The sequence below is a fragment of the Rufibacter sp. JT20002 genome (assembly GCF_056491185.1).
In genome coordinates, this window is record NZ_JBSZJY010000001.1 from 980,415 (window position 1) to 1,038,085 (window position 57,671).

The 57,671-nt window shown below is 52.0% G+C and carries 39 protein-coding genes (2 of these 39 cut by a window edge); 16 read left to right on the top strand and 23 right to left on the bottom strand.

Annotated features, from left to right (window positions below):
- Both ACW9SV_RS03865 and ACW9SV_RS03870 read left to right on the top strand, forming a co-directional pair.
- Positions 1-251, top strand: partial view of a glycoside hydrolase family 97 protein gene (locus ACW9SV_RS03865; RefSeq protein WP_479555418.1) — the final stretch only. Its footprint begins 1,930 nt before the window's first position; the window shows 251 of its 2,181 coding nt (coding positions 1,931-2,181); its start codon lies off the left edge, out of view; its stop codon occupies positions 249-251.
- A gap of 296 nt (positions 252-547) precedes the next feature.
- A complete protein-coding gene (locus ACW9SV_RS03870) occupies positions 548-2,686 on the top strand; it encodes a glycoside hydrolase family 97 protein (RefSeq protein ID WP_479555419.1) in 2,139 nt (712 codons plus the stop codon).
- Between the two features lie 480 nt (positions 2,687-3,166).
- Here ACW9SV_RS03870 and ACW9SV_RS03875 read toward each other — a convergent pair whose 3' ends face one another.
- The 6 genes from ACW9SV_RS03875 to ACW9SV_RS03900 form a co-directional block, all read right to left on the bottom strand.
- Positions 3,167-3,694 (bottom strand): DinB family protein, encoded by a 528-nt coding sequence (locus ACW9SV_RS03875; RefSeq protein WP_479555420.1) that lies wholly within the window; start codon positions 3,692-3,694, stop codon positions 3,167-3,169.
- Between the two features lie 156 nt (positions 3,695-3,850).
- Positions 3,851-4,540 carry a helix-turn-helix transcriptional regulator gene (locus ACW9SV_RS03880; RefSeq protein WP_479555421.1) on the bottom strand — a complete coding sequence of 230 codons (690 nt, stop codon included), beginning with the start codon at positions 4,538-4,540 and terminating at the stop codon, positions 3,851-3,853.
- Between the two features lie 77 nt (positions 4,541-4,617).
- Entirely contained in the window at positions 4,618-5,055 is a 438-nt protein-coding gene (locus ACW9SV_RS03885) for a DUF1801 domain-containing protein (protein ID WP_479555422.1), read from the bottom strand.
- Between the two features lie 159 nt (positions 5,056-5,214).
- The gene (locus ACW9SV_RS03890) at positions 5,215-6,645 is read right to left on the bottom strand and encodes a sugar MFS transporter (RefSeq protein ID WP_479555423.1); all 1,431 of its coding nucleotides are present in this window, start codon (positions 6,643-6,645) and stop codon (positions 5,215-5,217) included.
- A 711-nt stretch (positions 6,646-7,356) separates the two neighbouring features.
- Positions 7,357-9,153: a glycoside hydrolase family 9 protein gene (locus tag ACW9SV_RS03895; protein ID WP_479555424.1), complete on the bottom strand. Its 1,797-nt coding sequence runs from the start codon at positions 9,151-9,153 to the stop codon at positions 7,357-7,359.
- Positions 9,154-9,396: 243 nt separating this feature from the next.
- Positions 9,397-13,566, bottom strand: a complete 4,170-nt coding sequence (locus ACW9SV_RS03900) for a hybrid sensor histidine kinase/response regulator transcription factor (protein ID WP_479555425.1) — start codon at positions 13,564-13,566, stop codon at positions 9,397-9,399.
- A gap of 492 nt (positions 13,567-14,058) precedes the next feature.
- On the opposite strand from ACW9SV_RS03900, the gene ACW9SV_RS03905 reads away from it, so the two are divergent.
- The gene (locus ACW9SV_RS03905; RefSeq protein WP_479555426.1) at positions 14,059-16,443 is read left to right on the top strand and encodes a glycoside hydrolase family 3 N-terminal domain-containing protein; all 2,385 of its coding nucleotides are present in this window, start codon (positions 14,059-14,061) and stop codon (positions 16,441-16,443) included.
- A 149-nt stretch (positions 16,444-16,592) separates the two neighbouring features.
- Positions 16,593-17,621: a glycoside hydrolase family 5 protein gene (locus tag ACW9SV_RS03910; protein WP_479555427.1), complete on the top strand. Its 1,029-nt coding sequence runs from the start codon at positions 16,593-16,595 to the stop codon at positions 17,619-17,621.
- A 136-nt stretch (positions 17,622-17,757) separates the two neighbouring features.
- Here ACW9SV_RS03910 and ACW9SV_RS03915 read toward each other — a convergent pair whose 3' ends face one another.
- Complete coding sequence (locus ACW9SV_RS03915; RefSeq protein ID WP_479555428.1) at positions 17,758-18,066, bottom strand: hypothetical protein; 309 nt, start codon at positions 18,064-18,066, stop codon at positions 17,758-17,760.
- Positions 18,067-18,086: 20 nt separating this feature from the next.
- Positions 18,087-18,959: a helix-turn-helix domain-containing protein gene (locus tag ACW9SV_RS03920; protein ID WP_479555429.1), complete on the bottom strand. Its 873-nt coding sequence runs from the start codon at positions 18,957-18,959 to the stop codon at positions 18,087-18,089.
- A gap of 573 nt (positions 18,960-19,532) precedes the next feature.
- Between ACW9SV_RS03920 and ACW9SV_RS03925 the strand changes: the two genes are divergently transcribed.
- From ACW9SV_RS03925 to ACW9SV_RS03955, 7 genes are all read left to right on the top strand, one after another.
- Positions 19,533-20,696, top strand: a complete 1,164-nt coding sequence (locus ACW9SV_RS03925; RefSeq protein WP_479555430.1) for a glycoside hydrolase family 26 protein — start codon at positions 19,533-19,535, stop codon at positions 20,694-20,696.
- Between the two features lie 49 nt (positions 20,697-20,745).
- On the top strand, positions 20,746-22,620 hold the full coding sequence (locus ACW9SV_RS03930; protein ID WP_479555431.1) for a sodium:solute symporter family protein: 1,875 nt from the start codon (positions 20,746-20,748) through the stop codon (positions 22,618-22,620).
- Between the two features lie 53 nt (positions 22,621-22,673).
- On the top strand, positions 22,674-23,894 hold the full coding sequence (locus tag ACW9SV_RS03935) for a glycoside hydrolase family 130 protein (protein ID WP_479555432.1): 1,221 nt from the start codon (positions 22,674-22,676) through the stop codon (positions 23,892-23,894).
- A complete protein-coding gene (locus ACW9SV_RS03940; RefSeq protein ID WP_479555433.1) occupies positions 23,894-25,126 on the top strand; it encodes an AGE family epimerase/isomerase in 1,233 nt (410 codons plus the stop codon). The genes ACW9SV_RS03935 and ACW9SV_RS03940 overlap by 1 nt, the downstream gene beginning before the upstream one ends.
- Before the next feature lie 310 nt (positions 25,127-25,436).
- Positions 25,437-26,690, top strand: a complete 1,254-nt coding sequence (locus ACW9SV_RS03945) for a glycoside hydrolase family 27 protein (RefSeq protein ID WP_479555434.1) — start codon at positions 25,437-25,439, stop codon at positions 26,688-26,690.
- A 187-nt stretch (positions 26,691-26,877) separates the two neighbouring features.
- A complete protein-coding gene (locus ACW9SV_RS03950) occupies positions 26,878-28,278 on the top strand; it encodes a sialate O-acetylesterase (RefSeq protein WP_479555435.1) in 1,401 nt (466 codons plus the stop codon).
- A gap of 73 nt (positions 28,279-28,351) precedes the next feature.
- Entirely contained in the window at positions 28,352-29,665 is a 1,314-nt protein-coding gene (locus ACW9SV_RS03955) for a glycoside hydrolase 5 family protein (RefSeq protein ID WP_479555436.1), read from the top strand.
- Between the two features lie 89 nt (positions 29,666-29,754).
- On the opposite strand, the gene ACW9SV_RS03960 is transcribed toward ACW9SV_RS03955, so the two are convergent.
- The 13 genes from ACW9SV_RS03960 to ACW9SV_RS04020 form a co-directional block, all read right to left on the bottom strand.
- Positions 29,755-30,243 (bottom strand): hypothetical protein, encoded by a 489-nt coding sequence (locus ACW9SV_RS03960; RefSeq protein WP_479555437.1) that lies wholly within the window; start codon positions 30,241-30,243, stop codon positions 29,755-29,757.
- Positions 30,244-30,494: 251 nt separating this feature from the next.
- On the bottom strand, positions 30,495-31,145 hold the full coding sequence (locus ACW9SV_RS03965; RefSeq protein WP_479555438.1) for an MCP four helix bundle domain-containing protein: 651 nt from the start codon (positions 31,143-31,145) through the stop codon (positions 30,495-30,497).
- 284 nt (positions 31,146-31,429) lie between these two features.
- Positions 31,430-32,173: an SDR family oxidoreductase gene (locus ACW9SV_RS03970; protein ID WP_479555439.1), complete on the bottom strand. Its 744-nt coding sequence runs from the start codon at positions 32,171-32,173 to the stop codon at positions 31,430-31,432.
- Positions 32,174-32,344: 171 nt separating this feature from the next.
- Complete coding sequence (locus ACW9SV_RS03975; protein WP_479555440.1) at positions 32,345-35,767, bottom strand: amidohydrolase family protein; 3,423 nt, start codon at positions 35,765-35,767, stop codon at positions 32,345-32,347.
- A gap of 863 nt (positions 35,768-36,630) precedes the next feature.
- Entirely contained in the window at positions 36,631-37,602 is a 972-nt protein-coding gene (locus ACW9SV_RS03980) for a sugar phosphate isomerase/epimerase family protein (RefSeq protein ID WP_479555441.1), read from the bottom strand.
- 51 nt (positions 37,603-37,653) lie between these two features.
- Positions 37,654-38,541, bottom strand: a complete 888-nt coding sequence (locus tag ACW9SV_RS03985) for a hydroxypyruvate isomerase family protein (protein WP_479555442.1) — start codon at positions 38,539-38,541, stop codon at positions 37,654-37,656.
- 30 nt (positions 38,542-38,571) lie between these two features.
- Positions 38,572-39,249: a 3-keto-disaccharide hydrolase gene (locus ACW9SV_RS03990; protein ID WP_479555443.1), complete on the bottom strand. Its 678-nt coding sequence runs from the start codon at positions 39,247-39,249 to the stop codon at positions 38,572-38,574.
- A 73-nt stretch (positions 39,250-39,322) separates the two neighbouring features.
- The gene (locus tag ACW9SV_RS03995) at positions 39,323-39,787 is read right to left on the bottom strand and encodes a c-type cytochrome (protein WP_479555444.1); all 465 of its coding nucleotides are present in this window, start codon (positions 39,785-39,787) and stop codon (positions 39,323-39,325) included.
- A 271-nt stretch (positions 39,788-40,058) separates the two neighbouring features.
- Positions 40,059-40,622, bottom strand: a complete 564-nt coding sequence (locus tag ACW9SV_RS04000; RefSeq protein WP_479555445.1) for a gluconate 2-dehydrogenase subunit 3 family protein — start codon at positions 40,620-40,622, stop codon at positions 40,059-40,061.
- Between the two features lie 105 nt (positions 40,623-40,727).
- Complete coding sequence (locus tag ACW9SV_RS04005; RefSeq protein WP_479555446.1) at positions 40,728-42,194, bottom strand: Gfo/Idh/MocA family protein; 1,467 nt, start codon at positions 42,192-42,194, stop codon at positions 40,728-40,730.
- 38 nt (positions 42,195-42,232) lie between these two features.
- The gene (locus ACW9SV_RS04010; RefSeq protein ID WP_479555447.1) at positions 42,233-43,912 is read right to left on the bottom strand and encodes a GMC oxidoreductase; all 1,680 of its coding nucleotides are present in this window, start codon (positions 43,910-43,912) and stop codon (positions 42,233-42,235) included.
- 379 nt (positions 43,913-44,291) lie between these two features.
- Positions 44,292-45,080: a TerC family protein gene (locus ACW9SV_RS04015; RefSeq protein ID WP_479555448.1), complete on the bottom strand. Its 789-nt coding sequence runs from the start codon at positions 45,078-45,080 to the stop codon at positions 44,292-44,294.
- A 122-nt stretch (positions 45,081-45,202) separates the two neighbouring features.
- Positions 45,203-45,694 carry a YajQ family cyclic di-GMP-binding protein gene (locus ACW9SV_RS04020; protein WP_479555449.1) on the bottom strand — a complete coding sequence of 164 codons (492 nt, stop codon included), beginning with the start codon at positions 45,692-45,694 and terminating at the stop codon, positions 45,203-45,205.
- A gap of 110 nt (positions 45,695-45,804) precedes the next feature.
- On the opposite strand from ACW9SV_RS04020, the gene ACW9SV_RS04025 reads away from it, so the two are divergent.
- Entirely contained in the window at positions 45,805-46,242 is a 438-nt protein-coding gene (locus ACW9SV_RS04025) for a GNAT family N-acetyltransferase (RefSeq protein WP_479555450.1), read from the top strand.
- A gap of 90 nt (positions 46,243-46,332) precedes the next feature.
- Positions 46,333-46,881, top strand: coding sequence for a lipocalin family protein (locus ACW9SV_RS04030; protein ID WP_479555451.1), 549 nt, complete (start codon positions 46,333-46,335; stop codon positions 46,879-46,881).
- Positions 46,882-46,999: 118 nt separating this feature from the next.
- Here the strand turns inward: ACW9SV_RS04030 and ACW9SV_RS04035 are convergent, their stop codons facing one another.
- Positions 47,000-47,869 (bottom strand): ion transporter, encoded by an 870-nt coding sequence (locus tag ACW9SV_RS04035; protein WP_479555452.1) that lies wholly within the window; start codon positions 47,867-47,869, stop codon positions 47,000-47,002.
- A 234-nt stretch (positions 47,870-48,103) separates the two neighbouring features.
- Here ACW9SV_RS04035 and ACW9SV_RS04040 point away from each other — a divergent pair, with 234 nt between their 5' ends.
- Positions 48,104-53,134, top strand: a complete 5,031-nt coding sequence (locus ACW9SV_RS04040) for a translocation/assembly module TamB domain-containing protein (RefSeq protein WP_479555453.1) — start codon at positions 48,104-48,106, stop codon at positions 53,132-53,134.
- Entirely contained in the window at positions 53,135-55,486 is a 2,352-nt protein-coding gene (gene tamL / locus ACW9SV_RS04045; protein ID WP_479555454.1) for a translocation and assembly module lipoprotein TamL, read from the top strand.
- A gap of 105 nt (positions 55,487-55,591) precedes the next feature.
- Here tamL and ACW9SV_RS04050 read toward each other — a convergent pair whose 3' ends face one another.
- Positions 55,592-56,650 carry a bifunctional transcriptional activator/DNA repair enzyme AdaA gene (locus ACW9SV_RS04050; RefSeq protein ID WP_479555455.1) on the bottom strand — a complete coding sequence of 353 codons (1,059 nt, stop codon included), beginning with the start codon at positions 56,648-56,650 and terminating at the stop codon, positions 55,592-55,594.
- A gap of 316 nt (positions 56,651-56,966) precedes the next feature.
- On the opposite strand from ACW9SV_RS04050, the gene ACW9SV_RS04055 reads away from it, so the two are divergent.
- Positions 56,967-57,671, top strand: partial view of an NmrA family NAD(P)-binding protein gene (locus ACW9SV_RS04055; protein WP_479555456.1) — the 5' portion only. The gene runs 240 nt beyond the window's last position; the window shows 705 of its 945 coding nt (coding positions 1-705); it begins with the start codon at positions 56,967-56,969; its stop codon lies beyond the right edge, outside the window.

The window sequence follows — 57,671 nt, forward strand, 5'->3', positions numbered from 1 at the left end:
CCGGACAATGGTTCCTGGGCAGCGTGGGCGGCGACAACGCCCGTACTTCCAACATCAAGCTGGACTTCCTGGACAAGGGCAAAAAGTACGTGGCCACCATTTACGCCGATGCCAAGGATGCCCACTACAAAACCAATCCGCAGGCCTACAATATTCGGAAGGTGAACGTGACCAGTAAGTCCAAGCTGTCGCAGTTTGTGGCACCGGGCGGTGGGTACGCCATCAGCTTTGTGGAGGCTACCGGAAAGTAGTTTTAAGCTCTCATTCCATAAAATACAGCAGAAACGGGTTGGCGGGTTTTCCGGTCAGCCCGTTTCTGGTTTATACACCTTGAGGCCGATATTCCTTTCTAAACCTTTGCTGCGTTTATGAGTCCTTTTCAGAAAAGGAGCCGTAAATCAAAAAGGAGCCTTTAACTTGCACAACACTTTCCTCTGGTTTCAGCCTCACCCGCTGACGTTCGGAGAGAGAAAACTGTTTCAAGACTGTTTTCCTAAAATCGGCTGAGAAACAACCCGTACTCCATACCTATATCCTTATTTATTCTATGCAGAAAATTTTCCTCTTGCTCCTGGCCTGCGTCTTTACGGCGCAATTGCAGGCCCAGACGCTCACTTCGCCAGACAAAAACCTCACCTTCAAGTTTGAACTGAAGGAGAAAGGCGTCCCCTCTTACCAACTGACGTACAAGAAAAAACCGGTGATCAAGCCCAGCACCTTGGGTATTGAGACCAAAGACGTGGCTTCTTTCCTGGATGGCTTCACGGTGACAAAAACTGAGCTGCAGTCGGTGAACGACACATGGGAACCAGTGCTGGGCGAGCAGAAAACCATCCGGAACAACTACAACGAACTATTGGTAACGTTGACCCAGAAGGCGCAAAAAGACCGCGTCCTTCGTCTGCGGTTCCGGTTGTTCAACGATGGACTGGGCTTCCGCTACGAGTTCCCGAAACAGAAAGAGCTGAACTACTTCGTGATCAAGGAAGAGCAGACGCAATTCAACCTGGCCGGCGACCACAAGATCTTCTGGATTCCGGGCGATTATGACACGAATGAGTATCCGTACACCACGTCTAAAGTATCGGAGATTCCGGGTCTGCAGAAGAAAGCCACGGTGCAGATCACGGCGCAGACGCCTATCAAAGAACCATCGGTGCAGACGCCTTCCATGATGAAATCTTCTGATGGCCTGTATATCAACATTCATGAGGCAGCACTCATCAATTACCCGGCCATGGACCTGGAAGTGGATGCCAAGACCCTCCGGATGAAATCGCACCTGGTGCCCGATGCCGTGGGCAACAAAGGGTATATGCAAACCGATGCCCAGACGCCTTGGCGCACCATCATCGTGAGCGACAAAGCCACGGACATCCTGGCCTCCAAACTGATTCTGAACCTGAACGAACCTACCAAATACAAAGACGTGTCCTGGATCAAGCCCGTGAAATACATCGGTGTTTGGTGGGAATACTTTGTAGCCGGCAAAAGCACCTGGGCCTACGGCACCGAGAACAACGTGAAACTGGACCAGGATTTCAGCAAACTCACACCCAACAACCGCCACGGCGCCACCACCCAGAACGTAAAAAGACACATTGACTTCGCGGCCGAGCACGGGTTTGATGCGGTACTGGTAGAAGGCTGGAACATTGGTTGGGAAGACTGGATCGGGAACTGGAAGGAAAACGTCTTTGATTTCACCACCCCGTACCCAGACTTCGATGTGAAGGAACTACAGCGCTATGCCGCCTCTAAAAAGGTGAAGCTTATGATGCACCACGAGACCTCGGCCTCGGCTACCAATTATGAGCGCCGCCTGCACCCTGCTTTCCAGTTTATGGTGGACAATGGCTACAACGCCGTGAAAACCGGCTACGTGGGCCAGATCATTCCACGCGGCGAGCACCATGACGGCCAGTGGATGGTGAACCACTACATTCACGTAGCCAACACCGCCGCCGATTACAAGATCATGGTCAACAGCCACGAAGCCGTTCGCCCCACCGGCCTCAACCGCACCTTCCCGAACTGGATCGCGCAGGAGTCGGCCCGCGGCACCGAGTTTGAAGCCATGGGTGGCCTGGCGCCGGAACACACCACTATTCTACCCTTCACCCGTCTCATGGGTGGTCCTATGGACTACACCCCCGGCATTTTCCAAACGGATTTATCTATCTACGGCACCAACAACAAACAGCGCGTGAACACTACGTTGGTGAAACAGCTGGCTTACTACGTGACCATGTACAGCCCACTGCAGATGGCCGCCGATTTGCCTGAAAACTACCTCCGCTTCCCGGATGCGTTCCAGTTCATCAAAGACGTGGCCGTGGATTGGGACGACACCTACGTACTGGAAGCTGAGCCCGGCGATTTCGTGACCACTGCCCGTAAAGCCAAAGGCAAAGACGAGTGGTATGTAGGCGGCGTCACTGATGAGAACCCGCGCACCGCAACCGTGAACTTCTCTTTCCTACCCAAAGGCAAGCAGTACATCGCCACCATTTACGCCGACGGTGCCGACGCCAGCTATGACAAAAAACCGCAGAGCTATACCATCAGAAAAGTAGTGGTGACTCCTAACAGTGTCATCAAGCAGCGCCTAGCCTCTAGCGGCGGCGTGGCCATCAGCATCAAAGAAGGCAGCAAGAAGGAAGTAAAAGACTTGCCTAAGCTGTAAGGAGTTTCCCACCTGTTTTAACAAAAAGCCCTGTCAAATACATTGACGGGGCTTTTTGTTTTACGCTAGTAATGTGATCAGGATCTCTAATACATCTAACTGACTTGCTGCCTGTATCACTGTTTCAGCGAATAGATTCTTCCCTTGAGGATTGCCCAAACGAGAGTTTGAGGCAGCGAGCGCAGCTCTGAAGAGGGGTTCTTACACGCATATCGTCCCCCTTTAAAGGGGGTAGGGGGATGATTCACTCCTGCTGATAACGGCATTTCCGAAATGTAGGGACAATTCATTGTGGTTGCCCTTGCCCGAGTACTGCATACTTCTATTACAAAAGCAGAACGGTTCTTGAAACGGCCTTGTCATCCCTCTACCCCCTTCAAAGGGGGACGGAACGCGTGATAAGAGGCACGAGGGATAAATGAGGAAAGAATCTCTAACTAAGTGAATAGAATTAATTTCAAGTTCACATTGCAGATACTCTTACATTCCCGTCTCATCGGCGCTGGGGCCGTAGCTGCCGGGGATAGGTACGTTGAGCAAGCGCAGGAACACACCCAGCTGTGCCCGGTGGTGGATGATCTGGCTCATGGTCATGCGCAATACATCGTATTTAGTGGAGGTGAGATAGATGGTGTCTCCTTCTCTGAGGGTCCATTCCTCGTTCAGGTACTCATCGGTGTTTTCCATGAAGTGTTTTCTGGCATCATCAAGCATTTCCTCAAAATAGGCCAGCAATTCGGAGGTGGTTTTCACCACTCTGGGTTGGTAGGGGTTTTGGGCGAAATCCAGTTCGCTGGTCGTCAGGGTCATGCCTACCCAAGATGGCAAATCCGCGATGTGTGTAGCCAAAGTCCGGATGTCCATGCTTTTGGGGTGGGGTCTCCAGTCGTACTTATCGTCTGGAATGCGCTCCAGCATTTTATGGGTGGTGACAGCTTCCTGCTCTAGTTCTTTGGCGAGCAGATCTAGGATAGTAGTGGTGGCGACGGTGGTTTGCATCTCTGACATACGGTTAGTGGTTTAGTGATGACACAAAGAAATAGCCACCCACTGACAACCCTATGGCAGTCTACTTTTAGGAAATGAAAATTATTTTTTGAGTTCTGCTTTAAGCCTGTATTCTGAAAACAAGCCTAAAAAATATCTTTCAAACAAGCCCCCAAATCAATACGGCACAGGCAGTTGCTTCATGTACTCGCTCACGGCCATGTGCTCGGTTTTGCAGAAAGGCAGTCTGGTGTTCTTGATGGTAAGGATGCGGGATACCCTGAAGTCGCGGTAATCTTGACGGTGGTGGCACCACCCGATGAGGTGCCAGCTGTAGGCGTAGAAGATCAACCCGATGGGTTCCAGTTGCCGTTTGCTAACTTCCTCTTTTTTGTTTTTGTACCCGATCTCCAGGATGGTTTTCTCTGAGATGGCCTGTTGAATAATTCCTAGGTACTCGTAGTCATTGTTGATACACGGCGGCAGCTGCAGCTTGATGTGGTTGTTCAGGAAGTCTAGCTTTTCTTTCTGGGTGGTGCGCAGTACGGCTTTCACTTTGCTCAGCGCCGAGGCATAGTGCGTGTGGATGGATTTATCGGTGAACCCGAAGACCATGGCCTCCATCAACAGCAGCGCGTTAGCTTCCTCGGAGGTGAAGGAGACGGGTGGCAGAAAGTATCCTTGCACCACAAAATAGCCTTTGTGCGGCTCAAAGCCCACGGGCACGCCTTGTTCGCCTAACGCCTTCACATCACGGTACACGGTGCGCACGCTAATGGAAAACGCCTCGGCGATCTTCTCGGCGGTCACGTACTTCTTAGACTGCAGCAACGTCAGTATCCCGAAAAGCCTGTCTACCCGATTCATAGGCGAGTTTGTTTAAAAGAATAAAGGTTGCTTCTGACCAATCATAAAGGATGTAGGCCCAAAGCTAAAAACATATTTCAGGCTTTAGGGCGCATGCGGGCCCTTTCCCTCTTTTGGGCAAACAGCTGGTCATCCACCTCGCCCGCCTCATAGAGAAGCACTTTGATCAGGTCAAAATTCAGCTCTTTCAGGTGAAAGAAAGTTTTGGTGAACACCTGCTTCCGCTTCCCTTTCTCCAGGTAGTCTGTCTCGTCTTGCAACAGATTTCCGTTACAAAAGCCCAGCTGCACCCCTTTAGGAGCCACGTTTCCCCAGGGGATGGAAGCGGGCCAGATAAAGCAAATTCTGGTGTGTCCCACGTAAAAAGGCACATTATAGGAGAGCTTCTCGGTACACTGGGGCAAACACTCCAGTACCGTCTGGCGCAATTGCGTCACCAAGGTCCGTTCCTGCTGCGGCAGAAACGCCAGTAGCTCTTCTATGATGTCAAATTTCTGGATCTGTTCTGATTCCATGTACCCTCCTTCCTTGTGAAACGGCCCATTTCTGTCAGGATGAAGATAGCCAAAGCAAATGAATTCCTGCCTAGGTAAACCGGTAAAAAAAGCGCCTTCCCAAGGCTTAGCTCAGGAAGGCGTTTCAAGAGTGTTTTCTGGAAATCGGGTTAAATAAGGTTATCTTCTCAGGGGGGCCGTAGCTCTTACCTGGTACCCTGCAAAGCCGTAGTACATGATGTACAGGTAACACAGCAGGGGCACAATGAAAGACAATTGCACGTTGCCCGTGGCATCGGCGAGGAAGCCCTGCAGAGGCGGCACAATGGCCCCACCCACAATGGCCATCACCAGCAGCGAAGAACCTTGGCTGGTATCGGCACCCAGTCCTTTGATGGCCAGGTCAAAGATGGTTGGGAACATGATGGAGTTGAACAACCCGATGGCGATCACAGCCCACATGGCCAAACTACCCTGCGCAAAAGTCCCGATCAGGAGCAGCACGATCACCGCCGTGGCGTACAACCCTACCGTGCGGTTCGGGATAAAGCGACCCAGCAACAACACCACAAAATTCACCGCGATCAACCCCAGGATTATCAGGGCTTGGTCAAGATCGTAGAGCGCGTACACCGCCCCAAAGGTTACCAACGCAATACCGGCCATGATGCCGTATTTAAGCGAGTTGCTGCGCAGTTGGGCCAACGCTACCGCCCCGAAGAACCGCCCAATCATGGCTCCACCCCAGTAGAAAGACAGGAAGTGCTTGGCCTCAGACTCATCCAGCCCTGCAATCTGCGGCAGCTTAAGGTAGTTAATGAGCATACTGCCCACGGCCACCTCGCCGCCTACGTACATGAAGATGCAGATAATCCCCAGCACCAGGTGCCTATGCTTCAAGGCGCCTGAGCTGGCAACCGCCGCGTCTCCGCCCGTCAGGCGTGGCAGGCGGGCAATCTTGATGATCACCGCAATAACGATCAGAGCAATGGCCAGCCCCACATAAGGCATCTTCACCGAGTCTGCGTTAGCAGCGTCATTGGATACCTGGTCAAAGATGAGGTAACCGCCCAGGATTGGGGCAATGGTAGTCCCCAGGGAGTTCAAAGCCTGCGTCAGGTTCATGCGGCTGGAGGAAGACTCTGCCGGACCCAGGATAGACACGTACGGGTTAGCCGTGATCTGCAGCACCGTAATGCCCGAGGCCAGCACGAACAGCGCTCCCAGGAACAGCCCGTAGGAGTGTGAATCTGCTGCCGGCAGGAACAAGAGACAACCTACCGCCGTCACCGCCAGCCCTACAATGATACCGTTCTTGTACCCGATCTTCAGAATGGGGTCACCCTTGGTTATGGACACGATAAAATACAAAAGAGAAACAATGAAATACGCCCCAAAGAAGGCCGTCTGAATGAGCATCGCCTGCCAGTTCTGCAGCGTGAACACCTGCTGCAGCTTGGGAATGAGGATGTCGTTCATACACGTGATAAAGCCCCACATGAAGAAGAGCATGGTCACCGTCATCAGGGCGCCCGTGTAACTCTTGCCTTGGATGCCCGCGTCTGTGGCTGCGGGAGCCGAGGCTGAGCCGCTCGTTGTGATTCCTGCCATAGGTATTTGTGTTTTGTTTGGTGAAGGATACTGTTAAAAATTTCTGCTTACCAGAAAGTCGTTTGCTTACGTGAGAAGCAATTCTCTTTCAACGAAGACATTTTATTGGTTTCTACTTAAGCCAGCCCCTTCTGAAGCGTTTGCATTTGAAGGTCATTTTCTGTAAAACAGGGGCAAAACAACCCTCTCCTACTAAGCTTTTTTTGATGGCTAGGCAGCTTCCCGAAACCATTAAAAATCTATCGTTTATAGATTCTCCAAGTATACTGTTTTATCTTCAGATTTCGTGAAAAACTACCTTAAAATAACGGTAAAAGCTTTTAGCAATTTTATGCTTATCTGTTACTTAGCAAAAAGATTTGGACAGAACTCTCAGAAACCAAAGACATTTTAACACCAGAAATCTGGATAAGTTAAGAGAGGAGCTCCTACTCTTAGAAAAAGGCACAACAAGACACCAACTGAGAAAGGAGCTCTAGCAAGCGACTCTTTCGTTTTGTTTTATGAACATTCGCTTCAAGGGCTTATTTCTGCTACCAATTTGAACAGGATTGCCTAAAATGATGCACTTAACTCTTCTTTGCCCCTGAGTTGAATAACCAATAACCTGCAGGCAGGGGAGCAAACTTATAAGTAACGTTCTCCCTGCTTGCAGGCAATTGGAAACAGTAAGTCTTTAAAGCAAGAGCTTATTCTCGTAAAGCTAGAATCTTATTTGGCACCTTTTGCGGCAAAGCCTGCTTGCTGCTGCAAGGCTTCCAAAGCTCCGGTGAGGTACACCAACGGGGCGTTCCAGTTGATGGCTATTTCGTTGGAGGCGTAAGAGCAATCTGAATCAACGTACATTTCATCTGGCGTATTAGCGGTGTAGCCTTCGCACTTATCCTGCTTGTTGGCCTGTCCGTTAGTTCCGCCGGAGAGCAAGCCTGGTACTGGCTCTTTTACCCCGTCGGCCATGGAAGGGCGGTGATGCGGGTTCATGGTTGATTTCTCCCCAAACCCGGTCACAAAAGAGTACCCTACGGCATTACGGCCCAGCAAATAGTCTAAATTGGAAAGGGCGGCCTGCAGGTACTTTTTATCGCCGGTAAGTTTATAGGCCTGCACCAGCGCAATGCCTTGGTTCGCCGCTACTGAGGAGCTGCCCCAGATGTAATCTTCTTTGGCGCGGCCCATTACGGTTCGGTACGCCCCGTTTGCAGCACCAGCCACCATATCATCTGCCATCTGAAGCAGTCTCTTCCTAATTTCCGGCAGATCTTTCTGCACGGCTGCCCCTTTGCTGTCTTTGTTCCGCAGCAAAGCATAATACCCTAACAAGCGTACCTGTCCCCAGCTTGGCAACGGCATTTTAGTGTCTGGCAGCATGGGCACGGCCTTGTAATAGTTTTCTTTCTGGGTAGTGGTGTACAACTCAGCGGCAGCCCACAGGAACTCATCCTTAAAGTCCCGATCACCATACGTTCCGGTAGAAATATCGGGGTCAAAGCTCTTGTTAATCGCTTCCTGCTCATAGGCTACGTTCGGGTTTTTCTGAGCCCAATCCCAAGCCTTGGTAGCAGCCGTCAGGCAAGAATCTGATAGGCCCGGCAGTTCTTTGGAGAAGTTTTTAAACACCCGGCTGGCCTGGGCCATGACCGCGGCAAAGTTTAAGGCCGCCCCGGTGCTTTTCTGCACCACATACCGAGGGCCTGTGGCTTTCTCTGGCATGATAATTCCGTCAAAGGCAGGATTGGTCAATTTGTGGTACACGCCGCCGTCATTGGGGTCCTGCATGGCAAACATCCATCTCAGGTTCCACAACGATTCATCCAGCAGATCTGGCACCCGGTTGCCGCTCTCGGGGATGTTCAGTTTCTGGTTTTGGTAGAACTGCGGGAAATCTTCGTAGGCCGACAGCAATGTGCCCATGGTGATACCGCTGTTCACAATGTACTTGTTGTAATCTCCGGCATCGTACCACCCGAGGGGGGCGGAAAGGATGGTTCCGGCCGGGCGCTGCGCCGAAGCCGCCGAAGGATGCACTAGCACTTTTTGGTCTGGGTGCCCCGCCGGCCGATGCCATTTGCCGGCATATTTCTCGGGCAGGTCAATGGCGGTACGCTGGTAATAAAATCCTTTGATGGCTGCGGCGGCTACGTCTTGGTGTACCTGCGGCTTTATCTCAAACGGATACGATTTGCCTACCCCGGGCACTTCCAGAACATACGTCCCGTTGGCACTGAAGCCACTGAAATCAGCCACCCGGGTTGGCTTGTTAGACAGTTCCGTGGGTTTGCTCTCTGAAAGCTGGCCGGTAAACACCGTTTTAGTGCCGTCGGGAGATTTGAGGTAGAACTTGCCGCCTTTGTTCTCGCCCACCACTACCGCTACTTTGGCGGCATTTGGGTAAAAACCCACTTGATTCAGGCGAATGCTTTCCAAACCTGGGGTAGCCGTTTGCGCCTGGGCACAGGAGAAAGATAAACAGAGCAAGGCTCCGCTGAGGGTCTTGTAAAAAGTATGCATGGGTATAATCAAAATTGCGGGATCCAACACAAGGCTGCCCCCAAGATCACTATTCTGTTCTACTGCCCTGCCTCTCTGGCGCGGGCATTTTCAACTGCTTTTCTGTTGGCTAAGATAGACAGCGTGGGTGGCTCTTACGGATACCAAATGTTTCTAATCTATCCCTTTGATGTTAACCTTTTGGTCGTGTTTTCCTGAAAAGCCGCCTAAAACACATTACCTCCGCAAAGTGAATTAACTACCCTATCCTTCCTTCTTCTCCGCCAACCGGCTCTCTGCGTATTGCGAGGGCAGAATGTTATATTCTTCCTTGAAGTATTTAGTGAAGTACTTGCGGTTATTGAACCCTACCTTGTAAGCGACCTCGGCTACCGTTAACTGGCTCTTTTCCAGAAACTGTGCCGCATGCTGCAAGCGAATCTTTCTGATGAACTCCACCGGTGACTGCCCGGTAATAGCCATCATCTTTTTGTACAGGTGCACCCGGCTCACGCCCAACTCCTTGCTCATCAACTCCACCGACAGGTCTGGGTCGGCCAGGTTGTCTTCCACGTACTTGATGGCCTTCCGGATGAATTTATCGTCCAAGGACACGATTTCGTTTTCACTGGCTTGTACGCTTATCTTCTTTTCAAATACCTTCTGCAACAGCTCGCGCTGCGAGATCAGGTTTTTGATTCTGGAAAGCAGCATGTCAAAGTTGAACGGCTTGGTGAGGTAATCATTGGCGCCCACGTCTAGGCCTTTCAGTTTCTTTTCATCAGAGGCATGGGCCGTGAGCAGCACAAACGGAATCTGGGAGGTTCTGGGGTCAAACTTTATCTTCCGGCAGAAATCCATCCCATCCAGTTCGGGCATCATGAGGTCACTCACAATCAGATCTGGCAAGTGGAACAGCGCCTTTTGCCAGCCTTCTTTTCCGTCTTTAGCTTCTAACACATTGAAGTGCTGCTTAAGGCAATCTTTGAGGTAGAACCTGAAATCGTCATTGTCCTCCGCTATCAGCACCACTGGTTTATGATCAGCAGAGGGAACGGCTGGCAACTTTTTGGGCTCCGCTTCAATGCTGAGTACTTGCTCCGGCTGCTCTGTCGGTACCTCAGCTTTTACTTCCTGGCTTAGTTCTTTCACTGGAATAGTCACGGTGAAGCAGCTGCCCTGGTTAGGCATGCTGTCCACGGAGATCACGCCACCATGCAGGTTCACAAACTCCTGCACCAAAGCCAGCCCAATGCCGCTGCCTTGGTTCACCATGTGGCTAGGCACCGCATCCCGGAAGAAGCGTTCAAAGATCTTTTTCTGGTTTTCTTTGGCAATGCCAATGCCGGTATCCTTCACTTTAATTTCCAAAACCTTAATTCCTTCGGAAGCAGAATCAGAGGGATGGCTGTTCAGTTCCACACTTATGCGCCCGTGCTCAGGGGTAAATTTGAAGGCGTTGGAAAGCAGGTTAAACATTATTTTCTCCAGCTTGTCTTTGTCAAAGGAGGTATACAATTCCGGCACATTGGCCTGAAATGCCAGCGAGATGCTTTTCTTATCAGAGAGGTCCACAAAGGAGTTGACGGTTTCCTGCACAAACGCCACCACATTGCCCTCAAACAAGGAAAGCCGGATATCCTCCACATCCATCTTCTTGAAATCAAGCAGCTGGTTCACCATGTTCAGGAGCCGCTTGGCATTCTTGTTGATCATCTGGAACTGCAGGACCATCTCCGGGTCAGAAGTTGACTTCAACAGCTTCTCAATAGGGGCCAGAATCAGGGTCAATGGCGTCCGGAACTCATGGCTGACGTTGGTGAAGAACTTTATTTTAAGAACATCCAACTCGTGCAACTGCCGCGCTTCTCTTCTCTCCTGCTCTCTTTCAAACTGGGCAACAGCTTTCTTCAGCTCCATTCTTCTCACTAACACCAAGGCAACCACCACCACTATGGCATACAACAGGAAGGCCATTGGCGTTTGCCAGAAAGGCGCCAGTACGGTGATCTTCAGACTGGTCGGTGTTTTGGTCCAGACCCCGTCATTGTTGGCGGCCATCACCTGAAACTCATACTCCCCCGGGTCCAGGTTGGTGTAGGTGACTCTGCGGTCATGGTTGCCCATGCTGTGCCACTCTTTATCAAAGCCCACTAACTTGTAGCGGTATTTGTTTTTCTCTGGATGGACGTAGTTCAGGGCGGCGAATTCAATGGAGAACACGTTCTCATCGTGTTCCAAAGTAATCTCTTTGGTGTCTGAAATAGCGATTGGCAGGATAACTCTGTCGTTGAAAGGCTTGTTAGTCTCCAGGCTTTTGTTGAACAACTGGAAGTCTGTGAACACCACTCTGGGCGCTACCATGTTTTTCCTGATGCTGCCCGGGTAGAAGAGGTTGAACCCGTTTGACCCGCCAAAGATCAGTTCTCCTTTGTGGGTTCTCAGCGCGGCGTTCTCATTGAAAGCCTTGCCCTGTAACCCGTCCAGCTCATCGTAATTTCTGAAATCATAGCTATACCCCTGCCCCTTTTTCTGGATGATGAGGTTGGCCACCCCGTTATGGGTACTTACCCACAAATGCCCCTCTTTATCCTCCAGAATGGTGGTGATGGTGTTGTTAGGCAGCCCGTCTTTAGAGGTGAAGTGGGTAAAGGAGTTGTCCTGCTCATTGTACAGGTCCAACCCCTCGGTGGTGCCAATCCAGAGGTTATTGCGCCGGTCCCGGTGAATGTAGGTGATATTGTTGCTGATCAGGCTTTTAGGGTTCTTAGGATCATGGAAGAAGTAAGTGCTTTTACCGGTCTCTTTGTTGAAAACATCAATTCCGTAGCCGCCGCCCACCCAAAGATTGCCCCGGCGGTCTTCGGTGATGGAAGAAATGTAACTGCAATGGATGGGGAATTTGCCAACCCCCACGTTGGAGTGCACAAATCCATTCTGCTGCGGCTCAAACAGTTCCAAACCTCCCCTGAGGGTACCTATCCAAAGGTTGCCTTTTGAGTCTTCATACAAATCCCAGATGCTGTTATCTGATAAGCTGGTCGGGTTTCCTAACTCGTTTTTATAGTTAGTGAACTTCTTACCGTCAAACCTGGAGAGCCCTCCCATGTAGGTGCCCACCCACAGATGCTGGTTCCGGTCCAGGAGCAGACTCACAATCACGTCATTGGGGAGGCTGTTGGCATCTGCGGGGTTGTGGGCATAGCGGGTGTACTTGCCGGTAGTCCGGTCCAGGTACAACAAACCGGCCCCGTTGGTCCCTATCCAGAGATTGCCTTTCGCATCCTCGGCAAACGAGTTCACATCATCAAACGGCAAGCTGCCCGGCACCGAGGCCTGGTGCTTTAGGTGCGGAAACCGGATAATGTTCTTATGGTAGTAGTTGATCCCACTTTTGAAGGTTCCTATCCAGACAATGCCCTCGTCATCTTTGTAAAGGGTATTGATGCTGTTATGGGCCAGGCTTTGGTCAAACTCCTTGTTGTGCCGGATGTACTGCACCGTGAAAGACTTCTTATCAATCACGTTGATGCCGCCGTGGTCGGTGCCCACCCAGATTTTGCCGGGACCCTCTTCAATGAGCCCCCGTACAAGGTTATTGTTCAGCTGTAGCCGGGGAGAGTCTTTATGGAAATGCTGCAGAGCTTTGGCGGTGCTGGAATAAAAGAAAACGCCGCCTTCCCGCTCCCGCACGTACAGCCACACATCATTAGCTGAGTCAATCATCAAAGAGTAATCCAGCGCTTCCTGGCTGTACTTGCGGTAGATGTCATCATTGCGCTCTACTACCTTCAGCGTTTTTGCGTCTAGTTTCTCTAAAATGCCGTTTTTGTGCACCAGCCAAATAGAACCGCCGGAGGTCTGGCCAATGGCCGAGATGTTATTGGTACTAAGGCTGCTTTTGGCCGAGAAGGTGTGTTTCAGGTGGATGGAGTTGTGCGTGCGGGTATTGTGTTTCACCAGCCCTTGCCCCGAGAGCACAAACCAGAAGTTCCCGTCCTTGTCTTTCAGGATGTCTTCCACCACGCTGTTGGTGGGCAGGTTGTATTGTTTCAACAGAGCGTCCTGGTTCCGGTAAAACTGCTCGGTTACGGGATCAAACACGCAACTCCCTTGAAAGGTCTGGACCCAGATACGGCCATCGGGTCCTTCCATCAGTTTGGTTACATCATTGCTGATGAGGGAGGTGGTGTCATTTGACTGGTACTTATAGACTTTGAGTTTATGGCCATCGTAGCGGTTCAACCCGCCCGCAATGGTGCCCACCCACAAAAAGCCGCGGCTGTCTTTCAGAAAGCACTTCACCTGGTTGCTGGACAATCCTTGATTTATGTCTATGAGCGAAAACCTGAATTGCCCTGGCAATTGCGCCTGCACTTGGGTTAAGGAACCCAGAAGCACCAGCACCACTACTATCCATCTATTTACTCCCATGCGTGACATCCGGTAGAATTTTGCCCCAAAACCAAGAGGCGTTCCCCTATTTTACTTTACACTTATCCTAATCACTACCACCTGCTGCAGCCTCCTTGTTTTAAGGCTGCTTCTTAGAAAAAGACCCTTAAACAAAAGCCTGGCACCAACCCCTGGAAGCAGTAAGAATGGTTATCATTCCATACCCTTTCTTCAGGAGACCAATCCTAAGCGGCTTATTCCAGAGCAGGGGCTTTCCGGCAGGTTTAAAAAAACAGACCAGAAAGCACCTGTTACCCCTTTTTGAATTTTAGCTCCTTAAAGTTATCACTTTGGCAACAGAACCGCTAATTTCTCTTAGGCCACCGTGAGTTTATTAAGCTTCGGCAAGCACCTTTATAAGCCGGCATTCTCAAAGGTAGGGTCTTTGGCAGGATGGCAGAAGCATCAAATGTTTCCTTTTGGTGGTTCATTTGTTAAGGAAGGCTTTTTGCCGGAGGTCTACTCAGAAAGATGCTTTATACTTGTATTGCCACTGTTTTGGGCTTTGTGCAACAGCGGCAATACACCCTTAAACCAATCAACAGAAAAATGAAATATTTCACCCCGATGGCGTTGGTATTAGCGCTGGGGCTGCACGCCTGCAGTTCTACCCAGACAGGCCAGACTGCCAAACCAGAAGTATCCATGTCTGCGGCTACCAGTACTGCCCCGGCTTCTCAGGCCCGGGACAAGCAGATAGAGGACCTGCTCTCTAAAATGACGGTGGAAGAGAAAGTTGGCCAGATGACGCAGCTGACCATTGACCTCATCCTGAAAGACAACGAAGCAGCCACGGTTGACACTGCCAAGCTGCGCCAGGTTTTGGTGAACCACCACGTAGGCTCTATCCTGAACGTCAAAGGCCGCGCCTACACCATTGATGAGTGGCACACCGTCCTGAACGCCATCCATGACGTGACCGACAAGACCCGCCTGAAGATTCCGGTGATCTACGGCATTGACGCCATCCACGGAAACAACTACCTGGCTGGTACTACCCTTTACCCACACAACATCGGGATGGCCGCCACCCGTAACCCCGAGTTGGTAAACCGCCTGGCCCAGATCACCGCCCTGGAAACGCGAGCCGCCGGTATTCCGTGGAATTTCGATCCGGTATTGGACGTGGGCCGTCAGCCGCTTTGGCCTCGTTTTGAGGAAACCTTCGGCGAAGACGTGTTTGTGGTGAAAACCATGGGAAGCGCCGCCATCAGAGGGTATGAGCAAAATGGCAAAGGACCAGATTTCACCGTTGCCGCTTGCATGAAGCACTTCTTGGGCTACTCCTACCCATCCACGGGTAAAGACCGCACGCCTTCTTACATTCCGGAGCAGATGCTGCGCGAGATTTTCCTTCCGCCGTTCAAAGCAGCCGTGGAGGCCGGCGCTTCTACTGTAATGATTAACTCTGGTGAAATCAACGGCGTGCCGGTACACGGAAGCAAGTATTACCTGACCCAAATCCTGCGGAACGAGCTGGGCTTTGAAGGCGTGGCCGTGTCTGACTGGGAAGACGTGATTCGTCTGCACACCCGCCATAAAGTAGCTGCAACCCCCAAAGAAGCGGTAAGAATGTCCGTGGAAGCTGGTCTGGACATGAGCATGGTGCCTACTGATTTCTCGTTCTATGATCACTTGGTGGCCTTGGTGAAAGAAGGCACTATCTCTGAAGAACGCATCAACCTTTCGGTGCGCCGTATCTTGACCCTGAAGAAGAAACTGGGCTTGTTTGAACAGGTAAGACCAAATGTGGCCCTGAAAAACACCATCCACAAACCGGAGTTTGACCAGGTATCGCTGCAGTCTGCCCTGGAAAGCATTACGTTGTTGAAAAACACCAACCAGGTGTTGCCGCTCAAGAAGACAACCAAGATTCTGGTAGCCGGACCAACCGCCAACACCCTGGGGGCATTACATGGTAGCTGGTCGTACATCTGGCAAGGAACCGATGAGTCACAATATCCGACCAAAGCCAAAACCGTGTTGCAAGGATTGGTTGCCGAAATCGGGAAGAACAATGTGGTTTCCCGTTCTGTGGCTGATTTCACCAACGCGGTCAATTACAACGTGGCCCAGCTGAAAAGAGACGCCGCCCAGGCCCAGGCCATTGTGCTTTGCTTAGGCGAGAAAGCGTACGCCGAGAGCCCTGGCGTGATTGATGACCTTGACTTAGAGGAAAACCAACTGGCCTTGGTGAGAGCCGCCAAAGAAACCGGCAAACCGGTGATCATTGTGTTATTGGAAGGCAGACCACGCGTGCTTTCCTCCGTAGAGCCACTGGCTGATGCGATTGTGATGGCTTACAGACCGGCTACCTTCGGAGCTGCGGCCATTGCCGATGTGCTCTTCGGGGACTACAACCCAGACGGTGTGTTGCCTTTCACGTACCCAAGATTCTCTGGTGATGTGCTGACTTATGACCACAAAGGCACTGAGATCATCCGGGAAGACATTCCTAACGCTGCCGGAAACCGTGGGTTCAACCCGCAGTGGCCGTTTGGGCATGGCCTGAGCTACACTACGTTCGCCTTCTCTGACCTGCGCGTAGACAAAACCACCTTCGGAAACAATGACAACCTGAGAGTAACCGTGAAGGTGCGGAACACTGGCAGCAAGGCTGGAAAGAAAGCGGTGGAACTCTACAGCCACGACCAATACGCCAGCATCACCCCTGCCGCCAGACGCCTGAGAGCTTTCTCTAAAGTGTCACTGCAGCCCGGCGAGGAAAAGGAAGTGAGCTTCACCCTTTCGGCCAAAGACTTGGCTTTCGTGAATGAGGCCGGCAAATGGGTAACCGAGCCCGGCGCTTTTGACCTGATGGTAGGCGACCTGAAAACCGTTGTGACCCTGCAATAACCAAATGGTTTCCTGAACAAGCTTCCCGTTTTATGACCTGTTTCCACAAAAGCAGGCGAAAACGGGAAGCTTGTTTTCTTTACGTTGCCACGCACATCCCTTATTCTGGCAACCAAACGTCATTCTTCCATTTAACTCTCAGCACGTGCATGATCTCAGTTAAACAAATTTACCGTCTTACCTCGGCCGTTTTGGTAGCGCTGCCCCTGGTTTGCTTCAGCTGCAAAAGCACCGTTCCAGACAAACCTGCCGCTATTCAAACCCCGGTAGAGAAACACGGCGACCTCAACATTGTGGGAACCCGCCTGGTAGACCAGCACGGAAAAACGGTGCAGTTACGGGGCATGTCTTTCTTCTGGAGCCAGTGGGAAGGCGGCTTTTACAACCCGTCGGTGGTGAAGTGGCTGAAAGATGACTGGCAGAACACCGTGGTGCGAGCCGCCATGGGCGTGGACATGGGTGGTTACCTCAAGAATCCCGAGGCCGAGAAGCAAAAGGTGATCACGGTGGTGGAAGCCGCCATCAAGGAAGGTATTTACGTGATCATTGACTGGCACGACCACGAGGCGCATAAGCACACCGCTGAAGCCAAGGCTTTCTTCGGGGAAATGGCCCAGCGGTTCGGCGACTACCCTAACGTTATCTACGAACCCTACAACGAGCCCCTGCAAAACACCGACTGGGCCACGGAGATAAAGCCGTACCACGAGGCCGTTATTCAGGAAATCAGGAAACATGACCCGGATAATATCATTGTGTGCGGTACCAGAATGTGGTCACAACGGGTAGACGAGGCGGCCGAGAACCCCATCAAGGCCAAAAACATAGCCTATACCCTCCACTACTACGCCGCCACCCACAAACAGGAACTGCGCGACATCGCCACCAAAGCCATTAACAAAGGAGCCCCGCTTTTTGTGACCGAATTTGGCACCTGTGCCGCCGACGGAAACGGGAAAGTGGACGTGGCTGAATCCAAAGCCTGGTGGGCTTTCCTGGATCAACACCAAATCTCCTGGTGCAACTGGTCGGTAGCCGACAAAGACGAAGCAGCCTCGGCGCTGAAGCCTGGCACCGGCGTTTCAGCGCCCTGGAACGAAGCCAACCTCAGCACTTCGGGGCAACTGGTAAGGCAACAGCTGCTGGAGAAAGCCAAACAAGAGAAAGCCCAACCCTAACCTGGTTGTTCAACTCAGCTTTTCAACAGAAATCCCCGCGTACATTCCATTACGCGGGGATTTTGCTTTGAGGCTTAAAGTATGTTAAAGCAAGGCGTTTTAGGCAGATCTCAACGGAAACGGCTTTGAATAACATCTAGGCTTCTCCCGTCAAAACCTTGTCTCCACCTTCTTTCTCATGTTTAAATATTCTATATTCTGACAGTAAATAAAACGACAAGATACTCAAAGCTAATCCAAGCAGAAGCCCTTTCAGATAACTAAATTTTGTGACTCTCCTGCTTTTTGTTTCAAAGATCAGCACCACTACTAGATGAACAAGAAACAAAATGGTAAAGCAGAACATTGCAGCGATATCACCACCTGATGTATTCCAAGTACAGATAATAATTAACCAGAAATATAGTAAGCAGATACCTAGGTTCAGCAACAGGTTACGTTTCATTCCAAAACCCTAGGCGACACTTATATAAACACCCTTGAACCAGAGTAGTTTTGCCGGAATTCCTTGGGAGTACACCCGTTCTTGCGCCGGAAAATGCGGTTAAAGTAAGACAGGTTGTTGAAACCGCACTTGAAAGAAACCTCTGAGATAGTCTCGGTAGTGTCAATGAGCATACGTGAGGCGTGTCCCAGCCTGATCTCGTTCAAGCTTTCGATAAAGGTCTTTCCAGTGCGTTTTTTGATAAAGCGGCTAAAAGAAACCTCGGGCATGTTGACCACCTTGGCGACATCGGCCAGAGAAACCTCTTTGTCATAGTGGGTCTGCATGTACTCAAAGGCCTTCTCAATTCTCCTGGAATAATAGTTGAATTGGTCTGAGGTGAAGGTGCTGTTAGAGAGGGTCCGCATGTTGCGGGAAATGGACAAGTCATGCAGAATGGAGATCAACTCCAGCACTGAGTCAAAACCGCCCTTTTGGGTCAATTGCTCCAGACGCGGCCTAAAGGATTCCTTGATCTCGCGGGAGAAAGAAATGCCTTTACTGGCTCGTTCCAGCAAGGCTTTGATGAAACTGAGCTGGTTCCGGCGCAGAAACTTCTCATCCAATAAATCGCGGTGGAACTGGATGGTGATTTCCACAATCTCCTTGCTTTTGCACTGGTGCGTAAACCAACCATGGGGCAGGTTACTGCCCACCAGCACCAACTCTAGATCGTCAATAATCTCCACGTGGTCTCCCACTACCCGTTTGGCACCGGCGGCATTGTAGATGAAATTCAATTCAAAGTCTTCATGATAATGGAGCGGAAAGTTGAATTCCTCCTTCACCCTTGAGAACAGAGTAAAGCAATCATTTTGAGTTAGAGGGGTAATCTCACGGTAAATGGCACTCATAGCAGTAGAATTACTGTGTCAAGTTACACAATTTGATCTGAACTCATCAACCATTGGTTAAAAAAATACTAGTCAGCTGCTCAACCCTTTGTTCATAATATACATTTCAACCGATCATTTTAGCAAGAACAAGTTCTTATAACTCTTCTTATTTTCTTCTGCTTTCAACTTCTACCTGGTGAAATAACCTCTATTTTGTAAGCAGTTTTTATAAAAACTATAAAAAACACCTTTACAAGGCCAAGATTTCTATTTCTTAAAAATAGCGGTTAAAAGCTAAAAAAGTAGGTTGGTTTTAATGATAAAGAACAACACATCTAGATTCCATCAAATAAACGATAAAATAGTATTACACCTTCGCTTAAAAACTACCTAGTTTTGTATTGTAGGGGAACACCCTGTCTGCTTTCTTGGAAAGAACGGAGAAGTAGAGGCATAATGCTTCTTCTCTCTGCCTTTGCTTTTCTTGAAAGCACTACCTAACAGGACATACCTCAACCCAATCCCCCCTTTTACCCAAGTGGTGGCAAACACATCTAACCTTAGTTTTAGATCACTTACCCAGCAGAACCTATGACTAGAATCTTACTGGCAGCACTCCTTCTGGTATTTACCCACCTTTCCTCCCTTGGGCAGACGTTACAACCCATCAACAAGAAAGCTACCCAGGAAACCAGAAACCTGTATGCCAACCTGAAACGCCTCTCGCAGAAGGGCATCATGTTCGGTCATCAGGATGCTTTGGCGTATGGGGTGGGTTGGAAATATGAGCCCGGCCGATCAGACGTGAAGGAAGTGGTGGGCGAGTACCCGGCGGTAGTGGGTTGGGAACTAGGCCACCTGGAACTAGACAAACCCATGAACTTGGACAGCGTTCCGTTCCAGAAAATGAAGGAATATGCGCAGGAAGTATACGCCAAAGGCGGCCTAAACACCTTTAGCTGGCACCTGAACAACCCGGTTGATCCCTCTAAAACCAGCTGGGACACGGCAGACTCTACCATTCAGCATCTCTTTAAAGACAAGAAAGCCATGAAACGCTACAAGTCCTGGTTAGATGGCCTAGCTGGTTTCATGAAAAGCCTGAAAGGCCCAAATGGCGAGTTAATTCCGGTGGTCTTCCGCCCGCTGCATGAGCACACCGGCAGTTGGTTCTGGTGGGGTCGCAAGCATTGCTCGCCAGAAGAATACAAGCAGATGTGGCGCTTCACCGTGGATTATCTGCGCAAGAAGAAAGCCAACAACCTGCTGTTCGCCTACTCCACCGATCGGTTCACCTCCCGCGAGGATTACCTGGAGCGTTACCCCGGCGATGACTACGTTGACATTGTGGGTTTTGACATCTATCACCGCCCGCCCGCCAACGCAGACCAGACGCAACTTGCCCAGTCTAACCAGAATTTCGTCAAGGAAACCCGCCAGATGGTAGAAACCCTGCGTCAGATCGGGCAGGACAAAAACAAGGTCTGGACCCTCAGCGAGACCGGCCTAGAAACCTTACCCGTGGCCGACTGGTGGACGAACGTGCTTGCCCCTATTGTGAAAGACGCCGGTCTGTCTTATGTCATGGTGTGGCGCAACGCCAGAACAGACCATTTTTATGCCCCATATCCCGGCCAGAAATCGGCCGATAATTTCAAGGCCTTTTACCAAAATCCCAAGGTATTCTTTATCAACAAGGTGAAGCAAGAGAACCTGTACGCACCAGTTCAGCAAGACAAACAGGCTGCTAAATAAAAAGAAGGCACGGTCACCTCCTACAACCAACTAACATCAAACAAACCTCATGAAGTTAACAGCACTTGACGTAGGTATCATCCTCCTCTATCTGGTATCGGTAGCGGCCATCGGGTTGATTTTGCAGAAGAGAGCCAAGGCCAACAAAGAAGCTTATTTGCTAGGCGGTAACACCTTGCCTTGGTATGCGCTAGGCCTTTCCAACGCCTCGGGCATGTTTGACATCTCAGGCACCATGTGGATGGTGATGCTGGGCTTTGTCTACGGCCTCAAAAGCATCTGGATTCCGTGGCTGTGGCCGTCCTTCAACCAGATCTTCTTGATGATGTTCCTGGCCGCCTGGCTGCGCCGCTCTAACGTGACGACCGGTGCCGAGTGGATGCTCACCCGCTTCGGGCGCGGCAAAGACTCAAACAAATCACACGCCATTGTGGTGGTGTTTGCCTTACTCAGCTGCATGGGTTTCCTGGCGTATGGTTTCATTGGGTTGGGTAAGTTCGTGGAGATTTTCGTGCCGTGGTCTGTAGTGCAGCCGTACCTGCCTTTTACTGTTCCGGCTGAGTATGTGCCTCATTTCTACGGCATGTTGTTCACCTTCTTCGCGGTGTTCTATTCTATTTTAGGTGGTATGGCTAGTATTGTGTGGGCAGATGTACTCCAATATGTAATCATGACCGCCGCGGCGGTGGCCATTGCAATTTTGGCCATGAACAACCTGGACGTTGCCCAGCTAAACGTACCGGAAGGTTGGAGAACGCCCTTCTTTGGCGCTACGCTGGATGACCTGAACTGGACCGGCATTATTGACGAGGTGAATGCTAAGATTCAGGCCGATGGCTACTCTTTGTTTGGCATCTTCTTCATGCTGATGGTGTTCAAAGGCGTGCTGGCCAGTTTAGCTGGACCAACGCCTAGCTATGACATGCAGAAAGTGCTTTCGGCTAAGTCTCCGCAGGATGCTGCAAAAATGAGCGGTTTCGTATCAGTGGTGTTGATTCCTACGCGCTACTTGATGATCATAGGGTTCACCGTATTGGCTATCCTTAATTACGACCAACTTAACCTGGAATCTGCGAAGGGGATTGACTTTGAGCGCATTTTGCCGGCTGCCATCCAGAACTTTGCTCCGAGCGGTTTGATGGGCCTGATCCTGGCTGGTTTGTTGGCAGCCTTCATTGGAACCTTCGCGGGCACGCTGAACGCGGCGCAGGCGTATCTGGTGAATGACGTGTACCTGCGATATGTGAACCCAAAAGCCAGCAACACAACCGTGAACAGCATCAACTATCTTACAGGGGTAGTCGTGGTGTTGGTGAGTATGGTACTAGGCTTGTTCGCCAAAGATGTGAACAGCCTGCTGCAGTGGATCGTGGCCGGTCTATACGGAGGCTACATCTCGGCCAACGTGCTCAAGTGGTACTGGTGGCGCTTCAACGGTAGCGGTTTCTTCTGGGGCATGCTGGCCGGTATTATCCCGGCGCTCGTTTTCCCTTACTTTACCGAAGGCCTGGACCTATATTATTTCCCGTACCTACTGCTCATCTCCCTGGCGGGTAGCATCATCGGCACCTACCTGGCTCCGCCTACCGACATGGAAACCCTGAAAGGCTTCTACCGCAACGTGCGTCCGTGGGGTTTCTGGGGACCAGTGGCCCAGGAAGTAAAGGCCGAGAACCCCTCTTTTGTGGAAAACAAGAACTTCTGGCTGGACATGTTCAACGTGCTCATTGGGATAGTTGGCCAGATGGCACTCACCCTCCTTCCCATCTACCTGGTACTGGGCATGCACACCGAAATGCTGGTTGTGCTTGGGATCATCCTGGTAGTGGGAGTTATCCTCAAGAAAACCTGGTGGGACCGGCTTGACCACGACGGCGACAGCGTGGCCTCGGCTTTAAAACGAAAATTAGTTTCTCTATCATAAGTAATCAGCGGCACCACACACGCCGCACGTTTAACCCTTTACCCTTATTTCTCATGGAAAACACCTTCCAGAAAAGACAGCAAGCGCTTGAGCAGTTCCATTCTTCTTTGATCACCAGAAAGAATGAGAAGCAGCCTCTTGGCAACGGCATCTATGACAAATATAAATTCCCGGTTTTAACCAGTCAGCACGCCCCTATCGCCTGGCGTTATGACCTGAACCCAGAAACCAACCCGTACTTCATGGAGCGCATCGGCGTGAACGCGGCCTTTAATGCCGGTGCCATCAAGCTCAATGGCAAATACCTAATGGTAGTGCGGGTGGAGGGAAATGACCGCAAGTCTTTCTTCGCGGTGGCCGAGAGCCCCAACGGAATTGACAATTTCCAGTTCTGGGATAGACCCATCACCATGCCCGAGACCGAGGACCCAGACATCAACGTGTATGACATGCGCGTGATTCAGCACGAGGACGGCTGGATTTATGGCCTGTTCTGCACCGAGCGCAAAGACCCGACTGCCCCCGAAGGCGACCAGTCGTCGGCCACCGCTCAGTGCGGCATTGCCCGTACCCGCGACCTGAAAACCTGGGAAAGATTACCTGACCTGAAAACCACCTCCCCGCAGCAGCGCAACGTTGTGTTGCACCCGGAGTTCGTGAACGGCAAATACGCGCTGTACACCCGTCCGCAAGACAGTTTCATTGAGGCAGGTAGCCGCGGCGGGATTGGTTGGGGCCTGACTGACTCCATGGAGAACGCCGTGGTGGACGAGGAACTCATCGTGGACCCCAAGACCTACCACACCGTGTACGAGGTGAAGAACGGCCAGGGACCCGCCCCTATCAAAACCGAGAAAGGCTGGCTGCACATGGCCCACGGCGTGCGGAACACCGCCGCCGGCCTGCGCTACGTGCTGTACATGTTCCTGACCGACCTGCAAGACCCTTCCAAGGTGATTGCCAAGCCCGGCGGGTACTTCATTGCCCCTGAGGGCGAAGAGCGCGTGGGGGACGTATCCAACGTTGTGTTCGCCAATGGCTGGATTGTGGACGAAGACGGCACCGTGTTCATCTACTACGCTTCTTCAGATACCAGAATGCACGTGGCTACTTCCACTGTAGATCAACTTCTGGACTACGTGTTGAACACCCCGGCCGATGGGCTCCGTTCTGCTGCCTCCGTGGAGCAGATCAACCTGCTGGTGGACAAAAACAAAGCCTACATCCAAGGCAAGAAGCAAGTATTGGCTCCTGAGTTAAACGGCGCAAGTTAATGGTCTCTGCTTCCGATACCTCTTTCGTGCACCAGCTATCAAGTTACCAGCAGGAGATGGAAACCGAGCTGGAGAGAATCCTGGCGTTCTGGACCGAGAAAACCCTCGATCACCAGAACGGCGGCTTCGTGGGGCAGATCGACAACACCGGCAAAGTAAACCCGGAAGCACCCAAGGGCAGCATCCTGAACGCCCGGATCCTGTGGACGTTCTCCGCGGCGTACCGGCATACTAGAAAAGAAGAGTACCTCACCATTGCCACCAGGGCCTTTGAGTACCTGACTGACTCCTTCCTGGATACCGCCCACGGCGGTATCTACTGGATGGTGGACGCGAAGGGCCAACCCCTGAACACCCGCAAGCAGATCTACGCGCTAGCCTTCACCATCTACGGCATGAGCGAGTACCACCTGGCCACGCAAAACGAGAAGGCCCTAGAGGTGAGCCAAGAACTTTTCGGCTGGATTGAGAAAAACAGCTTCGATCCGGAGCACGGCGGCTACCTGGAGGCCTTCAGCCAGACGGGCGAACTGCTGGAGGACCTGCGCCTGAGCGAGAAGGATCGCAACGACCCCAAGACCATGAATACGCACCTGCATATTCTGGAGGCTTACGCCAACCTGTACCGCGCTTGGCCAGACCCACAGTTAGGCAATCAGCTAAGAGGCCTGCTTCAAGTGTTTCTGCAGAAGATAGTGGATACCGCCACCGGCCACATGAAGCTATTTTTCTCCCATGACTGGACCTCTTCGGCCAACCTGGTTTCCTACGGCCATGACATTGAAGCCTCCTGGCTTTTGCAGGAAGCCGCTGAGGTACTGGGCGACCAGGCGCTTCTGGCAGAGGTAAAAGAAGTAGCCCTCACCATGGCCAACGCCACCGCCGATGCCCTACTGCCGGACGGTAGCCTGTACCATGAGCTCAACGTGGACGAGAACCACTACGACAAACACCGCGAGTGGTGGGTGAGCGCCGAGGCGATGGTGGGCTTTTTCAATGCGTATGAGCTGACCGGCTCAGAGGATTTTCTGCGGCGGTCTCTGAACTCCTGGAGATTCGCCCAAACCTACTTCCTGGATCTGGTGGAAGGTGAATGGCACTGGGGCGTGAACGACGACTACAGCTTGATGTCAAAAGAAGACAAGGTTGGTTTCTGGAAATGCCCTTACCACAACGCCCGGGCCTGCTTGGAGATCATCCATCGGTGCCAGAAAGAACTGAATCACAGCTAAGCAACCGGACCAGGTTTACAGCCTGATTTTACAAAAAGGACTTAGAACTGTCTACTTGATTTTCAAGTGGTTTTTAGGAAAAGAGCCTTAAAACAATATCGCTATTTACCTAAGCAAGCAACCGTTGATACTCTGTACTTTTTCATCCTGAAAGGAGTTTGTGGGCGAACTGAATAGTTTTTTAAAACTTCAAACTGCTATTCGCAACCAAAGTCCTTTCAGGATGAAAAAGAATAAGGCACCAGAATTTTAGCCTTTGTCTCTACAACGTACCCATACACTCCCCCCTTACCTAATCCCTCAAACAAACATGAAAAAATTATTGCTCTCTTTAGCGGCCCTCACCCTTTCCTTTTCGGCCTTTAGCCAGGGAAATAACTATGCCCAGAACTATAAGAAGTTTGAAGGCCTGGCCATGACCCCGCCCATGGGTTGGAACAGCTGGAACAAATTTGCCTGCAACGTAGACGAGAAACTCATTCGGGAAACTGCCGATGCCATGGTGAGTTCCGGCATGAAAGCCGCCGGCTATGAATACATCAACATTGACGACTGCTGGCATGGTGACCGCGACAGCCTGGGTTTCATCCATCCAGATCCAAAGCGCTTCCCTTCTGGCATGAAAGCCTTGGCTGATTACGTGCATTCCAAAGGTTTGAAACTGGGTATCTACTCTGATGCCGGTTCCCAGACTTGTGGCGGTCGTCCGGGCAGCCGCGGCTATGAGTTCCAGGATGCGCAGCAATACGCCAAATGGGGCATTGATTACCTCAAGTACGATTGGTGCAACACCGAAGGCCTGAAAGCCGAAGGCGCTTACAAAACCATTGCTGCTGCCTTACAAAAAGCCGGTCGCCCTGTAGTCCTGAGCATCTGCGAGTGGGGCAACGACAAGCCGTGGGAATGGGGCCCAACCGTAGGGCACCTGTGGAGAACCACCGGCGACATCTACAACTGCTTTGACTGCGTGGAAGACCACGGCACATGGAAGTCTTGGGGCGTAATGCAGATTCTGGACAAACAGGAAGGCCTTCGTCAGTACGCCGGCCCAGGCCACTGGAACGACCCAGACATGATGGAGGTAGGTAACGGCATGGCCATGAACCAGGACCGCGCGCACTTCACCATGTGGAGCATGCTGGCCGCTCCGCTGATTGCCGGGAACGACCTCCGCAAAATGAGCAAGGAAACCGTGTCTATCTTAACTGACAAAGAAGCCATTGCCGTGAACCAGGACAAACTGGGCATCCAAGGATTTAAGTATGCGTCTAAAGACAGTCTGGAAACTTGGTTGAAACCACTGGATGGTGATAAGTGGGCCGTGGTGTTCCTTAACCGCAGCAAAGCCGCCCAGAAAGTAAGCTTTGATTGGAAAAACACTCCAATTGTGGATGACTTGTCCAAGCGGGAACTGAACGCCGGCAAAACCACCTACAAAATACGTAACGTGTGGACCAAGAAAGAGCAGGGTAACACCAAGAAGACGTTCTCTGCTACCGTGCCGGCCCAGGATGTGATCATGCTGGTACTTTCTGGTGACAAGGCCAAAGTAGCTGGCAAGTAAAAGTTTCTCCCTGTTTACAAATCCCGTGGCAGCGTTTGGGCCTTGTTTTTCAAAAATCAGGCCTCAAACGCTGTTTCAGCTTCACTTTGTTTTCAGATTAGAAATACATTGAATAAATTCTTCTGGCAACAGATAGACCCACCGGTTAATCAAACTTGAAACAGATCATCCTCATTCATTTCTCTGTATGAAACTCAGAACATTTTTCAGACTACTTGCCCTTATGGTGATGAGTGGTGCCGCTACCTCGGCGGGCGCGGTCTCACTGCCGGCCATCATAGGCAACCACATGGTGTTGCAACGCAACGCCGAGGTCACCATCTGGGGCTGGGGCAAAACTGGCGAGGAAGTTACCGTCACCGGCAGTTGGGACAACAAACCCGTGAAAGTCAAAACCAACAACCTGGCCCAATGGTCGGTGAAACTGCAGACCTCGGGCGTCAGCGGTCCCCAAACCGTAACCGTGAAAGGCTATAACACCATTGTGCTGGAAGACGTGCTGCTGGGTGAGGTCTGGTTATGTTCGGGTCAGTCTAACATGGAATGGAGCGCCAACGCCGGCATAGACAACGCCGAGCAGCACGTAGCAGAGGCCAACTACCCTTCCATCCGTTTCTTCCAGGTGGGCCATCGCACCGCCGATGCACCTCAAATGGACGTGCAAGGCCAGTGGGTAGTATGCACCCCCGAGACCATGAAACACTTCAGCGCCATCGGGTACTTCTTTGGACGCGAGATTCACCAGAACCTGAAAGTGCCTGTGGGTTTGATCAACAGCAGCTGGGGAGGCACGCCTGCCGAGGTCTGGCTAAGCGCCAACGCCATTTCCGCGAACCCCGTGCTGGCCGATGCCGCCGCCAAGCGCAAAGAAGTGGAATGGGGCCCGGTACAGCCGGCCAAAGCCTACAACGCCATGATCGCGCCGCTCATCCCCTTCCGTCTGGCCGGTGCCCTCTGGTACCAGGGCGAGTCCAACGTGGATGCACCTGAGGTTTACGCCCAAATGTTGCCCGCCCTCATCCAGGATTGGCGCTCTGCCTGGAAGCAAAATTTCCCGTTCTATTACGTACAGATTGCGCCTTACAAATACGGCGGGGCCGAAGAATGGCCTCGGTTAGCCGAAGCCCAACTGAAAACCTTAAGCGTGCCCAACACCGGCATGGCCGTGATTCATGACGTGGGCAACGTGGACGACATCCACCCCAGAAACAAGCTGCCCGTGGGCAAACGCCTCGCTGCGCTGGCCCTGAACAAAACCTATGGAAAGAAAGACGTGCCTTTCTCCGGCCCCGTGTACCGCCAGATGAAAAAAGAAGGAGACAAGATCCGCCTGTACTTTGACAACGCTGAGCAAGGCTTGGTAGCCAAAGGCAAGGAACTCACCCAATTTGAGATCGCCGGCGAAGACCGGAAGTTTGTGCCAGCTCAAGCTAAAATTGATGGTAAAACGGTGGTGGTGAGCGCCAAAGGCGTAAAGAACCCGGTGGCCGTTCGGCTGGGCTGGAGCAACTCCGCTAACCCTAACCTCTTCAACAAAGCGGGCCTGCCCGCCTCTGGTTTCAGAACCGATAATTGGGTTAAAAAATAACCGCTTAGGCTGTAGGCAACCAATAGTAGCTATCGGTTTAGTGATTGTTGGAGCCTACCAAACGACTTAACAGATGAACAGAATTTATCTCCTACTCGCATTTCTGTGCGCCTCTTGGACCCAAGTTTACGCTCAGAAGACATCTGACTTTGTGAAGACCGACGGCCACATGTTCACCCTTGATGGCAAACCATACTACTATGTGGGCACCAATTACTGGCACGGTGGTCTCTTGGCCTCTAACGGGCAGGGTGGTGACCGCACCCGACTTACCAAGGAGTTGGACATGCTCAAAAAGGCCGGTGTAACCAATCTGCGCATTTTGGCCGGAGCCGAAGGCCCGAACAACCAGCCGTACCGCGTCTCTCCCGGGCTGCAAATGGCACCCGGCGTGTACAATGACACTCTGCTGGCAGGCTTAGACTTCCTGCTTGCCGAGATGGCTAAGCGCGACATGAAAGCGGTGTTGTACCTGAACAATGCCTGGGAATGGTCGGGCGGTTTTAGCCAGTATGTGAACTGGAACACCAAGGTGCCTATCCCTTACGCCTTGGCCAACAACAATGATTGGGCGAGTTTCATGAAGTACTCCGGACAGTTCCACCAGTGCGATCCTTGCAAGCAGCAGTTTGCTGACCACATCAAATTTATGCTGAGCCGCACGAACCAGTTCACTAACAAGAAGTACACCGAGGACCCCACCATCATGTCCTGGCAAATCGCGAACGAGCCCCGAGCCTTCTCTATGGCCAACGTTCCGGCTTATGACATATGGATTAAGAGCACTGCTGCGTTGATCAAGTCCTTGGACAAAAATCACCTGGTATCTACCGGTTCCGAAGGTTCTCACGGCTCTGAAGGTTCCATGGAGGTGTTCAAACAAGTGCACACTGACCCCAATATTGACTACTTCACTATGCACATCTGGCCACGCAACTGGGGCTGGCTGGACAGCAAGAACATTGCGGGCACGCTGGATTCTGCCATTGTGAAGACAAACCAATACATGGATCGCCACATCGCGTTTGCGCGGGAGCAGAAGAAACCTATTGTGATGGAGGAATTTGGTCTACAACGGGACAACAATGAGTTCAGCCCTTCCGCCAAAACCACGTTTCGGGATCGATATTACCAAAATGCCTTTGAACGGGTGCTTTCCAGCGCTAAAGAAAAAGGCGCCTTAGCCGGGGCTAATTTCTGGGCTTTCAATGGAACTGCCCGGCCTCACCCTACCCGCCACTTCTGGAAACCTGGCGATGACCTCATGGGCGACCCACCCCAGGAAGAGCAAGGCCTCTATGGCGTCTTCGATACTGATAGCACAATGCCGCTCATTGCCAAATACACGAAAGCAGTTTCTAAAGCCAGCAAGAGAAAACGGAGATAAAACACCCTCCTACCAGTTCATCGCTTAGATTAATCCTAAAAAAACTCAATCACAAAAAAGCCCAGCTGGTAACTGGGCTTTTTTTCATGCTATTTCTTCAAAGGAGCTCCGACCGGAATACTGCAGTCATGACCGGGTTGCCCGTGCGGAGGGTTCAGGCCTTTTGCGGTAGAGATAGGAGGTCCTGAAGGTAAAACAGGTGCAGGTGGCAGAGCCGTTGGGGTAGCACTTGAAGTAGAGGCAGCCCCTGGTGTTGAGTTCAAAGGCGCACCTACTTGAATATCGCACCGGTGGCCGGGTTGCCCGTGGGGTGGGTTTAGCCCAGCCGCCACCGTTGGTTGGGAAGTTGGCACCGTTGTACTAGTTGCCGAAGGTTGAGCCGCTGGAGCGGTTTGCACCGCGGCCGCAGATGGGTTAACCACAGAGGGCGGAGTCGTCGCCACGCTGGAGGAACTTACCGGCAGAGCGGTTTCCTGAGTAGGGGCTGTTTGGGTCACCGGCTTGTCAGCGCTTTTAGAGCACGCCGTAAAGCAAAACAAAGTAGTGGCCAACACAATTGGCATCGAATTTTTCATCATCTAAGTAGTAAAGGAACGTGCCACCTCAAGAGGCAGCACGTAACAAATATCACGTTTATTTTAGGGGTATTTTCTTAGTCAGCGACCTTTCCTTTGGTTAGGCAGTGTTAGGAAGAATACGATTTAAGTTTTACCCTTTTGTTACAAGTGAAATATAACAGAATAATCTGGATCCACCTTTCAGCAAACCCATAATTGCTTTTCAATCTTCCTAGCACCTGCTCATAGGCATAATCCGGCTTGGGCACGCTTTAGTTCATCATAGGATTCTGCGGGAACTTGCTGAGCTTTGATTTGGAGGCAAAAACCAGCATCTGGATCATCACACCTATGGCAATAACCACAATCAGCTCAAATTGGGTAAGGATAGCAGAACCGGCAATGATCTGTTTTGACTGCTCGTTCAGTCGCTTTCCTTCGGCTACCTGAATTTGAGACAACTGGTTCAGATGCGCAGAGGCGCCTTCATAGTGGGTATCCAGCAGAGTTTTGACCTTCTCTACGTTCTGGTGGTTGGCCGCCTGAAGCAGTAACTGGTTTTCTAATCCTCTTACTTTAGACAGGTTTTGCTTAAAAGACCTGAAATACGCCGCCTCGTCTTTGGTGAGCTGCGTTTTTCCATACGCTATCAAAAGCCCTGAGATAGCCGCGTTGTTCTGCTTCAGCTTCTCCGGCAGTACGGTGAAGTTCTGGGCATGGACGCCCTCATCTATCATCATCTTCTTCTGATACAAATGCCCCGATAGTTGGTAAATGTAACTCTCTACCAGTAACCGGTCTTCGTACACCGCCGCGAACGAGGTTCCCAGCTTGGTCACGTTCTTACTATCCATCATATTCTTGGCAAGCACCAACACCAGCACGATGGCCAGAAGCAGGGCAGCCTTTGTCTTATGCCTCACACTATATACCCATTTCATCTTAGTAGAAAATAAAGGATTGAAAAAAACAAGGCCGGGAAAAGCACTTACGTAAAATTGGGTTTTAGACGTTCTCTTCAAAGAAAGGAAACGGGCTTCCCCCTACTTTGAAGATACAACATTTTATCCTTAAAAACCAGCCCCTTACCTTTTGCTTTGCCACACGCTCTGGCATTGGATATGCATCAAAAAAACGAATAAGATGAGGCAAAAGTATAATCGCTATTTAGGGGCCGGTTTCCTGAAAACAGCCCCTAAACAGAAGTTTACGCCCACCTGGAATTCATCTCCAGAAAGAAGGCGTCGTTCTCTTCGCGGGAGGCTTTTCTTCTAACCTCTGAGGTTCCAAACCCCACCTCCAATTCACCGTTGTCAATGCGCTGCATCACCGAGTCGGCGAACTCATTCAACGGCGCCCCGAAGGTATGCAGACCCGCTCCGCCCAGATCGGTGTTCACGGCGGGCGGCACAATCTCAATCACCTCCACACTGGTCTTAGAAAGCAGGTAGCGCAACGACATAGTAAAGGAATGCAGGGCCGCTTTGGTGGCGCAATACACCGGCGCAAAAACACCCGGCGTAAACGCCAGCCCCGAGGTCACGTTAATGAAAGCGGCCGTGGGCTGCTGCCGAAAATGCTTCACGAACAGGTTGCACAGGTGGATGGGCGCCTCCAGGTTGATGGCTATCTCCTGCTGGGTTTGGCTCCATTCTTCCTGGTCTTCCACAATGTTGACCCGGCGCTGGATACCGGCGTTGTTCACCAGCACATTTAACCCCGGGAACTCGGCGGTAGTCCATTCCAGCAAAGCGATGCGGTCGGCCTCACGGGAAACGTCACAGGCAATGGTGTGAATCTCGGGGTACTGAGCTTTTACCTCGTTGAGTTTATCGGCTCGGCGGCCGCAGATGATGACAGTGCTGCCGGCTTTGAGAAAGCGTTCGGCAATGGCAAGGCCAATCCCGGAACCTCCTCCGGTGACCAGTACGGTATTTCCAGCTAATTTCATTTCTAAGTTGTGATGGTTATAAGATGAACTTGTTTTACTTCTCCATCATGACAGAAGTTCTATCATCTCATATTTGATTCTGTTTAAAGCCCGATTTTGCAAAAACAGCCTCCAAACAAGAAGGCCTCTCCTGCAATGCAAGAGAGGCCTTTCTAACGTATGCTTCAGAGATTATTCCTGAATACCTGGTACGCCCAGCGGAAGTGCGCTGTGCCAGTCAAAGTCTGGGGCTTTCTTCTTGGTTGGGGCCAGTTCATCTAAGGTGTTGGCATCGTACAAACGGCCGTTACGCATCACGTACTTGATGGTATTGGTGTTCCGGATGTTCTCCAACGGGTTCTGGTCCATGATCACCAGATCCGCCAGTTTACCGTTCTGGATAGAGCCTAAATCACCGTCCAAGCCTAAAGATTTCGCGCCTAGAATGGTGGCTACTTTCAGGGCATCCAGGTTCTTCATACCACCTGACTGGATAGACCAAAGCTCCCAGTGGTAGCCCAAGCCTTGCAGCTGTCCGTGGGAACCCACACCAGCCAGACCGCCGTCTTTCACCAGGCTGTTCACAAACTGCGCGTGCTTGTCAAAGATGTGCTCTTCTTTCATGAACCAACCTGGTCTGCGGCGCGATTTCTCATCCAGCTCCACTTTAGGCGTGAAGTAGTTCAGTTTCTTGTCGCCAGACAGGTTCTCAGTGGCATAGTAGTAGTTCTCGGCCCAAGGTCCGCCGTAGGCTACCAACAGGGTTGGCGTGTAAGCGATCTGCGACTTAGACACAAACTCCAGCACGTCTTTGTACAGCGGATAAATCGGGTACGAGTGCTCGTGGCCTGGGTAGCCGTCCAGCACTTCGGTGAGGTTCAGTTTAAAGTCCAGACCGCCTTCCGTGGTTGGCATCAGGCCTTGCTCTTTGGCCGCCATGATGATCCACTGCCGGTGCTGGCGGTTGCCCACCATGTACATTTTGATGGTTTTGGTGTTGTAGTAGTCTGAGTACTGTTTCAGCACGCTCTTGGCATGATCCAGGCTCTTCAGGTTGTATGACCAGTAACCCACACCTGGGCCGGTAGAGTACACACGCGGCCCGATCATCTTGCCGGTTTCCACCATGTCAGCGTAGGTCAATACGTCGGTAGTGGCGGTCTGTGGGTCACGGGTAGTGGTGACACCGTAGGCCAGGTTAGCGGCATAGATCCATACCTGATTGGAGTGCACGCCCCAACGTGGCCACATGTGCGCGTGGGTGTCTATGAAGCCTGGGGTAATGGTTTTGCCTTTCACGTCCATCACGGTGGCGTTCTGCGGAACAGATAACGTACCGGAAGCACCTACGGCTTTGATGCGGTTGTCCTGGATCAGGATGTCACCATTTTCAATCACTTCATCGCCGTTCATGGTAATAATGCGGGCTCCTTTCAACAGGATGTTTCCGGTTGGGATGTCACGCGGCACGGTGATGGCAATTCTGGTTTCCACCGGCTTGTAGCCTTCAATCTTCACGGCTTCTTTGGCGCCGGTGCTGTCTTTTTTGGCTTCGGTGGCAGGCTTGGCGTCTTTCTTCAGTTCCTCAGCAGCTTCCATTTCGCGTTTTTTCGCGAAAGCGGCGTCCAAATTATAAGCAAAGAACGCGTTACCGATAGACCAGTACACGCTCTTGCCATCGGCAGACCAGCTTGGGAATTGACCGCCAATGTCAGTGAGTTTCCAGGACGGGAACTGCGAGCTGGCTACGTCTGCCACGGAGATGGTCGGCGTTTCGCCGCCCACAAACGGGATAGTCACCACGTAGATTTCGTTGTTGATCAGGGCCAGGGCTTTGTCACCTTTAGGGGCTTTGATCACCGTGGTAGCAGTAGAAGCCTGCATTTGCGGCTCGCGCTCGTTTATGTGCGTGTTGTGGCTCATTTCTTCCTCCAGCATATCGGCAAACGATCCGAAGGTAGTGATCCCTTTCACCTTCACGTAAGGCTTCTTATCAGTACCATCCCAGCGGATGGAAATCAATCCATCTGAGGAGCTGTACAGGTGGATGCGGTCATCACCTTGCACGAAGTGCGGGTTCGCGCCCAGGTTAGCTTTGGTCACAAACGTGCTGGGGCCGCCTTTAGACGAGATCCAGTTGATGGTTTGGCGGGAGTCGAACGCACCCGGACCAGCCGATTCGCGGTAGGTCTGCGCAGAGCCTTTCACGAACACAATCTTGTCTCCTTTAGGCGACCATACCGGCTCCTGGAAAACCGAGTTCTCCTGGCTCAGTTTCACTGGTTTCGCTTTGCCGTTGGCCACCACCTTGTAAATAGCGCCACCGGTTTTCTCATGCCAAGTCACAAACACCAGCTCCTTGCCGTCTGGCGACCAAGCCGGTTGCGCCTCGGTGAAATCATTGGTGGTCACCCGTTTCGGGGTGCCGTTGGGGTAATCCGTGATGTACAATCTGTCCAGCGCAGTGAAGGCCAGACGCTTGCCATCCGGTGACATAGCCGCATCGCGGATCTGCGTCACCTTCATGGTTTTGTCATCGTTGATGGGGTACTTGAACTCCAGTTTAGGTCCGATGGCGATTTTGGTATTTACCTCAAACGGAATTTCCTTGGCTTGGCCGCCATTTACCGGAATACGATAGATCTTACCGCCGTAAGACGCCACCAACTCTTTGCTGTCCGGCGTGAACGACATGGCTGGCAATACTCCCAGCGGCGCTACTGATTCCTGCTCATCACGCTGTACCGGATAGGCCAGCCACTTCTCATCCCCTGATTTCAGGTTCTGCACAATGAGGCCGGTTTGGTTGTTGTGGCGGGTTCCGTAGACCAACATGGTGCCGTCTGGTGACAAAGTTGGCGAGAACGCCGAGCCGTAGCGCGAAGTTCTGGTATCAGTCTCGCCGGTTTCTCTATCCAACGTGGCTAGTTGGTACTGCGGTAATTGCGCGTTGTAGTTCCAACCACCGGTGCGGCGGGCATACCAGATATAGCGCGGGTCTTTGCCGAAGGCCGGCTCCACCGTTTTCAGGGTCTCGGGCGTTTTAATCAACTGCGTTCCGCTGCCGCTGTCTTTGTGGTACAGGTGCAGTTTCAGATTACGACGGCCTTGCGACACCACCAGGTACTCGCCATCGGGTGTCCACTCGGCGGCCTGGAAGTTCTCGTTTTTGCTTTTGCTGATCTGGCGGGTTTTCTTCGTAAGCAGGTCCATGACCCACACGTTATCGTTTCCGTCGCGGTCAGACAAAAACACAATGGATTTACCGTCTGGGCTGAAACGCGGCTGCACGTCCAGGGCCATGCCCTCGGTCAGCTGCTCGGCTTTGCCCCCGGCCATAGGTAGCAAATACAAATCGCCCAGCATGCTGAAGATGAGCTGTCCGCCGGCCGGGTGCACGTCCAAGGCGAGCCAGGAGCCTTCCTTCGTGTCGATGTCAATGGTGCGGCCCGCCTCTAAGGGCAGGTCTTTCTTTTCTTCTTTTTTGGGGCTGTCTTTCTTTGCCGGGGCAGGTGCGTTCTGGGCCATTGACGGCTCCACGAACAGCCCCAAGGTGCAAAGCAGCAACACGGGTTTCCTCCAGCCAGACATATGGTTGGTAAAAAACTGCTTCATAATAAAGGGGTTAGTGGGTGATAGTTTGGGATTTGTGAAGATAAGGATTGTTTTGATAGGTTGCTGAGGTTCACTTGGGTAAAAGTGTTTTAGGGGTGTTTTGGAAGAAGTGCAACAGAATCTGCTTTGATGTTCTTACATCGCACTTGATTGCCTTTCCTTTTTTAGGCTTCCTTTTCTGAAAACGCTTGCAAAGCGCACGGTTCCCCTTTGAAAGGGATAGAGGGATGACTTCTTCTGCTGATTTTTCTTTTCTCTTTCCTGGTTCAAGTTTTCAACTTGGATCTATAATGGTCTGCAGTTTGCAACTGTAGTGAGGCGTAAGCCTCAAACCTGTATTTTGGCAGTTACCTCCCACTCCATTCTTACTCAGCCTCAAGCGCTTGTTCCTCCGTTTGGAGGTTTGTCATTTTTCTCCTTGATGAGAAAAGTAACCAAAAGAATCAAGAAGAAAAGAAACTCGCTGACGCTCAAACAGTCTTTTCTTCATCAATGGTGACACCCCGCTGCCGTCCTCTGTTTCATAGTTCACGCAGGCTACTGCTATTTGAACTGTTTAAGCATGCGGCGGGGCGGGGTTCGGCCTCACTGTAGGCCTTCACCCCGTCTCGCCGCAGGTAAACTGCAACAGTTTACCTTTACCCAGTCTGCTCTTCCCTTATCTTTATTTCATGGTTCAAGTCTGCGACTTGGACCCAAAATGACCTGAAGTTTGCAACTTCAGTGAGGCGAGAGCCTCAATCCGGGTTTGTATATGAAATATGGAAGAACCATAAAACTCAACCCAAACCCTTGAACGCAATTCGGGCCTGCTTTTTCCAAAGCAGGCCCGAATTGGTGATGGCAAATATGTGTTAAGCTACTTACGCGAGCAGGGTGTTTTTCACGTAGTCGCGGCTTTGCTTGATGCTTTGGAACGGATCCATGCCGGCGGCGAAGTTTTCCTGCTCCACGAAGATGCGGTCCACGCCAGAAGTCTGGGCCTGAGCGAAGATGGCTTTGTAGTCCATGGTGCCGCTACCGATCTCGGTGTTCAGGTCTGGTTTGGTTTTGTCCATGTCTTTCACGTGCCACATCACAAAACGGCCTTTGTGTTGGTTGAACATGTCTACGGGTTTGCGGCCGGCTTTTTCCATCCAGAACAAATCAGCCTCGAAGCTTACCAAGGCAGGATCGGTTTCCTTGAGCAGGATGTCGTAGCCGGTGGTGTTGCCGTACTGCTTAAATTCGAAATCGTGGTTGTGGTACGCCAGTTTCAGACCGGAGGCTTTGCAGAGTTCGGCCGCTTTGTTCACTTTCTCTGCGATGTTCTTGTAGGCATCGGCGCTGTTACGCAGTTCTTCGCCCAGATACGGCACGGTGATGTATTTTTGACCTACAATGTTTCCGGCCTCAATGTAGCGCTTTACAATGTCGGTGTTGCCGTCTTTCATGTACTGGCCAAACTCATAGTGTCCGCTGGTAGAAACCAGGTTGTTGGCTTGCAACAGTTCCTTGAAAGCAGCGGGCTGAAGACCCCAGTAGCCTTTGTCTACGGAATAGCCGTAGGTTTCCACATCGTTGTAGCCGGCTTGCGCCACTTTGCCAATCACGCCTTTAGGGTCATTGGGAAGAAGCTCCCGCAGGGTGTACAACTGGATACCGATGTCACTGATACGGGCATTTCCGGACCCTGTGCTGGTGCTAGCCGAATTGGCAGTTGAACCTTCAGCAGTGGAAGCGGTGCTGCCGGCGTTTTGGTTGGAAGAATCACAGGAAGTAAGCAGCGAAGGAGCGAATGCCACTCCCGCCGATAGTAAACCGAGCTTCTGTAAAAAAGATCTTCTGTTGTTCATTTCGTTTTAGGGTATGTAAACGGTTTGTTTGTTTGTTTGAAAGAAAAGGCCTCAGACGTCGCAGATCTGAATAGCTTTTCTCAGTGACGCTAATTTGTCTTTGGCCTGCGGAATGAATTCCTGCGCCACAAAGCCCTCAAAACCGGTAGTTTTAATGGCTTGCAGGATGGCCGGGTAATTGAGTTCCTGCGTATCGTCAATCTCGTGTCGGCCGGGCACGCCGGCGGTATGGTAATGCGCAATGTACTGGTGGTTGTCTCTGATGGTCTGGATCACGTTGCCCTCGTCTACCTGCATGTGGTAGATGTCATACAGCAATTTGAAGTTCTCAGACCCTAGGCGCTTGGCCAGTTCTGCCCCCCAGGCGGTGCGGTCACACATATAGTCTTTGTGGTTCACCTTGCTGTTCAGAAGCTCCATGACCAGCACCACCTTGTGCTTTTCGGCCAGCGGCAACAGCTTTTTCAATCCTTCCACCGAGTTTTTCAACCCTGTTTCATCATCCATGCCGTTGCGGTTCCCGCTGAAGCAGATCAGGTTGGTGTAACCGGCCTTGGCTACCAGCGGAATCATGTCTGAGTAATTCTTCAGGAGGGTGGCGTGGTACTGCGGATGGTTGAACCCTTCAGTTAAGCTAATCTCCGCACCATTGCACATAGTGGAAATCAAGCCGTGTTTCTTGAGGGTTGGCCATTCTTTAGGGCCTACCAAGTCAATACCTTTCAGGCCCATTCCCTTGGCGGCCACGCAAAGTTCTTCTACTGATAAATCATTGAAGCACCAGCGGCACACCGAGTGGTTGATGTTTCCTTTCAAGGAATAAGCGGCTTCTGTTTTTTGCTCGTTTTGGGCAAAACAAGACAAAGACCCGGTAGCGGTAAAGGCTGCGGTAGTGGCCAAAATTCCCTTGATGGCGGTTCTTCTATTCTTATCAGGCATATAACTTCAGGAACAAAATGGAGGTTGCCCTTACAGGCGCTTGATCATGATGTTGCGGTACCACACGTCATCGCCGTGGTCCTGCAACGCGATTTTACCGGACTTGAACGCCCCAAAACCGGCCATGTCTTTGAACTTGCTTCCGGCCACCATCTTTTTCCAGTTATCGTCCCAGAGAGTTGTGGTCACCACTTTCTTCCCGTTCTGAATAATTTGCAACTGGCCCTTGTTACTGATGATTTCTACCTGGTTCCACTCGCCGACGGGTTTCACCGTCTCGGGGCTGCTGGCGATAAGGTCATACAGGTCTCCGGCGCGGTGCTTGTGGATTTTGGCATCGGGGTGGCCGTTGTTGTCCAGTACCTGTACCTCGAGGCCGGTGTTCCAAGTATTTGGGTATTTGGCGGGATCGTCCTGCACAAACAGAATGATTCCGCTGTTGCCGTTGGCTGCTATTTTCCAATCCAGTTTCAGGTGGAAATTGTCAAAGCTTTCCTCCGTCACAATATCCCCGCCGTCACCGGCCTGCCAGTTCTGCTTGTTGGCGGCATCCAGGTGCAGGGTTCCGTCTTCCACTTTCCAGGCTTTGCCCACGGCGGATTGCCCGTAGGTGTGCCAGCCTTTGGTGGTCTTTCCATCAAACAAGGGCTTAAACGAGGACTCAGCAGTTGTGCCCCCAGATTGATTGTTGCCCATGGTAGATTTCATTGAAGAAGACGTGCAGGCGCAAAATGCGGTTAGTGCCAGTAGCGGGAGTAGGTTCCGGAGGGCCATAGGCTTTCTATTTTTTAAGTGACAAGATGTACTGAGCCATTTGCTTCGCCTCGTCTTCGCTCAGGTTAGGGTGCGGCGTCATGGCCACTGGACCCCAAACACCGCTTCCGCCTTTGATGATTTTGCCAGCCAGGTATTCGGTGTCTTTTTCGTTGTTCTCATATTTATCAGCCACTGCCTGGTACGCCGGACCCACCAGTTTCTGGTCTATTCTATGGCAACCGGTACAGTCTGAGCTGGCAATCAATTTTTCTCCTTCGGCGTGTGGGCTCACCCCTGCACCAGCGGTGCGGTCTGTCCCGATGTTCAGGCTGCTGGTATCTGCATCTGACTGGCGGGTAGCGGCACTCATGTTGGCAGCTGAGGATGAATCAGCGCTGGAACTTTCAGTGGCACCTTCATTCGTAGTTGAATTGCTGTTACAGGCTGCAATGAACGCGCAGCAGCTCAGGAAGAGGGAAACTTTTTTCATAGTGGGTACGCGTAATACTATTGGTTATTGGTTAGTAAGGTTTGTGACGCTTTTGAGGTTCTTCATTTTGTTTCTCAGACTGCCAGATGGATTTACTTCTTCAGCGGGAATGGATAGACACCTTCCCGCTTCAGGGCAGATTCCTGAAACATGCCTTAAATATGGCATTTAATCTGGTTATTTTCCCTTGTGTGAGCAAAACTTGCGCAACAAGAGTAGTGCCTTGAGAAAACCCAGTTATTACTAGGTGACATTCGGGTTATTCAACTTCTTAGGTGGCCCAGGCCTTATCTCCTTTTTTGTACGGAATACAGGCTTCAAACTTGCCGGGCACCGGCAGGTAACGTAAGGCTTGCGTTGCCCCAACCTCTGATGTGAAGTAGCCCAGCAAGGTCAACTCCTTCATCATCCGGAAGTAATGGTTAGGTTCTTCCTCCTTTTTGTTCTGCTGATGGGTCTTTTGGTCTTTGTCCAGTTGGTTTAGCAGGGCGGTACGCTCCTGGGCGTTGGCTTCCAGAAACTTTTTATTGAATTTCTTCTTGCTGGCGTCATCCAGTTGCGAGATGCCTTTCAGGAAGATTTGCTGATCTTCTTTGGTGTAAGCGTCCTGAACCATAGTGGCCATGAAGGTCCCAATCTTGGCCGCTTTCGCGCCCGGGCTATCGGTGGTGGGGATAATCGTGTCTCCTACCTCGTCTAAAAACGCTACTTGGTCTTGGTCAAACAGCTTGTTGACTTTGGGGGAATTGCTGGTGCAGGAAACCAGAAACTCAGCCCCAATCATGGTACCACCCATGAGCCAGCCAATGGCAGCGATTGCTTCTCTTCTATTCATTCGTAAAAGGTTCTAAGAACTTCTATTTCTTTCTGTAAGGGGTGCCGCTTTGGGTTTCTAGCCTCATTTTGATTAAACAAGGCAGAAACCCAACGCTGATTTAGATTAAGCACCCAAGGTCCAACCGGCGCGGTAATCGCGTTTCACAAATTGGTTAACCTCGTCAAAATTGGTGATGCGCATGTTCTGGTTGTCCCAAAGCAGCTTTACCCCACGGCCCGGATAGTCAAACCCGTTGCCGGCAGCATTGGGCTTGCGTACGTCTATCCCTCTGATGGCGAGGTTCGCCATGAGCAAGGCCTCGGTGAGCGGACCCGCGATCTCAAATGGGGAGCTTACCTCCATTTTGCCGTGTCCGGCGATGCAGGCCTCTACCCACTGGGCGTAATGTCCTTCGGCCCCGCCCGGTACTCTGGCTAATTGGTGCTTGGGTTTTACATTAAAGGTGCGAGATGTAGGCAGTAGCCGCGGATCTGCGCCGTACGTGCTGCACATCATCTTGCCTTTGGTGCCCACGAAGAGCGTTCCGTTGCCGCCATCACCAAATACCTCATTGGCTCCCAGTTCCTCAGGACGCTCGGGCTGAATACCACCATCCATCCAGTGCAGAGTTACCGGACCATTGGTTTTATCGGTCTTCGGGAAGGTTAAGGTTACGTGGCTGGATGGTGGGCAGCTTTCTGGGAAGTAGCCGCGCTTGAACTCGTCTACATACACGCTGCCTACGCTAGCCTGTACATCGGTGGCATAGGTTAAATCCAGTACCCTGAACGGGGCTTCAATCAGGTGGCAGCCCATATCGCCTAGGGCGCCGGTACCGTAATCCCACCAGCCGCGCCAATTGAAAGGCACCAGTTTGTTCACGTAATCTTTATAAGGAGCGGTTCCTAACCACAGATCCCAATCCAAGCCTTGAGGCACCTCGGCTTTGGTAGCGGGCCACTGAATGCCTTGTGGCCAAACGGGTCGGTTGGTCCAGCTATAGATGGTGTGCACCTTGCCTATAGCCCCTGAATTGTACCACTCGCGCATCTGACGCACGCCGTCACCGGAGGCACCCTGGTTACCCATTTGCGTGACTACCTTGTAGCGTTTGGCAGCATCGGTAAGCATGCGGGCTTCATAGATGTCGTGCGTGAGCGGTTTCTGCACATAGACGTGCTTGCCCAACTGCATCGCGGCCAGGGTAGTGATGGCGTGGTTATGGTCTGGCGTAGAAACCGAAACGGCGTCAAAGTTCTTTGACTCTTTGTCAAACATTTCGCGCCAGTCTTTGTAGTACTTGGCTTTGGGGAACCGTTGCCGTGAGGTGGCGGCGCGGGCATCATCTACATCGCAGAGGAAGCCAATATCGGCTTTGCCGCTGTCATAAAAACTCTTGATGTCGCTTTCGCCTTTGCCGCCTACGCCTACGGCCGCAATTATTAAGCGGTCACTGGGGGCGGTGTAGCCTTTGCCGCCCAGCACGTAGCGGGGCACAATCATGAACCCGGCAGCGGCCAGAGCTCCGGTTTTCAGGAACTGCCGGCGGGTGCTGTCCTGGGGAGCGGGTTTCTTTTCTTCGTCAGCCATAAAGTTGGAGGAATTGCTTTTGGTTTGGGGGAAAGATATTAAATGTTCATTTTTTTCAACTCGCTTACGGCATGGTCTACCGCCCGAGCGGTCAAGGCCATATAGGTGAGTGACGGATTCTGGCAACCTGCCGAGGTCATGGCGGCCCCATCGGTAACGTACACGTTGGGCGCGTCCCACACTTGATTGAACTGGTTCAGCACGGAGGATTTAGGATCACGGCCCATGCGGGCGGTGCCCATCTCGTGGATTCCTTGGCCCATGGCGTACCCGGCATCATAGGCTTCCACGTTTTTCAGGCCGGCAATTTCCAGCATTTCCTTCGCATCGTTGGCCATGTCCTGGCGCATTTTGTGCTCGTTTTCCTTAATCTCGCAGGAAATGTCCAGTACCGGCAAACCCCACTTGTCTTTCTTGTCTTTGGACAGCTTAACCATGTTCTCGTGGTACGGCAGCGTCTCCCCGAAACCAGTAAGACCCATGTTCCACGCACCGGGCTCGGTCATGGCTTCCTTCAACTGAGCACCAATTCCCAGTTCCGCGATCTCGCGGCCCCAACCTGTGCGGCTGGCGCTACCCTGGTACCCGAAGCCCCGGAGGTAGTCGCGCTTTTCCCCGTTCAAGTTCCGGAACCGCGGGATATAGATGCCGTTAGGCCGGCGGCCATAATAATATTTGTCTTCGTGCCCTTCTACCTCGCCTTTAGCTCCGGCCCGGAAGTGGTGGTCCATGAGGTTGTGGCCTAACTGCCCGCTGCTGCTGCCCAGACCGCCTTCCCACACATCCGTCGCGGAGTTCATCAGTATCCAGGTAGAGTTGAGGGTAGAAGCGTTCAGGAACACCACTTTGGCCAGGTACTCATAGGTCTGGTTTGTTTCCGCATCCAGCACCTCTACCCCCCTGGCTTTCTTCGTGTCCTTATCATACAGAATCTTGGTCACAATGGAGTACGGCCGAAGTGTTAAGTTACCAGTGGCCATGGCCGCGGGCAGCGTGGAAGACTGGGTGCTGAAGTACGCGCCAAACGGGCAACCCAGCCGGCATTTGTTGCGGTACTGGCAGTTAGTGCGGTTATGGTGCGCTGAGGTAAGGTTGGCCGTGCGGCCGATGATCAGGTGCCGATTTCCTTTATAATGTGTCTTAAGGCGGGCGGCCACGTCTTTCTCCACGCAGTTCAGCTCCATGGGCGGCAGGAACTCGCCGTCTGGCAGATGCGGGATGTTATCTTTAGACCCGCTGATGCCCGCAAACTTTTCTACGTGGCTGTACCAGGGCGCCAGGTCTTTGTAGCGGATGGGCCAATCCACGGCAATGCCGTCTTTGGCGTTGGCTTCAAAATCAAGGTCACTCAGGCGGTAACTCTGGCGTCCCCACATGAGGGAACGGCCTCCTACGTGATAGCCGCGGTACCAGTCAAAGCGCTTGCTTTCTATGTAAGGGCTCTCTTTTTCGTTTACCCAATAGTCTAAGGTGTCTTCGCTGAGCACGTAATCACGCTTGAGCACCGGGTAATTCTCAATCATTTCCTGCGTGCGGCCTCCGCGGTGCGGCAACTCCCACGGGTGCTTGTTGGCGTTGACGTAGTCTTTGACGTGTTCAATGTTTTTGCCCCGCTCCAGCAGGATGGTTTTCAGTCCTTTTTCAGTCAATTCTTTGGCGGCCCAGCCACCAGAAATTCCAGATCCAATGACAATGGCATCGTAGGTATTATCGGCCATAAAGAAGGTTGTTTGCTTTGTTAGGTGTTGGGGGTTTAGATTTTTTGGTAAAGGAAAAGATAAGGCAATGACAACTACTTCACCTTTCCCAAGCTACTTGTTAAAATAGTATCAACAAAACGGCATTTTAATAATAAAATTTAAATTCTGGAAAAGCAATTCCCATTTTGCTTACTAGGGCAAAAAGTAGGTCTGGTCTTGGTTACGCATCGAAAAAAGATAAAAAAGTACCGATCAGGCTACCCTGTTTTAAGCCCTCCTTCTGGAAAACAGCCTTGAAACCCTCCAGCTTGGATAAAACAAAACCCCACTGAAAGCAGAAGGGGCGCCTACACCAGGCGCCCTTCTGCTTTCAGTGGGGTTTCAGGAAAAGAGCCGCTTAACGCCCTTGCACCGTGATATCCTCGGTTTTGATCTCGCTCTGGCGCAACTGCACCGGTTCTGTTTTCTTCCGGAGCTTCATGTTCAGCATTTCCACTACTAGCGAGAAGAACATGGCGAAGTAGATGTAGCCTTTCGGGATGTGGGCGTGCAGGGCCTCTACTACCAGCATCACCCCAATCATGATAAGGAAGGAAAGGGCCAGCATCTTAACCGTAGGGTGTGTGTTCACGAAATCGCTTACGTATTTGGCGAAGGCCAACATAATACCCATGGAGATAATCACCGCCATGATCATGACAATCACGTGGTCCACCAAACCTACGGCCGTTAAAATAGAGTCAAACGAGAACACAATGTCTACCATCACAATCTGAACCAGTATCTTGCCCATGGTAGCCGTACCGCCCGCAGCGCCATGTTCCTCTTCCTCGCCTTCCAGCTTGTTGTGGATCTCGGTGGTACTCTTGGCTAGCAAGAACAAGCCCCCACCAAAAAGAATGATATCGCGCCAGGAAACAGCAAACGGCTCATCCATCCAAGGCAGGTTCCAGGAGAAGAGTGGCTGGTTCGCGTTCACGATATAGCTGATGAAAGACAGCAGGATGATGCGGAAAACCAGCGCCAGCATTAAACCGATGGTACGCCCCCGGGCTTGCTGCGCTTTGGGCAGCCGTGACACCACAATGGAGATGAACACAATATTATCAATCCCCAACACCACTTCCATGAAGGTAAGGGTGAGGAGACTTAGCCAGACATCTGGGCTGGAGAATACATCAAACATAGTTTTATTGATTCAGATAGTGCGTAAAAAGGACAAAGTAAGAAGTTAAACGCAACCCACTTGGCTGAGTTAACCCAGGAGTAGGACCGCAGTCTACTTTAAATAGAACTACGTAGGAATTACTACGATTTCATATTCACAAACTGCAGCGGAATGCCCAGCTCAGCGCGGCGCAACATGCCAATTACTTCCTGCAGGTCGTCTATTTTCTTGGCGGTTACGCGCACCTGGTCATCCATAATGGCGGGCGTCACTTTCAGCTTGCTGTCTTTGATCAGTTTGACAATCTTCTTTCCGTCCTCTTTGTCAATGCCGGCCCGCACTTTCACGTCTTTCTTGATCATGGGTCCGCTTGGGGTGGCCTCGTTGCTGAAGTCCAGGGCGGTAGAGTCAATCTGCTGCTTTACAATCTTGCTCAGGATGATGTCTTCAATCTGGCGCAGGCGCATGTCATTCTCAGTGACAATGTGCACCATGTTGGTTTTCTTGTCCAGTTCCACGCTGCCTTTGGTGTCTTTAAAGTCATAGCGGCTCTGAATTTCTTTTTTCACGGTATTAATAGCGTTGTCCAGGGTCTGCGGATCAACTTTGCTCACAATATCAAATGAGGGCATAACAGAAGTTTTTATCTAAATGAGTGGTATTTGAATAGTTTTATTGCCGGAAGCCGTACAAAGTTACTAGTTTAGCAAAATTTTACGGAAAAGAGCTTAAAAACGCATTCATGCAAATTATTCAGCCCTCTACCTTTCACGAGTTTGAGCAGTATTACCGATTGCGCTACGAAATGTTACGCAAACCTTGGCACCAGCCAGTAGGCAGCGAACGCTCTGAGGATGATGACGAAGCCACGCACTTGATGGCTATTGATGAAAACACCGGTGAGATCATGGGCGGGTGCCGCGTGCACCTGGAATCTGATTCTGAAGCCCAGCTTCGTTTCCTGGCCGTGGGTCCCAAGTACCAGAACAAACAGGTAGGCCGCCGTCTTCTGCAGGCGGTAGAAGATGAAGCCCGCAAACTGGGCGCGAAAGAACTCATTGTGCAGGCCCGCGAGTACGCCAAAAACTTTTACAAGCGCAACGGGTTTACAGAAGAACACCCTACCCACTTACTCTTCGGAGAGGTGCAGCACTACCAGATGCGCAAGCCCCTTTACTAACCAGCGACGAATAAAAGTCCTTGCTCCGCTTCCCATCTGTCATGTTGCAGACCAACCGGGTAGCGGAAGCAACCTTTTATTTGTGCTGCCATGAGAAAATCACTCCTCTTTACCGGAATTGGCGTTGGACTGCTGGCTTTAGGTGCTTTGTACCTGATCATGAAGCCCGAACCGGCCCCCTTGCCCACCGTTTCGTTAGTGGATCTGCAACGCTATGCCGGTAAGTGGTACGAGATCGCGGTCATCCCTAACCGCTTTGAAAAAGGTTGCCACTGCACCACCGCCGAGTACGTTCCCAAAGAAGACTACGTGGAGGTACGCAATACCTGCCGCAAAGGCAGCGCCACGGGCAAAGACGATGGCGCCCTAGGCAAGGCGTTTCCGGTGGAAGGCAGCAACAACACCAAACTACGCGTGCAGTTCTTCTGGCCTTTCCGGGGCGATTACTGGATTCTGGACCTGGCCGATGATTACTCCCACGCCTTGGTAGGTTCCCCAGACCGCAAGTACCTTTGGATATTGGCCCGCTCCCGCCAGTTGGATTCCACTATCTACACCCAACTAGAGCAAAAGGCCCGCACCCTTGGCTTTGACACCCAGAAACTAGTCAAAGCAGACCAAAGCTGCACCGATAGGTAAAGCAATCCTCAGGGTTGGAAGCTGCCTCCGTGTTCTGTTCCCCTTCTTCCAGTAATGAATTTCTGCACTAGGTGTGATTTTTTAAGGCTATTTTAAGAAAAATAGGCTCAAAAAGGGATCAGGCATCAAGCCTAGAATTGTCCTCTTGCGGATTCTCTCTTGTGCTTCCGTTTTCCTTCTGAAGTGCTAGAACAGCCTGTAATTCCTGTCGCAGTTGCTTTACTTCCAGGTGCAATTGCTCAATCTGCTGGGCTCCTGCTACCCCAGAGTTCTCACTGGCGGCATCCCGATTCAGGAAGAAACTGGCTAGCAAAGCCGTGAAATAGCCGAACACCGCAAACCCGTACAAGGCCAACACAAAACAGAGTGCCCGCCCCTCGGGGGTTTTAGGCCAGTACTCGCTACCCAGCGAGATCAGGATCATGGCTGTCCACCAGAGCGACTCGCCGTAGGAAGAAAGCCCGCCCGCTACCTCGTTCTCAAAAGCATACATCCCCGCCGATCCAGAAAAGAGCACTGCTAAGGAGAGGGACAGCATATACCCAAAGCCCCGGCGGCCCATGGTAGCCCCCAAACTCTTCATGCCTCGGTTAAGGGAACTCAAGACCCGCACCAACCTGAAACCCCGCACGGCCCTCACCGTCCGCAAAACCCTGATGAAGCGCGTAATCCTGAAAACCCGGAGGGCCGGCACCACCAGTGAAACAAGCGTCAGCCAATTCTGCCGCAGAAAAGGCAGTTTTTCCGGTGACAGGGCAAACCTCAAGGCAAAATCCAGGATGAAGATGATCCAGATGGCATAGTTCAACAAGTTGAGCACGGGCCCTAAACCCCAAATCAATTCCACGACCAACAGCACCAGCCACACAAACCCCAGAAAGATCATGGGGCCCTCCAAGGCGTGCTGCACCCGACGCAAAAGCTGCCGCCGGGCCTGGTTGAGGGCAGTGTCAGGAGGGCGGGTGGAGGTGGCAGGTTTGGTAGACATCAAGGATAGATTTTTCTCCCAATACGCAAGGATGGCATAAGGTTTAAAACAAGCGTTTGCGTTGCTTTCCGCCCCAATGGCCCTTGGCCGAAAAAAGCAGGCGGGATTTTGACTTATTTCTAATGAAACAGGGCAAAAACGCCTTTAAACATATTCTTTCCCAAATAAATATGTAACCACAGCTATATTTCTTGAGTACAAGTAGCATCTCCCAAAATTGCTACCATACTCGCTTTGTCTACGCATACAGTAAAGAAATATACGCTTAAAACACTGGCCGTTCTGTTATGGATTATCGGCATCGTGTTGCTTTTGGTGGTGCTCCTCCTGGTGGCCCTCCAGATCCCCAAGGTGCAGGACTTTGCCGCCAGCAAGGCAGAGAATTACCTGCAGAATAAAATAGGCACGGAGGTACGCATTGGTAAATTCCGCAGCGATTTTCGCAAAGACATCCTGCTGGAAGGCGTGTACCTGGAAGACCAGAAAGGTGACACCCTCTGGTACTCTGAGCGCTTGGCCGCCAACCTGGACATCCTGGGCATTCTCCAATCCAAAGTGGCACTCAAGTCACTGGAACTGGAAAACGCCACAGCCCACATCTACCGCACCCTACCCGACAGCGTTTCCAACTTTGACTACATCCTGAAGGCTTTCGCCACGCCCGCAGACACCACCGTCACTGATACCACCAGTGCCGGTTTCGCCTATGACATAGGCACGCTTAGTTTCAAGAACATCTTTCTTACCTATCGCGATGAGGTGAATGGCCAGAATGTGCGCACCCGCATAGGGAACTTTAACGTGGAGATGGATGAACTGGACCTCACCAAGGAAATCTACCGCATTGGCGACATCACCCTGCGGGATACCTATGTAGACATGGTGCAAACCAAAGTACCGCCTGAAGGCGAGTCTGAGCCCATGACCATGCAGTTCGGGTTGAAAACGGTGGCGCTGGACCGCGTTAAACTCAAGTACCGCAACGGCGTGGCCAAGCAGTACATTGACGTGAACCTGGGCCAGGCCAGAATGGCCTCAGACAACATAGACCTCATCAACTCGCGCATTGACCTGAGTAACCTGGAGCTGCACAACAGTACCCTCGCCTACTCGCAGAACGCCGAGATGCCCGCTGAGTACCGTGTGGTCAACCCTGCCGAGGCCGTGGAAGCCATTGAGGAAGCAGTTTCTAAAACTACCGGCGAGCCCGTAAACTGGGTGTTTACGCTGGACAAGCTGAACATCACGGAGGTAGACGCCGCCTTTGACAACTACGATGCGCCCAAACAGGCCCGCGGCATGGACTATAACCACCTGCTGGCCCGCAACCTGAACATCCAACTCAACGATCTTTTCTACAGCACCAACCGCACCACCGCCCAACTGGAGCAGCTCACGTTCCAGGAGAAGAGCGGGTTTGAGGTACGTCAATTCACCGCCGGGATCCTGTTTGACTCGGTTCAGACCGAACTTTCAGATTTGGTGCTGGAAACAGGTAACAGCCGCATCGCCCGGCGCATCAAAGTGGGGTACCCTTCCCTGGAGACCGCCGCCGATGACCTAAGCAAACTCACCCTCTCCGCCGAGTTCCAGGACACGCACATCGGGTTTGGTGACATTGCCCTGCTGCAGCCTGCGTTGGTAAACCAACCTCCTTTGGCAGGTAACCTGAACCAGACAGTACACCTGAGTGGCATCATCAATGGGCGTATGGACAACCTCCTGTTAACCAATGTGCGGGTAAGCGGATGGCGGAACACCCAATTGGCCTTGAACGGGCGCATCAGAGGCTTGCCTAATCCTGATAACCTGGCGGCCAACCTCCAGATCAACCGTTTCCACACCACGGCCGCAGACGTGAAGTCTTTGCTGCCTGCGGGCACGCTCCCGGCCAACATCACCCTGCCTCCGGTCATGGATGTGCAAGGCTCCTTCAGTGGCACCATGACGGCCTTTGACGTAGATGCCACCGTGCGCACCACCTTTGGGAACGCCATCGCTAAGATTGACATGACACCGGGCCGGGCTGCCGGGCAGGAACGCATCAACGGCAGCGTGCGCCTGATGCGCTTTGACCTAGGCCGCTTACTGCAAAACAAAGACCTGGGAAGAGCTACCTTAGGCGCCAACATCAACGGAACCGGCCTTACCCCCGAGACCATGGTGGCCAGCATAGACGGTACCGTGCAGAGCTTTGAGTACGGCGGATACAACTACCACAACATTGGGTTTGACGTAGATGCCAACCGCAACCGCTACGCCATCAAAGCCAACAGCAACCGCGACGAAAACCTGGATTTTGCATTGAACGGAACCGTGGATTTGCGCGGCGCCCAACCAGCTATTGCCATGAACGCCAACCTTCGGGCGGTAGACTTCCAGGCCCTTAAACTGTACTCAGAAGACCTGCGCCTGCGCGGCGATATCATTGCCAACCTGCGCGGCGCCGATGCCAACAGCTTGAACGGTTCTATCATTGCCCGCAACACCGCCCTCACCAGCAACAACCGTCCGCTCCAGTTTGACTCTTTGGCCGTGTACGTAGTGCAACAGCCCAGAAGAACCGAACTCAGAGTGCTGTCTGATGTGATTACGGCCAACCTGAACGGGAACATAGGGCTAGGCGACATTGGACCAGAGTTGATGAACCACATCAGCCGGTACTATGACCTGGGCAGCGGACCTTACAAACCAAGTGCCTCGCCGCGTCAGTTTACGTTTGCAATGGCTTTGCACAAACCGCGGGTGTTCCAGGCCTTTGTGCCCGGCCTAACCCGCATCAAGGTAGATACGCTTTACGGTGGCTACAACAGCCAGACAGCCAATCTGCAGGTAGTAGCCAATGTGCCACGCCTCCGCTATACCAACATGCGGCTAGATTCTATGAACTTGGAGATGAACTCCAATCCAGAGCAACTGAACTACGCCGTACGGGCCGAACGCGCCAGGCAGGACACTTTGCAGATTGAGAACATTGTGTTGGCCGGCAACGTGCAAGACAACATAGTGGCCGCCCGGGCCGCCATCCAGAACGAAGCGGGCGAGGATCAGACGTCGTTGGGCGTGCGGTTGTCGCAACTGAGAAATGCCCTTGAAGTGCGCTTTGACCCAGACCTGCTCATCAACCGTGATCGCTGGAATGTCTCTGCAAACAACTATGTGCGCTATTACACCAGCACCGGGGCAGTTGTGGCAGATGCCCTGCGTTTGTCTAACGGTCCTATGTCTTTGGCCTTACAAAGCCAGAATCCGCAGAACCCCAACTCACCTTTGAATGTCAACCTTACTGATCTGGATGTCGGCTACCTGTCACGGGCCTTCCTGGACCAGGACAGTCTGGTGGGCGGGATCCTGAACGGACAGGCCACGGTCAATGACATTACCGGCAACATGAGCTTTACCGCAGACATGGCCCTGACCGGTTTAGAGTACCAGACCTTCCCGGTAGGTGATTTAACTCTGCAAGCCAATAACCCAAGCGCCAACCGCTACAACCTGAATGCCCGCCTCAGCGGTTACGGCAACAATGTGACCTTGACTGGGTATTACCTCACCACCGAAGGCCAGCCGATGTCCTTTGACCTGAATATGGGGCAACTGAATCTAGCCAGCCTGCAGCCTTTCACGGCGGGTATGGTGAAAAACATGGGCGGAAACCTGCTGGGATCAGTGGCGATCAGGGGTACGGTGGCAGACCCCAATATTGTGGGTGACCTACAGTTCAGGGATGCCACGTTTAACATCGCCATGCTGAACTCCACGTTCCGGGTACCGGATGAGCGCGTAAGCGTGAACAACCAAGGCATTCAGTTTAATGAATTTGTCATGCTGGACTCCTTGAACAACCGCGCCACGGTGAACGGCGCCATCCTTACCTCCAACTTCACCGATTACCAGTTTGACCTGCGGGCCACCACTGATGACTTCATGGTCATGAACAGTACTGCCGCAGACAACCCGCTGTATTACGGCCGCGTGTTCCTGGACAGCAATACCCGCATTACCGGAGACCTAAACGTGCCCGTGATCAACACCAGCGTAACGGTGGCCCCTAACTCTAACCTCACCTATGTGATGCCCCAGGAGGAGGTGAGCGTGAACAGGGAGGGCATTGTGGTCTTTATAGACCCAGACAGTACCCGTAACCGCCGCATCAACCGCCAGAAGAACATAGACACGGTAGAAACGGCCATGTCGGGCATTGAGATGACCATGACTCTGGCGTTGACAGACGAGACTCCTATCACCGTAATCGTGGACCCAGAGGCGGGCGACAACCTCACTATCAGAGGCGAAGCCAATCTGAATGTAGGCTATGACGTGACCGAGAACATCACCCTTTCCGGCCGCTTTGACGTGACCGAGGGACGTTACGCCATGAACCTGTATGAACTGGTAAAACGTGAGTTCACATTTGACCCGGAAAGTTACATTGCTTGGACCGGTGACCCTTATAACGCCGATGCCAACATCACCGCCATTTACAACGTGGACGCGGCCCCGCTGGAGCTGATCCAGAGCCAGACGGCGGGCGTAGACGCGGGTAGCGCCGGCCAGTTCCGGCAGAAACTTCCTTTTGATGTGCGCCTGAACATGAAAGGCGAGCTGATGAGACCTACCATCTCCTTCAACATTGAATTGGATGAGAAAGCCAGAGGCGGAATTGTAGAAGAGGTAGATGCCAGGCTGGAGCAACTAAGCCAACCTACGCAGGAATCTGAACGCACCAAACAGGTCTTCTCCCTGCTGGTACTGGGCAGGTTCATGGCCCAGGATCCGTTGGCTTCTTCGGGTGGAGGCGGTATCAACAGTGCCTTACGCGGAAGTGCCAGCAAAGTGCTGTCTGACCAACTCAACGCTTTAACCGGGCAATACTTAGGGGGCTTGGGGCTAGAACTGGGCTTGAACTCTTATGAAGATTACTCCTCAGGCGACGCCCGCAGCCGCACCGACCTGAACGTGGCCATGCAGCGGCAATTGCTCAATGAACGCCTTACCGTTCGCTTCGGCACGGATATTCCTCTGGGCGGCAGTGACCAGCCTAGCACCGGCAACCAAAACACTGGCAGCAATGGGTTTGCGGGTGACGTATCGGTGGAATACTCGGTGACCAAAGACGGACGACTCCGGTTACGGGCCTTCCGGAACAACGCCTATGAGGGTTTCCTGGATGGGCAGTTGCAACGTACGGGTCTCTCCCTTCTGTTTGTGCGTGAGTATGACAGCCTCGCAGACCTCTTTAGAAATACTGGCAAAGCAAAATAAATGACATCGCCTACACCACACGTGACCTGCTCTAAACTCTCCTTTCCTTGGGGCCTGCCCTTGCTGTTTCTCCTGATCATGCTGGCCAGTTGCAGCAGCACCAAAAGCGTGCCCCAAGGCGATTACCTGTACATTGGCGGTGATATCAAAGTCACCTCGCCTTACCCTGAGACCGACACCAAGGCCCTGGAACCGGAACTGAATGCCGCCATCCGGCCGCAGCCCAACCTTTCCTTTCTAGGCATGCGTCCCAAACTCTGGATTTACAACGCCATGGGCGGCAACCGCGAGCGCAAAGGCATTGCCAACTGGATCAAAACCCGTTTGGGCGAACCCCCGGTATTGCTGAGCGATGCGCACCCAGATCGGGTACAAGGCCAGATGGTAAACCGCCTCTACAACAACGGCTACTTCTCTCCCACTGTAGAGCACACCGTAGACACCACCAGCAAGCGCAAAATGGCCATGGTGCATTACGCTGCCACCGTGGGCAAACAGTACACCATCCAGCAGATTCAATTTCCGCAGGGAAGCGACAGCCTTTCCCTGGCCATCAGGGAAACCGAGCCCCAGAGTTTGTTGAAGGTCAACGATCCGTACAACCTGGAAAAACTAATTGCCGAGCGCCTGCGCGTGAACGAGGTTCTGAAGGAAAAAGGCTTCTTCTTCTTTGACGAAGATTACCTTATTTACCACGTAGACAGCACCCAGAATAACAAGGTGAACATCTATGTGCGCATCAAAGACACGGCTCCCCAGAAAGCCCTGATCCCGTACCGCTACGAGCAGGTAAGAATCTTCACCGATTTCTCTCTGGGAGACACCCTGGGTGATTCAGAGCCGCCCGTGCAGTTCCGGAATTACAAATATTATCCAGACGAGGAGACCTTTAAGGCCAAAACCATTCTGAATGCCGTCTTCGTGGAAAACGGCGATCTGTACAGTCGCAAACGCCACCTCCAGACAGTCAACCGCCTCATGGACCTGGGTACCTTCAAGTTTGCCGAGGTACGGTTTATGCCGCTGGACTCTATTGGGCAAAATGGACTTCTGAACGCTGATATTCTCCTGACGCAAGCCAAGAAAAAATCTGTACGGGCCGAGGTAAATATGGTGCAGAAATCGAATGGGTACGCGGGGCCGGGTATTACAATCAGTTTCCGGAATCGGAATGCCTTACGCGGTGCCGAGTTGCTGCTTGTGAACCTGGTAGGTTCGTTTGAGTCTCAGCTTCATGGAGATAGCACACGTACCTCTGGGCTTACCTCTATGGAGGTAGGTGCCGATGCGGAGATGCACGTTCCCCGCATTATTTCGCCGTTCAACATCAGAATTGCGAGCAGCATGTACCAGCCTAGAACGCGGTTTAAGCTGGGCTTCAGGTTCATCAACCGGCAGGAATTCTTCCAGCAGAACTCCTTCAACTTTGAGTACGGCTATTCCTGGCGACAATACGCTACTACGGAGTTCCAGATAAACCCGGTACAGGTACAGTACTCACGGTTACTTAACCCCACCCCAGCCTTTCAGGATGAATTAGCCCGCCGTCCGTTCTTGGCCCGCGCCTTTGACCAGCAGTTGATCATTGGCGGTAATTACCGGTTGGTGTTCAACACCCAGGGAATTGAAGGACGCAAGCACCAATTCTACATCAGTCCGGGGCTTGATTTCTCGGGCGGTTTGTGGGGGCTCTTTTACCGCGTGAAAAACGGACAACCGGCAGATCCCGAGAACCCGAACCGGTTCAGGGGGCAGGCGCTTTCGCAGTACGCCAAGTTTGACCTGGAAACCCGCTATTACTTTAACATCACAGACAAACTGGTACTGGCCACGCGCTTGCTGGGCGGCTACGGCTTGCCCTACGGAAACTCCACCGTGCTGCCTTACATCAAACAATACGGCATTGGCGGACCTAACAGCATCAGGGCATTTCCAGCGCGTAGTCTTGGTCCGGGCACGTACAACCCCAGAGCATTACTAGAGCCCGGCAATGAAGTTTCCCAGAACTTTTCTTTCTTTGACCAAACCGGCGACATCAGGCTGGAAGGTAACGCCGAGTTCCGGTTCCCATTGTTGGACCCGTACTTGAAAGGAGCTCTGTTTGTGGATGCCGGTAACATCTGGCTCGTAAACGAAGATCCCACCCGCCCGGGCGGAAAGTTCAGCGGTAACTTCATGAGTGAACTGGCCGTTGGTGCCGGTGCGGGCGTTAGGATAGATGTGCAGTTCTTCGTGATACGCGTTGACTTGGCCTATCCGCTCCGCGACCCTACGTATCCTAACGGGGACCGACCCACCTCCGGCCTCTTTGGAACCGGGGTGCTGAACCTGGCCATCGGATATCCGTTCTAAGCGAAATAGCTTCAAAAAGAGTCGCCCTGCTTTGGGCTGGTTTTCAGGAAAACCAGCCCAAAGCAGGGCGACTCTTTTATTATCAAGGCAAGATGTCTGTTCTGGTTACAGGTGGGCATGCTTCTGTTCATGCTCTATCAGCCACTTCTTTCTTTCCAATCCGCCGCCGTACCCGGTCAAGGCATTGTCTTTCCCGATTACCCGATGGCAAGGAATGAGGATAGAGACCCGGTTATGTCCGTTGGCTGAGGCCACTGCCCGTACGGCTTTGGGTTTGTTCAGCTTTTCGGCCTGGTATTGGTAAGAGCAGGTCTGTCCGTAGGGAATCTCGTGCAACACTTGCCAAACTTCCTGCTGAAACTGGGTACCAGGGGTGTGCAGGGGCACGGTAAAGGCTATTCTGGTGCCGTTGAAGTAGTCCGCCAGTTCTGTTTTCAGTTGGGTCAGGTACTTGTTTTCGCCCGCCAGAATGATCGCACCTAATCGTTTTTGGAGGTCTTGGAACTCCGTTTCAAGCATTCGGCGGTCGGTGAACTCCAGTAAGCAGATGCCTTCCTCCGTGGCGCAGGCAAACATGGGCCCTAAGGGAGTAGTCAGCCGGGTGATCAGAATGATGGTTTTGCCTTTGACTTCATCGGGGGAGCTTCCCAGCAGTTTTTTGAAAATGTACCCAAAACCGCTTAGTGACTCATACCCCGAGTCAAAGGCGGAGGCGGTCACGCTTTTGCCCTGCTTCAGTTCTTCAAAGGCAGTGTTGATTCTAATCATGCGTTGGTAGGTGTGAAAGGTGATGCCATGGTGCTTTTTAAACCATCTCCTTAGTTTCTCGGGGGCTACCCCTTTCTGCCGGAATTCATAATCCTGGATCTTCTGTGCGGGGTTCTCTTTCACCATCTGCATGGCTACCAGCACCTCCTGAGGCGGTTGATGGGCGTACTCCGTGGGTTTGCAGACCTTGCAGGGCCGGTATCCGTGTTGCAGCAGTTCGCGAGCTTCGGTATAGAATTCCACGTTTTCGGGCTTAGGTTTTCTAGCGGTGCAGGTGGCAATACAGAAGATACCGGTGGTTTTCACGCCCACGTAAAAGATGCCTACAAATTCCTCATCTTTTTGGACCAAGGCTCTGTAGTACCTGTCTATGTCTTTTCGGTTAGAAACCAGCATGACCTGAATGTTTAAGGGTGATTGATCTTCCTGAAAGAGGTAAACAACTGAAATCCATTGTTTTTTTCATCAAAGAAAGGCCAATGGAGACAGGGCCGCAACCGAAAAATAGACAAGTATTTTTTTGTTCTGACTAATGCGTTTCCTTCATTTTATCAGGTTTAAGGCTGGTGATGATCCGCCGTGAAAAAAGGAACCCATTTAGCGACAGGATTTAAATATAACGCCGGCGGAGAAAAGCCTAAAACAATGAACTGCCTTGGTTGTTATGGCTGCTCTTACCCTTGCCTTTAAGTACAAAGCGGTTCCCGAACCTATGGAAACATCCAACAGCGTGACATCAGATAATCCAACCATTATTTTAGCCGGAGCAACCGGCGACCTGGGCGGGCACATAGCCCGTGAATTAGTACACCGAGGCGCCCAGGTACGGGCCATTGTGCGGCCAGGAACGGCAGGAAACAAACTAACGGCATTGCGGCAGATGGGCGTTTCGGTGGCAGAAGCCAGGTTTGATAATCTGGCTGAGGTAAGGAAGGCCTGTGAAAGCGGCGCGTGCGTGGTTTCGGCGCTCTCTGGATTGAGAGAAGTGATTGTGGAGGCGCAGTCAACGTTACTGCAAGCGGCGGTAGAGGCAGGAGTGCCCCGCTTTATCCCCTCTGATTTCGCGATTGATTTCACCAAACTCCCGTACGGCACCAACCGGAACCTGGACCTGCGACGGGAGTTTAAGACCCGTCTGGACAAGGCTCCCATTGCGGCTACCTCGGTACTCAACGGCATGTTCACCGACTTATTGACCGGGCAGGCTCCCGTGATTCTTTTCCCCCTGAAACGGGTGGTGTACTGGGATAACGCTTACCAACTGCTTGATTTCACCACCACGGCAGACACTGCTGCGTTTACCGCTGCCGCCGCACTGGATTCCTCCACCCCGCGTTACCTCCGCATTGCCGGCGACGTCCAGAGTGCCCGTGGCTTGAAAGAGGTAGCTAGCCAGGTGACCGGGAAGGAATTTAAA

Coding starts and splice junctions, on each gene's coding strand:
- ACW9SV_RS03870 (WP_479555419.1), top strand. CDS start 548: ATGCAGAAAATTTTCCTCTTGCTCCTGGCCTGCGTCTTTACGGCGCAA.
- ACW9SV_RS03875 (WP_479555420.1), bottom strand. CDS start 3,694: ATGTCAGAGATGCAAACCACCGTCGCCACCACTACTATCCTAGATCTG.
- ACW9SV_RS03880 (WP_479555421.1), bottom strand. CDS start 4,540: ATGAATCGGGTAGACAGGCTTTTCGGGATACTGACGTTGCTGCAGTCT.
- ACW9SV_RS03885 (WP_479555422.1), bottom strand. CDS start 5,055: ATGGAATCAGAACAGATCCAGAAATTTGACATCATAGAAGAGCTACTG.
- ACW9SV_RS03890 (WP_479555423.1), bottom strand. CDS start 6,645: ATGGCAGGAATCACAACGAGCGGCTCAGCCTCGGCTCCCGCAGCCACA.
- ACW9SV_RS03895 (WP_479555424.1), bottom strand. CDS start 9,153: ATGCATACTTTTTACAAGACCCTCAGCGGAGCCTTGCTCTGTTTATCT.
- ACW9SV_RS03900 (WP_479555425.1), bottom strand. CDS start 13,566: ATGGGAGTAAATAGATGGATAGTAGTGGTGCTGGTGCTTCTGGGTTCC.
- ACW9SV_RS03905 (WP_479555426.1), top strand. CDS start 14,059: ATGCTTTATACTTGTATTGCCACTGTTTTGGGCTTTGTGCAACAGCGG.
- ACW9SV_RS03910 (WP_479555427.1), top strand. CDS start 16,593: ATGATCTCAGTTAAACAAATTTACCGTCTTACCTCGGCCGTTTTGGTA.
- ACW9SV_RS03915 (WP_479555428.1), bottom strand. CDS start 18,066: ATGAAACGTAACCTGTTGCTGAACCTAGGTATCTGCTTACTATATTTC.
- ACW9SV_RS03920 (WP_479555429.1), bottom strand. CDS start 18,959: ATGAGTGCCATTTACCGTGAGATTACCCCTCTAACTCAAAATGATTGC.
- ACW9SV_RS03925 (WP_479555430.1), top strand. CDS start 19,533: ATGACTAGAATCTTACTGGCAGCACTCCTTCTGGTATTTACCCACCTT.
- ACW9SV_RS03930 (WP_479555431.1), top strand. CDS start 20,746: ATGAAGTTAACAGCACTTGACGTAGGTATCATCCTCCTCTATCTGGTA.
- ACW9SV_RS03935 (WP_479555432.1), top strand. CDS start 22,674: ATGGAAAACACCTTCCAGAAAAGACAGCAAGCGCTTGAGCAGTTCCAT.
- ACW9SV_RS03940 (WP_479555433.1), top strand. CDS start 23,894: ATGGTCTCTGCTTCCGATACCTCTTTCGTGCACCAGCTATCAAGTTAC.
- ACW9SV_RS03945 (WP_479555434.1), top strand. CDS start 25,437: ATGAAAAAATTATTGCTCTCTTTAGCGGCCCTCACCCTTTCCTTTTCG.
- ACW9SV_RS03950 (WP_479555435.1), top strand. CDS start 26,878: ATGAAACTCAGAACATTTTTCAGACTACTTGCCCTTATGGTGATGAGT.
- ACW9SV_RS03955 (WP_479555436.1), top strand. CDS start 28,352: ATGAACAGAATTTATCTCCTACTCGCATTTCTGTGCGCCTCTTGGACC.
- ACW9SV_RS03960 (WP_479555437.1), bottom strand. CDS start 30,243: ATGATGAAAAATTCGATGCCAATTGTGTTGGCCACTACTTTGTTTTGC.
- ACW9SV_RS03970 (WP_479555439.1), bottom strand. CDS start 32,173: ATGAAATTAGCTGGAAATACCGTACTGGTCACCGGAGGAGGTTCCGGG.
- ACW9SV_RS03975 (WP_479555440.1), bottom strand. CDS start 35,767: ATGAAGCAGTTTTTTACCAACCATATGTCTGGCTGGAGGAAACCCGTG.
- ACW9SV_RS03980 (WP_479555441.1), bottom strand. CDS start 37,602: ATGAACAACAGAAGATCTTTTTTACAGAAGCTCGGTTTACTATCGGCG.
- ACW9SV_RS03985 (WP_479555442.1), bottom strand. CDS start 38,541: ATGCCTGATAAGAATAGAAGAACCGCCATCAAGGGAATTTTGGCCACT.
- ACW9SV_RS03990 (WP_479555443.1), bottom strand. CDS start 39,249: ATGAAATCTACCATGGGCAACAATCAATCTGGGGGCACAACTGCTGAG.
- ACW9SV_RS03995 (WP_479555444.1), bottom strand. CDS start 39,787: ATGAAAAAAGTTTCCCTCTTCCTGAGCTGCTGCGCGTTCATTGCAGCC.
- ACW9SV_RS04000 (WP_479555445.1), bottom strand. CDS start 40,622: ATGAATAGAAGAGAAGCAATCGCTGCCATTGGCTGGCTCATGGGTGGT.
- ACW9SV_RS04005 (WP_479555446.1), bottom strand. CDS start 42,194: ATGGCTGACGAAGAAAAGAAACCCGCTCCCCAGGACAGCACCCGCCGG.
- ACW9SV_RS04010 (WP_479555447.1), bottom strand. CDS start 43,912: ATGGCCGATAATACCTACGATGCCATTGTCATTGGATCTGGAATTTCT.
- ACW9SV_RS04015 (WP_479555448.1), bottom strand. CDS start 45,080: ATGTTTGATGTATTCTCCAGCCCAGATGTCTGGCTAAGTCTCCTCACC.
- ACW9SV_RS04020 (WP_479555449.1), bottom strand. CDS start 45,694: ATGCCCTCATTTGATATTGTGAGCAAAGTTGATCCGCAGACCCTGGAC.
- ACW9SV_RS04025 (WP_479555450.1), top strand. CDS start 45,805: ATGCAAATTATTCAGCCCTCTACCTTTCACGAGTTTGAGCAGTATTAC.
- ACW9SV_RS04030 (WP_479555451.1), top strand. CDS start 46,333: ATGAGAAAATCACTCCTCTTTACCGGAATTGGCGTTGGACTGCTGGCT.
- ACW9SV_RS04035 (WP_479555452.1), bottom strand. CDS start 47,869: ATGTCTACCAAACCTGCCACCTCCACCCGCCCTCCTGACACTGCCCTC.
- tamL (WP_479555454.1), top strand. CDS start 53,135: ATGACATCGCCTACACCACACGTGACCTGCTCTAAACTCTCCTTTCCT.
- ACW9SV_RS04050 (WP_479555455.1), bottom strand. CDS start 56,650: ATGCTGGTTTCTAACCGAAAAGACATAGACAGGTACTACAGAGCCTTG.